Below are 54604 nucleotides of genomic sequence, written 5' to 3' on the forward strand. Positions count from 1 at the left end.
CAGGGGCTCTTTGAAACAACTGGCGGAGAGAGTGGCCGATTTTACACTCTCACAATCTCTCAGGGAGTCCAGAAACCTAGGCGTATCAACGCCTGAGACTCCACACCCATACCATCGAGTCTCGCGGAATCCGGACCCCAAACATGGGGCGAACTGTGGGGCATTACTGATGGCAAGACCGACCAATCGACTTAGCGCGCGCGCCGTGCAGACCACGACCAAGGCAGGCTATCACGCAGATGGCGGCGGCCTGTACTTGCTGGTCGGACCAACCGGTTCAAAGTCCTGGGTGCTGCGCTACCAGCGCGGTGGCAGGCGTCGGGAAATGGGGCTCGGCCCCACGCAACTGGTCAGCCTGCAGGAGGCTCGGGTATCTGCGCTGCAGCACCGCCGGCAGTTGCTGGCCGGGGAGGACCCAATCGAGGCCCGCCGGGTGAGTCGCTCGGCCGGCACCACCTTTGGCGACGCAGCAGATGCCTATATCGCCTCCCACCGCGCTGGCTGGAAGAACGAGGCCCAGGCCGAGCAGTGGGAGCAATCCTTACGGACCTACGGACCGGCGCGAGATACGCCAGTTGGGAACGTCGATACTCACCTGATCATGGCATGCCTGCGCCCCATCTGGACCGAAAAGACGGTGACAGCCACGCGCGTGCGCGGACGTATCGAGCGCGTGCTTGACTGGGCGAAGGTCCACGGGCACCGCGACGGAGACAACCCGGCGCGCTGGCGCGGCCATCTGGAGAACCTGCTTCCCAAGGCCACCAAGGTGACCAAGCCCAAGCACCATGACGCAATGCCCTACGCGGATGTGCCAGCCTTCATGGCGACCCTTGCCGAGCGAGAGGCGCGCAGCCGACGGGCGCTGCAGTTCGTCATCCTGACCGCTGCACGGACGGCCGAGGTAACCGGAGCGGATTGGCCGGAATTCGATCTGGAACACCGGCTGTGGACCATCCCGGCAAGCAGGATGAAGGGCGGCCGGGAACACATCGTGCCACTGACCGACGCAGCCTTGGCAATCCTGGAGCACTTATCCCGCAAGGAGCCACCGTTCGCATTGGCTGAGAATGCGATGCTCTACCTAGTGCAGAAGCCAGCGCCGAAAGGCTTGGGGCTGCCATTCACCGTGCACGGTTTCCGGTCCAGCTTCCGCGACTGGGCAGCCGAGACGACGGACTATGCAAACGAGGTGGTGGAGATGGCGATGGCACACGCCATCAAGAACAAGGCGGAGGCGGCATATCGGCGAGGGCAGCTTCTGGACAAGCGTCGCCCCCTAATGGATGCTTGGGCGAATTTTCTTCAGGGATGATGACCATGATTGCCAAGACGATTGTGTTTGCGGAACCAGCTGCCAGTTCAGCCGGACAATCGGCATCAGAGATCGTGGCGATCTGTTCGCTCGTTGTTGCGCTACTCGCCCTTGGATTCTCAATCGCATTTGCTGAGGTTCAAAGACGTCACAACATAAGAGTAGCGCGCCCACACATGGACATTGAGCTGGGCGTTCTCTCTTACGTTCTAAGGGTAACCAATCATGGCCCTGGCGTCGCGCGTCTTGTCGCCTTCAGTGCCACAACGGAAGGTGGGACCTTCAACCTTTTGGATCCATCCCAATTCTATGAATTCTGTGATTGGCTAATGCAGGACCCGGTAGAGCAAATTTCTATCGAGAGAAACGCGTTGGCAATTGGCAGCTACATCGCACCAGGCCTCTCAATTGACACCATCAATCTAACCAAGAAGCTGGGGGCTGCTGACATGAGCCGACTTGATGAAAAAACTAACTCGATTGAGTTCAACATTTCCGTGTCCAGCCTGTATGACAAAATCTATACGGACTATCACGCGCCCATTCGCGTTCCAAAATAAATAGCACAAGCGCATTTGATCAACCAGGCTGATTCCGTTGATACAGCCACGCCTGTCAGTTTTCGGCTTAGCGACGCCCCAGCTGCAGCCCCGCCCTCATCCATATCTTCATCGGATCCTTCGCTCTGGGCTTCGTCTCTGCCGGCGGCTTGCGCGGCTCCAGCGCCGCTTTGATCCGCTCGATCTCCTTCGCTCCTGCCTCGGCCAAGCGCCGGGCCTGTTGCTGCTGCTCACGGGTCGGCGGCAGCCCGGGCAATGGCGGCTCCGGCTGGATCGGGGTGCTGTCGGTCAGCCGTGCGACGGCTTGGCGCAGGGGCAGATCGGCATAGAGCCTGGCCGCACACCAGCGCTCGGCGTACCGCTTCGCCTGCCGAACATTGGCGGCGCGCACGTCCTTCACCTGCCACATCTTCTGGCCTTCCATCCATAGCCGGACCCCAGGACCGCCATCTGGCGTGACGCTGGCCGTCTCGCGGCCCTTGTACCAGAGCGCCCAGCGCTCACCGGTCTGGACCCAGCCAGAGGGGATCGGGGCGGTGCGGAAGCCGTGGGAAGAGCGCATAGCCGGAGGATACGGCTCCGCGTCTCAGAGGCAGAGAAAGCTACCTTAACGTTTCAGGCGCTGCCAAACGCTCGAACTTCTCTCGCAACCACTTGCCCTTTCGGCCCAGCCGTTTGGCAGCCAAGGCTATGGCATCCGCTCCGAAGTTCTCGATCGCGGTCAGCAACCCAAGCATTTCCACATACAACTTCACTGCGTGTTCTGGGTCATCCGCCGAGACCATGCATCTTGGACTATCGAAGTCGTACTCGAACAGGCGATCCAGGTCTGCTTTCAGGCCATCGACAGCAATCACAAAGCACGTTACCAGCCCGGTTAGCTCACCGTCCCCCAAGGCCCCTTGTGCGAGAGCAGCACGGCACGAGGGGATCGTCTCCTTCGGCAATAAAATGGTGAGCCGCACGACCCTTCCTTGCATGGCCTGCTCGATGCAGTCTTCGACGTCCTTTGCCCAACCTCGAGCCCGCGCGATATCGAGCCCTGCAGCGATCTCTGCTCCGACAGACAGCATTGTCGCCCTTCTTACCCGTCGATTTCTAAGCATCTCCTGCCCAGTGGTCGCTGCGAACGTAATCGCGCCGCCAACTAGTGTTGAGATGATGACCTTCCAATCGAGGTCCATGCCTTTATCCCTTTGGCTTCAAGCAATAGTCTCACATGGCGAAGCTCGGCAGGCCTACCGGAACGGCGCTGAGTCCAAGCGCACGGCCATCGTCTCAACTGGCGCGATTGCACTTCGCTACGGTGTGGATTCCCACGCCCCTGGAACAGACAATGAGCGACGAAACCTTAGTGAACGGCAGATTTGTTGGCGACGATACGGCCTCAACACTGACCCTTTCTGTGGCCGGCGACGTTGAAGTGACGGTGATTCTGAACAAGCCAGGAAATCGGGGAAGCCAGTGTGAGATCCGACGCGAGGCAGCGATCAAGGCAGTGGAACTGCTGCTGTTCGAAGTCAATCACGGGCCGGTTAGACCGTATCCTTAGAGGATCTAAGGACGCTGGGCGCCTGATTTGGCATGGTCGAGCAAGGCTCGACCCCTCAGCGAATTGGGCCACGATCAAATTTGCTCCAATGCCAACGTTGCATTTGCCAACTGCTGGGCCCATAGCCCGTGCAGCAAACCATTGGCATAGGACTTCTCAGCCACCCTCAGCTTGACTATATTCCGGATCGCCAAATTTCTAATAGCTTCAACCGCCGCCCGCCGACTGCCCGCCGTAACCCTCTGAAATAGGTGCTTAGAGACCAAGTGGGCAGTCAGTCGCCCATCACGATCGTCACTTGCCCTGAAATTTCCAGCCGCTCTATCATCGGCAGTTATGGCAAAAAACTCCATCAGCTCATTCGTATTCATGAGAAGAAAACCGTTCTGATGAGCCATCTCACCCACGGGTATTCGCTGATCTTCGACAATCAATACGTATCCACCCGACTTAAGAATTCTCGAAATGAGGCCGGAGGGAGAAAAAAGCCGCAACCAATCTTCGACAGGAACCTCATGGAGCACGTTTGTCATTACGACGCAGTCGGCCCAAGATGCCCCCCTTGACGCTATTAGTGCTTCATCATCGTTGAAATACCTACCCTCTGAAGATCCATACTTTCGCTTAATCGCATCCTGGCAAACGGCGGCGTCGTCCGAACATGGATCGAATGCGATGTAATCGAAGAGCGTCCCCTCATCATCGTCTGACGCCAGAGCTTCAACTAAGCGACCTTTCCCCGCCCCAAAATCGACGACCTTCAGGGCGTCCGACCCCCTAAGATCATTCAGCGATCTACGTATTTGTTGCAGCTGAGAATCCGCCTGGCCGGTATATACCACCTCCGGGGGAAGCAGGCATTGATATGCATAATTATTTGATGCCAAATGGTATGGGAGACTCAGAAATGAAGTCAGATGGCCAATATTCTCGTCATTACCGAGAAGGCTCTTGATCACATCCTCTGCCTTGCGGCCTGCAAACTCGGCTTTGCCATCGTCGACACCCCAAATGGCACTTGGCTGTATGGAGTTGATGTACGCCAAAAGTGGGATGGAGTGAGTAGCAATCCAAATCTGAACGTCTGGAGCGTTCTTACGAATGCGCGACAAGAGGTGTACTAGCGCAGCAGGATGCAGATGATTCTCGGGCTCATCCAAGACAAGGACAGACGGCCCAAGTTCGTCAGCTTGAGCGTGAAGCGCCGCTATGAGCTGAAGCGCAATCTTCTGCCCCGAAGACAATTCGGCGCGTGCGATGTTCTTTCCGTACATCGTAAGCGTTCCGTCCAATCCTCGCTCCAAGCGCTGGCCAAAGAACTGCTCCACCGCTTCGTTCAAAGATTCATAGCGCTCAATGGCTCGATCAATGTCCGCCTGTTGATGCGTTGAATGTTGATGTGTAGCTTCTCGCCACTCGTCCTGAAGTTTGGCAATGTATGCCAACACACTCGAGTTCCAATGAGTGGCATCACCTTGTTTAAGGTTGGAGGCGTGCGTCTCGCGCGTGCTCCTCGCCATATCGTCAGGATTTGCCAGATCACCTGAGGATGGAAGAAAACGCACTGCGTGGCCGTGGAGGCCATCCGACACCACTCCCCCCACGTCAGACAGCAGGATTTCCAGCTGCTCTATATTTTGTGTAATCTCCGGACGAGCGCGATAGGTCGGCGACTGACTTCTCATACCCTCGAGCTGCGCTTTGTATTTTTCCTTGTCCACCGACTTAGCAAAGTTAATAACTTCAGAAACATAACGCAGCAACCTAGATTTGCCGCTACCATTCTTCCCAGCAAAGACCACGTAAGAACCTAAACGGTACAAAGTCTGCTCAGGCAAACCCAGTGCTGCTGCGCGCGAGCCATGTACTCTAATGCTTGTAATTGCCACGTCTGCATCCCTGCGTTCGAATTGGGTCGGCGGATGATAGCAGCAGTTGCGCGTCATGCAGATTGGGGCGTCGCCTCTCCCTGCACCGCACAGCACCCAGATCCGACAAACTGCTGAACGTTCTAGCTCTACGGCGAGGGGCAGTTGCTTACGGTAGAGCCGGCGGCGAATAAGCAATCGCGCCACTCGATCTGAGCAAGTCGTATACGCGCTTCGAACGGTTAGCCGACCTATCATTATTGTATGTGCGGCCGATTCGTCCAGCTCCCCGTTGTCGACTTCGGCCAGCCCGGGCTGGCTGACCTTGCCCTTGGTCTGGCCGAGATCCAGCCCAGCTACAACCTGGCGCCGACGCAGCGCGCCTCGGTGATCCTGGATCGCGGCGACGGCCGGCAGGTGACCCGGCTGGCTTGGGGCCAGCTGCCGTTTTGGGCCAAGGCCAAGGGACTGCAGGGCTCGACCATTAACGCCCGCATCGAAACGGTCGCCACAAAGCCCGCCTTCCGGGCGGCGTTCAAGAAGCGCCGGTGTGTCATCCCAATGGCCGGCTATTACGAGTGGTCGGTGAGCCCGATCGACGAAAAGAAAGACCCGTGGTTCATCCACGCCACCGGGACGCTGCTGGCCGCCGGCCTGTGGGAGGACGCCAACCCCCTGCTGCCCGACGGCAACCTGGGCACCTTCACCATCATCACTGGCGACAGCAGCGGCGTGTCGGCCGACATCCACGACCGCATGCCGGTGTGGCTGCAGGCCGGCCAGATCGATGAGTGGATGACGGCCAGCCCAGACGTCGCCATGGCGATGCTGCTGGCCAGCGAGACGCCGGCGATGGATGCCTACCGCGTGAGCCGAGCGGTTAACACCCCTCGTAACAACACCGAGGGACTGTTGGAACCTGTCGCATGAACCAAAGATCAGCAAGGTCTGATTCCACCCCCTTAGGCTCGACCAGTGCATCTCAACCGAAGTGAGTCAAGCGCCTGCCGAATCCCCGCTGGGGACGGAAACTTGTTTTTTTGCGAACGCCTTTCTTGCTCTCAGCTTCCTCCAGCGAGCATAGAAATTTCCAAGCACATAGAACTCCCACATAGATGGCTGGCGCAATTCTATAGCGTCTCGATCGAAGAGCCCGAACTGCGAATGCTTGAAACTTCTCCATGCGCCAACATCCGCAATTTCGATCCTTAAATCACCGAAAGCACCATTTCTCCTCTCCTCCTCAAGAAACAATGAAAGAGCATCGCTCGTCATGAGCGACTCCGGAGTGAGCTGAACACCCTCAAATATCTGATATCTATATGAGCTTTTCTGCAAAAGAACTACACGAGGATTTTCACCGCCTTCGGAAGTAAACTTGACGAGGTAATCGACCTGATCACCCACCGCCCTCCCTTCAAACTCTGTACGCGATGGATAAATTCCTCTTACAAGCGCATTGGAAAGCGATGCAACAAATGGCGTCCATTTTGGTATGACGCGAGGAACGACGTATCTACCACTTGATGTCGAACAAACAAGACGCTTTTTGACTTTTTTATCGGCCAGCATACGATTAACGCGATACCGAGAAAGGTTATTCGAATAGCACTCAACTGGCCCAAATTCCTTTTTGAATGACTCGAATGCCTTTAGAATAAGAGGCGATGATTCAAAGTCAATCAACTGAAGATAATGTGAGCGCCCAATCTGTAGATATATTGCAAAAATTGTTACCGACCGATCCTTAGCATTTTCGATCAGAATTTCACTTATGTATTTTTCGCTAGACTCGACACTAGCAGTCACGCTATACGCACCCCTGATATCCAATCCACCCTTTCTCAGGTAGTTTTTATATGCAATCCATATTGCGATCATTGCAATGAGCATAGACGGCAACGGGAGCGAAACATCCATAAAACAAATCTCCATCAATGAATACTAAAATGAACTCATTCGCGCATATAATAATTGTAGAACAGCAGCACAGTACACTAACTTTACCAAACCCATGCCACGACAGATAAATCAGGTTGCGGACTTGAGTCAAGCCCAAAAAGCCGATGAAATGCCACTGCCATTTGTTATTTAGCAGCTACAAGAGAATAGCCTGGCTGTCGTCCCAGCTCTTGATGATCAGCTCTCCAAACTTCTTCCCTCTCCCCTGAGGGGCTGACCATGCGACAGACCTCTCGCCCGCTCCCCGACTCCGTGCCGCTGTGTGGACCCGGCCATCGGCCTCACGTCGTGGTGACTGAAGGCGCCCCGACCGGCCATCGCCTGGGCGCCCCGTGCCCGCCGCTGCTACACATCGAGTGCCATCGGTGTGGCCTTGCCTCGCGACCGGTACCGATGGAAAAGGCCGCGCTGGCTGAGCTGCGCTGGACTGATCCAAGCCTCGCTCACCTGCGTATCCCGATCTCCCTGCTCGCCCGCCATCGGGGCGAAGTCCTGGCCGAGATCGCTGCCGCTTCCCCTTCCACGCCCATCGCCGCCTGACCAGGAGAACTGCCCATGGCCGCTCCACTGGGCACAGCAGCTACCCGTTGGATAACACGCTGGTCCTGACCGAGAACCCCGACGCTGTCGCCGACAGCTCGTCCCAGGTGATGCATCTCGGTTGGGCCATGCGCGAACTGCTTGCGGAGGCCCACGCATGAGCGCCCGTCCACAGCAGACCGGCCGAGCTGCCGAAGTGCGCAGGGTCCTGTCCATGTTCCCGCAAGGCGCCACGGTCGAGCAGATTAAGACCGCTGGCCGCATCAACAGCACCCACCAGGCCATCGGCTACACGCTGAAGGGGCTGGCGCGCAGCGGCCAGGCCATCTGCCACCGCTCCGGCGTGCGTGGCATCTGGCGCCTCTCCAGCCACACGCAACATGCGATCGCCCCGCTGCGCGCGGCACCTGCCCGGGTGCAGCCGACCTGCACGCCAGGTCCGCTTACAGGCGTCAGTGACGCGGCGACCACGATCCGACACCAGGAACTCGACCGGCAGCAGCTGGCCGACGACCTGGACGCTTTCCTCGCAGCGGGCGGGCAGATCGAGGTGCTGGGGCACACCCCACTTCGCCCGCTGATGAGCCGTCACTCCGCCAACCACGGCAGCTATGCAGAGCGCATGGCCGCCCTTGACATCGACTGAGGCACACATGAGCAGCGATTCGCACGCAGCGACCGTCACTGAACCCGGCAGGCCCGGCAGTACCTATTCCGACGGCCCGGCATCGCATGCATTCGGCGTCAGCCGCGCCGCCTACCACGTGGTGCCGCGACGCACCCTGCAGTCGATGCCGGTCGAATGGCAGGCGCGCTTTGTCGCGCTGATGGAAGAGGCACGCGAAGCGCTGCCCGATGAGGCGTTCCCTGAGTACCAGGTGATTCGCATCGAAGGCGGCAAGTTCGCTTCGGACCCGAACCGACGATATCGCCGCGCCGCCCCCTTCCCCCTTTGCACCGCTGGCGCCGAGCAGGCGTCCCAGGTAGCGCCGCTCGCTGGCGCGTTCGTCAACACCGACACCCAATTCGAGCAGGCCCGCCGATGACCGAGAAACTTGTCACTCTCCCCACGAACTGCCCCATTCTGCGCGACGCATTCGAAACGATCAGTGCGATCGCTGTCGAGGCTGTGTGGCTGCCCAACCAGGCGAAGGCCATCACCCTCGGGCAGGCCCAGACCGCGCTGCGGGATCTGCACCACCGCCTTCCGCGCTTGCAGGATCTGCGCGTGTTCGAAGCCGCCGTAACCGCCTATATCTCGACTCTGCGCAGCAGCATGCAGGACGGCGACACACCGCTCTGCGATACCACCCGCGCCCGGCTGGCGCAGGCGACCGAACTGCTGGAACTCGTTAGGAATCAGACCCGGACCGTCGTCGATCCGGCGGACCCTTGGCGCGGTCTGTACCACCCGAGTCGGCTCCCAGCGCGCAATGCCGACGGCGAGATACTGTGCCATCCGGACGTGCCGGCGTGGGCAGACGGTCGCGAGACATCGCTGCGACCGTTGTTCCTTGCGCAGGGCTTCGACCTGGTCGTGGTTGAGGGCGAGTTCGCCGAGGAAGGCATTGGATCGGGCGTTTACAACTCCGCACAGGAACTTCACGACTGGCACCCGGAGGCACCCGGCAAGGACTGGCGTCTGGTGTGGCTGGGCGAGACCGAGGACGGCCTCGCTGCCTGGTTCGTGCGACCGCTGGCAATCGCCGCAATGAACAGACCGCCCCTTGCCCCCTACCAGTCGGACGCAACCTAATGGGCTCCACGCTAAGCGAGCGACACCTCTGGTCCCACGCTCGGGCTGGCAGGGCAAAGGCCGCGCGTTTACGCACGCGCCGTCGAAGGCAAGAGCTACACCATGCGCCAGACCACCGACGAGTTGGGCGTGTCCATGACGACTGCCGACACGCGGCTAAAGTGCGGCCCGTATTCGGTGACCTGGGCGAATCTCAGCAAATCGCGCCTGGAGCGGCCATGAAGACCTGCACCAAGTACGCAGCCCGGCCGCCGCTGTGGTTCTTCCAGTTGATTAACGGCAAGGCGCTTGCTGCATGCGAGCGGAAACCCACGCGAAAAGGCGGAGGGCATCGGACTAGTATCGATGGGCCTATCGGGTTGATTTCTTGCCAATCAATCGGCTTTTTCTGGACTCTGCATCTCTCCGAAAACAAAGCCATGAAACTCGTTTGCAAAGTCATTAGCAAATTCCGCAACTGTCATAAGCTGCAGCTCGAAGTTGTTCACCTGCGACATGGCTTGAGTTACGTAGTCACCGTCTCTCTTCGCAGAACTGAAATCACTTGCTCTGTCGACAATGCCGTGAATTCGGGCGGCGCCATCACGGACATCTCGAGCATGGCTAATCAGGTATGCAAGATCTGCCCCCAGACCTGGGGGCAGCGTGTGGATGCGGTCCTCAGCCAGTTCTGCGCTAGGCAGAAGCGGAACATCAAGATCAGCGATTGCGGCGTGCACTGCTGCTGCCCAATTGATCACACCAGACTGAAAGCCGGCTTCGCCCAACGCCTTGGTTATGCACTGCAGTCGAACAGGAAGCCTGGAGACTTCGTGCAGGAGAAGCCTGCCGATGATCCGCGCGGTTTCCTCCCTGAGAGCAACTGCCTCCCCATGCTGCTGTGCCGCGATCTTCGTCGCCTCCTCAGCTATCTCCGTTGCTCGTTTGGACGTTCGCTGTGCGATCACCGCCACGACCGTGGTTGCTACGGCGGCACCGACCCCAACCAACACCGCTGCCCAATCGGCCACGTTTCCCCAGTCTGTCGAAAGCAGGCAATTAGCCATCCTCTTACTCCCCTGTCCATGTTGGAGCCGATTCTGCCATGACCGGTACCCGCTACGACTGCCGGCAGCCGAAGCGCACCGAAGGCTTCGCCTGGGGCCGGTCCATTGACAAGGCACTGGGCGACCACATCCTCACCTACCGCCCGTTCCGCCACGACCACCGCCGTGCAATGCACATGCACGCGGAGGCCCTTCTTGCCCTTGAAAACCGTGCCGTGATCGCCGGCCAACTGCGCCGGGGGCGCCGCGTCCTGAGCGACCAGGTGGACGACATCGATATGGTGGCGCTGCGGTCAGCGGCCTCGCGCGGGGTTTGGATAGCGATCCTAGCGCTTTGGTGCCATCGCAGAAGCAGTTGGCAAGAAGCCACTCACTTCTTGGTGGAGCGCGTCAACCCAGTCTTTCAGACTACGAAAGTCGTCCTTGATGGCCGCAACCTCTATGTTCGACGCGTCAAAACGGCTACGGCAAATCGCAATGCAACTGCGTACGCGCCGGAGGCTATGTTCGATGTGAAAAAGCTGCACACGCTGCGACTCTTCGAAGACATAGCGATCAGGCACAAGAGGATTGACGGGCAAAGAATCCTCACAAACCCCAAAAAAATCTACCAGCGGCCGGAACGCTCTCTTGGAGAGAATCTTCGGCAAAAGATCAGCCTCAAAGCTGTGCACCAAGGCTTGCGCATATGTTGCCGCCTCCAAGTCCATCACCCAGCGCTGGTGCTGAGCCCTCTTTCTCTCGAACTCACCAAGCAGCCCTGCGTCTACCTCTCCCTTTCGATGAAGATAAGTCATCAGCGCAATCACGCCGGCAATGAAACCGACCACCCAAGTTCCAATCGCGGCGGATACGCTTGCATAGGCGGCAATGGCATCCCACCACACCACGCAGTCATCGACGCCCAAAGGACTGCACCGAAAAACTCCATCAACCCACTTCATTCCATGATCCCCCTGTGGACTCGCCGCCATTCTGCCATGCAGTCGCGCCGGGCGGAGAACTGCCATGGCTGACCAGCTGCTCACCGCTGCAATGGTCCACATGTTCGCCCTGGCCGGGTTCATGGCCGGCATCGCCACCTAGTGGGCGATCAGCCGCACATGCCGCACCGCGCGAAATGGGCTGCGCTGGTGGTCGCGCAGGTGCGCCGCATGATCACCCGCCCAGCATTCCGCTATCACGGCGCGAAGTTCCGGATCTCCGGGTGGGTTCACCAGCACCTGCCAGCACACCGCGCATACGTGGAGCCCTTCGGAGGTGCCGCAGGGGTGCTGCTCACGAAGTCTCGCAGCTATGCCGAGGTCTACAACGACCTGGACGGGGACGTAGTGAACTTCTTCCGCGTCCTGCAGGACACCGCGCAGCGCGAATCACTGATCGAGGCCTGCCGGCTGACGCCCTATGCCCGTGCCGAGTTCGACCATGCATGGCAACCGACGCTAGATCCGGTTGAACGGGCACGCCGCTTGGTCGTGCGTGCACAGATGGGCTTTGGGTCTGCCGGCGCGACAAAGGGAAAGACCGGATTCCGCATCGACTCCCAACGTGCCTATGGCACTGCGCAACATCTCTGGCAGAAGTTCCCCGATGGGTTGGTCGCGATCGCGGATCGCTTCAGCGGTGTCCTAATTGAGAACCGCCCGGCGATCGAAGTCATGCGGCAGCACGACGCACCGCAGACGCTCCATCACGTCGATCCCCCGTACGTGCACAGCACTCGGGTCATGCAGTCTGGGAAGGCCGGCTATTACAAGCACGAAATGACGTTTGAGGATCACCAGGAGTTACTGGAGGCCTTACTCGCACTGCGTGGAATGGTCGTAGTCAGCGGATATCGGACCGAGCTGTACGACGACTCATTGGCCGGGTGGCAACGGGTAGAGACTACGGCACGCATCGCCGCTGGTCGTGGTGGAGCGACCCGTACCGAATGCCTGTGGATCTCCCCCGCCGCCCATGATTCTGGCCACCAGCACGGGCTGCCCTTGGAAGCAATCGCATGACCACCGCCACCAAGCAGCTGCGCGCTGCGCTGGCCACGAACTGAAGGAGGACACCATGGCTACGAACAAGACGCGCGAAATCACCGTTACGGAACTGTATGCCGACCTGCAACCGATCGAGGTTGTCGCAGTGCGCACCAGCCTGGGCCACTCGTCGATCTATCGACGCATGAAAGAAGGGACGTTCCCTAAGTCGCACAAGATCGGCGCGCGTGCGGTATGGTTGAAGGAGGACATCGACCGTTTCATCGCTTCGATCACGAATCCACAGAATGTGGGTCAAAGCATGGGACGCGCGGCCTAGAAAAGAAAAAAGCCCCTGCAAACAGGGGCTTAGGAATTGCCTTGGCGGAGAGAGTGGGATTCGAACCCACGGAAGGTTTAACCCTTCGCCGGTTTTCAAGACCGGTGCCTTAAACCGCTCGGCCATCTCTCCAATCGGGTCCCGGTCGCCCGGGCAGCGGCGTATTCTCGCACGTGAAGAGCATTTGCCCAAGACCACCCTTGCCCCCGCCCTTCGCATCCGGCACGGTGGGGCCTTCACTGCAATCGGAGCCCCCATGGCCCACCTCGATCTGGCCAACCTGCGCACCACCCTGCTGGACGACACCCAGCTGGCCGCAGTGGCCCTGCACCGCACGTTCGCCGGGCACCTGCCGGTCAGCAGTGGGCATGTGGTGGTCTGCGATCCGCTGGTCCAGGCCGAGGCGCCGGCGCTGGCCGACTACACCGCCCCCCTAGGCCGGCATCCGGTCGAAATCATCGTGCACAGCGGCCGCCCGGCGCTGGCCGTGGTCTGGTTCAAGCCCCGCGAAGCCCTCACTGCGTCTGCCCTGCACTGGCAGATGGCACGCTGGACCACGCAGGACCTGACCGGCCTGGATGAGGACAGTTTCATTGGCTATCCGGTCGACGCCGGCATCGGCTGCTTCATGGATACCAACACTCAGCAGGCACTGCTGGCCCTGATCGAACAGACCGATGGCGACGAAGACAGCGAATGGTCGGATGCGCTGATCGACCATGACGGCCTGGATGAAGGCGCCGAGTACCGCCCGTGGGGCGAGGACTCTCCACACGGCCTGGTCGTATTCACCAGCGGCTGGGGCGACGGCGTCTATCCCAGCTACTGGGCGCTGGATACCTCCGGCATTCCGGTCGCCCTGGTCACCGACTTCCTGTGCATCCAGGGCGGTGATGGGCGCGACGAGCGCGAGATCGCCGACCAGGCCTATCGCGATAGCCTCCCACCCGAAGAAGCTGAAGCGCTGGCACGACTGGTTGCCGCCGTGGACCGCGACGACCCGGATGCGCTGCGAGAGCTGTTGAAGGATGCGCCACAGCGCGCCAACCAGATCGAGCCGGGCTGTGGCGGCACCGCGCTGTTCGAGGCGATCCGCCTGGACCACCCACAGGCACTGCGGTTGCTGCTGCAGGGCGGCGCGTTGCCCGCAATGCCCGAGCGCCTGCACATGAGCAAGGTGACCAGCTACTTGGATTACGCGCGCTTCCTGAAGAAGCCGCGCAGCGCGGAGCTGATGGCGGTCCTGGAAGCGCCGGTCATTGCCGAGCCCAGGCCAGCCGCACCGCCGCGGCGCAGCTTCTGGGACCGGCTGTTCGGCCGGAAGTGACCGGGGCCGGAAAGCAGCAACGCCGGGCATGGCCCGGCGCTACCGTTTCACAGATCGGCGGTGCAGTTGCGGCCAGGTGCCTCAGCCCGCATCCACTGCCAACGCGCCCAGCGCACTGGCCTTGATCCGCTCCTTGGCCTTTTCACAGGCGCCACCGCAATCCAGGCGCGAGGCCTCCAGCTGCGGCGGCAGGTGCTCGGCCAGGAAGTCGATGAACACGCGCACCGCCGGCAGCAAGCCGCGGCGCGAGGCGAACACGGCATGGCACACGCCCTGCGGCAGCGACCAGTCCGGCAGCACCACTTCCAGTTCGCCGTTGCGCACCGCATCGGCGCACACGGTTTCCGGCAGCATGGTGATGCCGAAACCGTCCTTCACCATGCTCTGCAGCAGCGGGAAGTCGAAACCGGCCACGCGCGGCTGCAGGTCGACCCGGCGCACTTCGCCTTCCGGGCCGTGCAGCTCCCAGCGCTGGCGGGCTTCGTCTTCGCTGATGCTGAGGGTGACGTGCTGGGTCAGCTCTTCAGGATCCTTCGGCCGGCCGGCGCGATCCAGGTACTTCGGGCTGGCCACCAGCAGTTCCTGCACCTGTCCGAAGCTGCGCATCACCAGGCTGCCATCGTCGTCCAGGCGCGAGCGCACGCGCAGGGCCACGTCGTAGCCTTCGTTGATGATGTCCACGCGGCGGTTGCTGATGTTCAACTGCAGGCGCACCTTCGGGTACTGCTCAAGGAACTTGGGCAGCAGCTTGGGCAGCTGCATCTGCGCCAGCGATACCGGCACGCTGGCGCGCACCACGCCGCGCGGTTCCGCGCTGAGGCGGTCCACCACTTCGCGTGCGGCCTGTGCCTCGGCCAGCATCGTCTGCGCGTGGCGGTGCACGCTGGTGCCGACATCGGTGACGGCGAAACGACGCGTGGAGCGCTGCAGCAGGCGAACGCCCAGGTCGGTTTCCAGCTGGCTGATGCGGCGGCTCAGGCGCGACTTGGGGATACCCAGTGCGCGCTCGGCGGCGGCGAATCCGCCATGGTCGACCACCATCGCGAAGTAGTACAGATCATTCAGGTCATGCATGCCCGAGTTCCATATCTAGAACAATACGTGGCATTCAACCACCTTTATCCCGCCTTTGCAACAACCTATCGTTCTCTCCGTCGGCGGCAAGTCCGCCACCTCTCCCGAACATAGGTACTGCCATGAAGCTTCTGCACATCGACGCCAGCGTGCTTGGCGACAACTCCGTCTCCCGCCACCTGACCGCCGCCGTGGTGGCCCAGTTCACGCAGCAGATCGACGGCCTGCAGGTTGATTATCGCGATCTTGACGCCAATCCGGTACCGCACCTGCGCAGCGGATCGCTTGCCAAGGCCGACGCTGCCGAAGCCGCCGATGCTGAACAGGTACTCGAGCAGTTCCTGGCGGCCGATATCGTGGTGATCGGCGCGCCGATGTACAACTTCAGCATTCCGTCCACCCTGAAGGCCTGGATCGACCGCGTGGCCGTGGCCGGGCGCACCTTCAAGTACACCGAGAACGGCCCGGTCGGCCTGGCCGGTGGCAAGCGGGTGATCATCGCCAGCAGCCGTGGCGGCATCTACACCGATTCGCCCGCGGACTTCCAGGAGCCGTTCCTGCGCCAGACGTTTGCCTTCTGGGGCATCAACGATGTCGAGTTCGTACGCGCCGAAGGCATCGCCTACTCGCCGCAGCACCGCGAAGACGCCATTGCCGGCGCACTGGCTGCGCTGCCGTCGCACGAAGCGGCCGAGGCCGCTGCTGCATAAGCGTTCCAGCGTTCGGCGCCGCTCTCTCCTCGTCTGGGCGCTGAACGCGGGCCGGGATCCCCTCCCCCATCCCGGCCCACCCTGGCGGCCCCGCTTTGCGGGGCCGTTTTTTTGTGGCGTACGGACTGAGCGCTACGTCATCCACGCATGACGTGGATCCACCGCGCGTGCGCGTGGATACGCTGCCATGCGCGACGCTCACCAGAACGTTAGGCTGGGGCCATGAATTACATCGTGACCACTGCACACCGCAGCGAATTTCCGCACCCGATCACCCTGCGCCGTGGCCAGGCGCTGGTGGTGGGCGAACGTTATGAAGGGCCCGAAGGCTGGGAAGACTGGTTCCTGTGCGAGGCAGAGGGCCAGCAGCCGGGATTCGTGCCGGCGCCGGTGATCGGCCGCGACGCGCAGGGTGGCGCATTTGCCACGGAAGACTACTGTGCGCGCGAACTGGATGTGGATCCCGGGCAGCTGCTGCGTGGCGAGCGCACGCTCAATGGCTGGGCGTGGTGCATGCCGGAGACGGGCGAACCGGGCTGGGTGCCGTTGGAGAAGCTGCGGGTTCTGGAGTGATCACGGTGGTTCATCCACGCATTGCGTGGATGTAGCCCGCATCGTAGATCCACGCCATGCGTGGATACGGTGCCATGCAAGCATGGCACCCACCATAGCCGCAGCAGTGCCATGCAAGCATGGCACCCACCAGAGCCGCAGCAGTGCCATGCAAGCATGGCACCCACCAGAGCCAGAGCAGTGCCACGCAAGCATGGCACCCACCCCATCAGGCTATCAGCCGATGGTTTCCAGGCCACCCATGTACGGGCGCAGGGCCTCCGGCACGGTGATGCTGCCGTCGGCGTTCTGGTAGTTCTCCATCACCGCGATCATCGCGCGGCCCACCGCCACGCCCGAACCGTTCAGGGTATGCGCCAGTTCCGGTTTGCCGGTGGCCGGGTTGCGCCAGCGGGCCTGCATGCGGCGGGCCTGGAAGTCACCACAGTTCGAGCACGAGGAGATCTCGCGGTAGGTCTCCTGCGACGGCAGCCAGACTTCCAGGTCGTAGGTCTTCACCGCCGAGAAGCCCATGTCGCCGGTGCACAGCAGCACCTTGCGGTACGGCAGGCCCAGCTTTTCCAGAACCACTTCGGCGCAACGGGTCATGCGCTGGTGTTCGGCGTCGCTGTCTTCCGGGCGGCTGATCGAGACCAGCTCGACCTTCTCGAACTGGTGCTGGCGGATCATGCCGCGCACGTCGCGGCCACCGCTGCCGGCCTCGGCACGGAAGCACATCGAGTGGGCGGTCATGCGCAGCGGCAGGCGTTCGGCATCGACGATCTCATCGCGCACGATGTTGGTCAGCGGTACTTCCGAGGTCGGGATCAGGTAGCGCGTGGAATCGCCCACGGCGGTCTTGAACAGGTCGTCCTCGAACTTCGGCAGCTGGCTGGTACCGCGCAGCGAGTCGGCGTTGACCAGCAGCGGCACGTTGGTTTCCTCGTAGCCGTGCTCACCGGTGTGCAGGTCGACCATGAACTGGGCCAGCGCACGGTGCAGGCGCGCGATCGGGCCACGCAGCACGGTGAAGCGCGAGCCGGACAGCTTGGCGGCGGTCTCGCCGTCCAGCCAGCCATTGCGGGCGCCCAGCTCGACGTGATCGAGCACCTTGAAGTCGAACTGGCGCGGGGTTCCCCAGCGCGCCTGTTCGACGTTGTCGTTCTCGTCGGCACCGGCCGGCACGTCATCGGCCGGCAGGTTCGGAATGCCCATCGAAATGGCATCGATCTTCTCGCGCAGCTCGTCCAGCGCCACTTCCGAAGCCTTCAGCTCGTCGGCGAAGGCGGCGACCTCGGCCATGATGGCCGAGACGTCCTCGCCCTTCGCCTTGGCCTGGCCGATGGCCTTGGAACGGCTGTTACGCAGGCTCTGCAGCTCCTGGGTCCGCACCTGGATGCGCTTGCGATCGGCCTCCAGGGACTCCAGGGCAGACACGTCGAGCTCGAAGCCGCGGCTGGTGCGCAGGCGTTCGGCGAGGTCGGCGGGCTGGTGGCGGAGCAGGGCTGGATCAAGCATGGCAGGTGTCGTGGTGGGTATCAGGGATGGGATTATCGCTTGTTATACGGATTTCTGCCGCCCGGTTCATTCCCGGCGTGGCAGAATCGGGCTATTCCGTACTGGTCCGGTCCATGTCTGCACCCCGCTCGTCGTCCGCCAAGTCGTTCACTGTGCATATCCCGCGCAACGCCCTGAAGATCGCCGGCATCGCCTTCGGCGTGGGCGTGCTGCTGTTCGTGCTGGTCTGGCTGACCGGCCGTGACAAGGAGTTCTTCCGCGCCGACCCGGCCGCACAGACCCCGCAGGAAACCGCCCAGGTCGAGCCCCTGCCGGAACCCTTGGCCGCTGCGGCCGGTTCCAGCGACATGCCTGACGCCAAGCCGGCACCGGTGGAGGAAGAAGCCCCGAAGCTGGTCGAAACCGCTCCGCCGCCACCCGCCCCGATCGCCGAGCCGGCCCCGGCCGCCCCGGGCGCTGCGCCGGCTGCGACCAGCAACAGCCAGCCGATGCCGATTGCCGGCCAGTCGCCGCCGCCGTCGTACCCCGCCGCCGCCCTGCGCGCCGGCGAAACCGGCACCGTGGTGGTACGCGTGGATGTGGATGCCACCGGCTATCCCAACAACGCCACGGTGATCCAGCGCAGTGGTTCACGCGACCTCGACCGTGCCGCCACCGACGCCGTGCGGCGCTGGCGATTCACCCCGGCACAGAGCAACGGCCAGGCCGTGCCCGGCAGCATTGAAGTGCCGTTCGACTTCAAGACGCAGTAACTGAACGCTTTCCGGCAGGCAAACTGAACCCTTCCGGTGGCGTTGACGCAGCGCTGACACTTCCCGTCCGTGGCTCGGGCAACACTTCCCACGTCGTCAGTTGACGGAAGGAGTTTGCGATGACCGCCACCACCCATGAAGACCTTCATTCGCCGCAGCTGCAGCAGGATTCCAGCGTGCAGCACAAGCCCACGTCGCCCTGGATGTGGATCGCGCTGATCGTGGCGATGTTTGCGGCCGCCCTGCTGTGGCTGCGCCATTCCAACCAGGAGGATGTGGCGCCGGCACCGGTTGGTGAGCGCATGTTGCCCGCCCCTGAGCAAGCTGCGGTGACTGATGCAGCAACACCTGCAACGCGCCAGGCTGCCCCTGCCTCCAGCCAGCGCAAGGCCGCACCGGCGATACGTAATCGCGAAGCACGCCCGCTGGCCAGCAACCGCATGCCCACCTACCCCGCTGCTGCACTGCGCAGTGGCGTGCAGGGCAGCGTGATCGCCAGCCTGAATGTTGATACCCGTGGCAATGTCGCCAACGCTGCGATCGTTTCGCGCAGCGGCGAGCGCAGCCGCGACCTGGACCGTGCGGTGCTGAACACCGTGCAGAACTGGAAGTTCCAGCCTGCGGTGCATGACGGCCGCGCAGTAGCAAGCGTGGTGCGGGTCCCGGTGGATTTCCGTACCGAGCAGCGTTGATCGCGGACGAGGGGTTCGTGATGTTTCGACGGAGGCTTCGGCCTCCGTCTTTTTATGCGGAAAGGCGTGCCGACCAAGGTCGGCACCTACCGGGTGATGTGAGCGTGCCGACCAAGGTCGGCACCTACCGGGTGATGTGAGCGTGCCAACCAAGGTTGGCACCCACCGGGTTACGTCATCCGCCGGGCGTGGCCTTTCAGGCCAGATTGAACCCGGCGCTGCGCGCCAGGCCATCGAAGTCCGGGAAGGAGGTGGCGACGTTGGCGATATCGTTGATGCGCACTTCGCCGTCACTGATCTGGCCGGCGATGGCGAAGGCCATGGCGATGCGATGGTCACCGTGGCTTTCGATGGTGCCACTGCCCAGGCGCACGCCGCCGTGCAGGGTGGCGCCGTCTTCGGTTTCATCCACCTGCATGCCCAGCGCGCGCAGGCCGGTGGCCATCGCGGCAAGGCGGTCGGATTCCTTCACCCGCAGTTCGGCGGCACCGCTCACCACGGTCTGGCCTTCGGCGGCCGCAGCGGCCACGAACAGCGCCGGGAACTCGTCAATCATGTCCGGCACCAGTGCTTCCGGAATGCGTGCGCCCTTCAACTGAGCGTAGCGCACCACCAGATCCGCCACCGGCTCACCGCCCTGCTCGGCCGGATTTTCTTCGGTGATGTCCGCCCCCATCAGGCGCAGCGCGTGCAGCAGGCCAGTGCGGCGCGGGTTCAGGCCGACCTGCTTCAGGCGCAGCTCGGAGCCCGGAATGATGCTGGCAGCCACCAGATAGAACGCAGCCGAAGAGAAGTCCGCCGGCACCACGATGTCAGTAGCGCGCAGGCGCTGGCCACCACGCAGGCGTGCCTTGCCGGGCGAGAATTCGATGTCCACGCCGAACGCGGACAGCATGCGCTCGGTGTAGTCACGGGTCGGATGCGGTTCGGTCACCTGGGTTTCGCCCTGCGCGTACAGGCCGGCCAGCAGCACCGCCGACTTGATCTGCGCGCTGGCCACCGGCGAGGCGAAGTCGATGCCGTGCAGCGATTGCCCGCCATGCACGTGCAGCGGCGGCGTCCCGTCTTCCTGGGTGTCGATCTTCGCGCCCATCTGCGACAGCGGGCCGGTCACGCGGCGCATCGGGCGGCCGGACAGCGACTCATCGCCGATCAGCGTGCAGTCGAATGCCTGGCCCGCCAGCAGACCGGCCAACAGGCGCATGCCGGTGCCCGCGTTGCCGCAGTCCAGCGGCGCATCCGGCGCCTTCAGGCCGTCGATACCGACGCCGTGCACGATGCGCTGCGACGGGCTGGGGGTTTCGATGCGCACGCCCAGCTGGCTGAAGATGCGCGCAGTGGCGCGGGTGTCCTCGCCTTCCAGGAAACCCTCGATATGCGAGGTGCCATCGGCCAGCGCGGCGAACATCACCGAGCGGTGCGAGACCGACTTGTCTCCGGGAATGGTCAGGCTGCCCTGCAGCGGCTGGCCCTTGCGGGCAATCCAGTGTTGCGCGTTGCTCATCGTTCGATCATTCCGTAAACGCCGGCAGCACCGGCGATGCATCAGGGGGCGGCAGCCGCAGCCACCGCAGCAGCACTCAGGGCACGGCCACCGGATAGGAGCCGAGCACCTTGATCTGCGCCGAGTGCGCTTCCAGTTCGGCCAGCGCGGCCTGCATCGGCGCGTCGTCGATGTGGCCGGCCAGGTCGATGAAGAAGCCGTATTCCCACTTGCCGTGGTGCGACGGACGCGACTCGATGCGGTTCATGCTGATGCCGTGGCGGGCGAACGGGCTGAGCACGTCGAACAGCGCACCGGGCTTGTCATGGATGAACACCAGCACCGACGTGCGGTCGTGGCCGGAGGTCGGGAAGATGTTGCGACCCACCACCAGGAAGCGGGTGGTGTTGTCGGCGTCGTTCTGGATCGGCTTGGTGACCACCTTCTTCAGGCCGTACACGTGGCCGGCACTCTCGCCACCGATGGCCGCCGCGTCATCGGCGTTGCGCGCACGGCGCGCACCTTCGGCATTGCTCGACACCGGAATTTTCTCGGCCTTCGGCAGGTTGGCGCGCAGCCAGGCCGAGGTCTGCATGAACGACTGCGGGTGCGCATAGATGCGCTCGATGTCCTCGATGCGGCCGCTGCGCGACATCAGGTACTGCTGCACGCGCAGTTCCACTTCGCCACAAATCTTCAGGTTGGAGGTCAGGAACATGTCCAGGGTGATCTGGATGGTGCCCTGCCCCGAATTCTCCACTGGCACCACGCCGAAATCGGCGTTGCCCGCTTCCACTTCCTGGAACACTTCTTCGATGCTGGCCATCGGCAGGCCCAGCGCCGAGCGGCCGAAGTGCTTGAGCACGGCCTGCTGGCTGAAGGTGCCTTCCGGGCCGAGGTAGCCGATCTTCAGTGGCTCCTGCTGGGCCAGGCAGGCCGACATGATCTCGCGGTAGACGTGCACCAGCAGCTCATCGCTGAGCGGGCCTTCGTTACGGTCCACCACCATGCGCAGCACCTGCGCTTCGCGCTCGGGGCGGTAGTAGTCGACGGCGGCGGCAAGCTTGCCCTTGGCCTTGCCGACCTGGTGGGCGAAGCGCGCGCGCTCGGCGATCAGGCTCTGGATGTCGCGGTCGATCTGGTCGATCTTCGAGCGCACATCGGCCAGCGCCAGCGGCGCCAGGGTGGGTGCCGGGTTCGACGCGGCCTTGGCCTTGCCCTTCGCCTTGGTGGGCGCGCTGTCCTTGGCCGGTTCGGCCTTCTTCGGCGCCTTCTTGCTGGATTTGCTGCTTGCCATCGGAGTTCCTTGTTGCGGGGCACGCACCCGACGGTGCGCGCCGTTCATTGCTCAACCGTGACGCTGCTGGAAATCGGCCATGAAGGCGACCAGCGCCTCGGCCCCGGCCAGCGGCATGGCGTTGTACAGCGAGGCGCGGATGCCCCCGACCACCTTGTGCCCCTTCAGCGCCAGCAGGCCGGCGGCCTTCGCTTCGGCGACGAAACGGGCATCAAGCTCGGCATTGGGCAGGAAGAACGGGATGTTCATCCGCGAGCGTGCCGGGTGTGCGACCTCGTTGCGGTAGAAGCCCCCGGAACCATCGATGGCGCCGTATACCAGCGCGGCCTTGGCGGCATTGCGCTTGGCGAACTCGGCCACGCCACCTTCGGCCAGCATCCACTTGAACACCAGGCCGGCCAGGTGCCAGTTCCAGGTCGGCGGGGTGTTGAGCATCGAATCGCGGGCGACATGCGAGCGGTAGTCGAAGATGTCCGCGCGCGGCTGGCCGCTGCGCTCGAGCAGATCGCGGCGGATGATCATCACCGCGATGCCGACCGGGCCCAGGTTCTTCTGCGCGCCGGCGTAGATCACGCCATAACGGCGCACATCCAGCGGTTCGCTGGCGATGGACGAGCTGAAGTCGGCGATCAGCGGGACGCCGCCGGTGTCGGGCACATCACGGAACTCGACGCCGTGGATGGTTTCGTTGGCGGTGATGTGCACGTAGGCGGCATCGGGCGACAGCTGCCAGTCGGCGCGCGGCGGCAGCGTGCGGTAACCATCGGCCTCGCTGCTGGCGGCGATGTTGACGTCGACGTAGACACCGGCCTGCTTGACCGCCGTCTTGCCCCAGTGGCCACTGACCACGTAATCGGCACGCTGGCCCGGGGCGGCGAAGTTGAGCGGGATCAGCGCCTGCTGGGTGGTGGCGCCACCGGACAGGAACAGCACCGCATAGTCTTCGGGGATATCGAGCAGGCGACGCAGGTCGGCCTCGGCCTCGGCGGCCACGGACATGAACTCCGCACCGCGATGGCTCATTTCCACGATCGAGGCACCGGTACCGTGCCAGTCCAGCATTTCCGCCTGCGCCTGGCGCAGGACCGATTCCGGCAAGGTTGCAGGGCCGGCACTGAAGTTGAACGCGCGCGTCATGTCACACCTGTGGGGCAAGATCCCTAGTATGCCGCAGTGCACCAGCCTTGCGGCCTTGTGCGGCAAGGGAAATTTGGTTTCATTGGAATCCATTGGCCAGCAGCATTGCCCCGGTAGTCGCCGACCTTGGTCGGCGTACGCCGTCAGGCGTCATGCCCGCCGAAGGAGCGTGCCGACCGAGTTCGGCACCTACCACAGCGGATCCAGCGGACTCAGACCAGGAGCAATGCCCCGGTAGTCGCCGACCTTGGTCGGCGTACGCCGTCAGGCGTCATCCCCGCCGAAGGAGCGTGCCGACCAAGGTCGGCACCTACCAGAGCGGATACGGCCGGTTCAGATCAGCGCGCGCCGAACCAGAGCAGCAGGCTGAGCACCGCCGCCAGCAGCAGCGCACTCACCAGCAGCCACGGCCAGCGCCGGACCTTGCGCGGCGCGGCCGGCATCACCGGCGCCTGCTCGGCGTCCTGGCTGGACTCGTCTTCATCCGGCAGCGGGCGCCGGCGCGGGTCATGCGGCACTTCCAGCACGAACCGGTGCTGGCCATCGAACACCACCTGGTCGCCGGCCTGCAGCCAGCAGTGGCGCACGGCCACGCCATTGACCCGTGTGCCATCGGCACTGCCCAGGTCACGCAACAGCACGCGCTCGCCGTGCACTTCCACGCGGGCGTGCTGTTCGGCGAAGGCCGGTTCATTGATCTCGATGTCAGCGTCGCCACCGCGGCCGATCAGGCGGGACCGCGACAGCGTGAAGCTGCGGCCATGGTGCAGGCCACCGACACCGCGCAGCAGGCGCTGCTGCTCATTGGTGCCGTCACCGCTGTTCGGTGCGGGGGCCTGCAGCAGGCTCTCCACCTCGCCCTGCAGGACCATTTCCACGCCGTCCACATACACCGCATCGCCCGCACGCAGCAGCGCCATGCGCCGCACCGGGCGACCGTTCACATGAATGCCGCGGATACCGTTGCCGACCTGCAGCCAGAGGCCGCGATCATCCACGCAGAACTGTGCCAGCAGCAGGGCTCCGTGGCCGGCGTCGCCGAGCCTCACACTGCCATTGGCCTGGCGCACGATGCGTTGCACCCCGGGCCGCAGCGGCTGGTCGGGCTGTTGTTGTTGGCTGAAGTGAACAAGCAGGTTCTGCACGCGGCGCAGCCTAGCAGGTTGGTCGCCAACGAAGAAGAACCCACGATGAGTGCTTGGCGCGAAGGCCCTCGATGCGCACAATGCTCGCCCTCATTAATCATCCCCGCTTTGCGCCAGGAGCCTGCATGTCCACCATCGATGTCCGCCACGCCCACGCCCTGCCCGATGCACAGGCGCGCGCCGCGATCGAACAGGTCGCCGCCAAGCTGTCCGAGCGCTTCGGCCTGAAGTCGTCCTGGACTGCCGACGTACTGAATTTCTCCGGCAGCGGCGTGGACGGTGCGATCGAACTGCAGCCGGGCGCCGTGCGCGTCACGGCCAAGCTGGGCTTCCTGCTGTCGGCGATGAAGGGCATGGTCGAAGGCGAGATCCAGCGCGTTCTGAAGGAAAAGCTGGGCTGAACCCCGGCGGCGGCCATCACGGCCGTGCAACGCCAACGCGCGCTACTCTCGGGGCAGGCCCAACTCCCACGGGAAGTGCGATGAACCACTACGAGAACGACGACCGCCGCAACGACGACGCCACTTTCGGTGACCAGGCCGAGCGCTTCTCGCGCAAGCTGAGTGACTCGGCGCAGCAGGTCTGGTTGGCCGGCCTGGGCGCTCTTGGCCGTGCACAGGCCGAAGGCAGCCGATTCTTCGACGGCCTGGTGAAGGAAGGTGAAGCCTGGGAAGCCCGCCGCCGTGAACGCAACAGCGAACAGGGCCCGGGGTGGCGCGACAACGTTGAAACGTCGCTGGACGAGGCCCGCGAGAAGGCTTCCGGTACCTGGAACAAGGTCGAAAAAGCGTTCGACGACCAGGTGCAGGGCGTACTCAAGCGCCTGCACGTGCCCACCGCCGACGAGGTGACTGCGCTGGAGGCGCGCATCGACGCACTGCAGGCACGCCTGGCCAAGCTGGAGAATCGCGACGCGTCGGGCACTGATGCACCTGCACCGGGCAGCCATCAGTCGCCAGGCAGCGTGCCCTGACCGACCATTGTTGCAATGCAATAAATTTTGATTGACAATCGCGAGCAACCCGCCAATCGCTTCGGCTGCCGTTTGTTCCCTCCCCTCACGGCTTCAGGATTGGCGGGTTTTTCGTGCCTGCGGTATTCCGAATTGCGTGCTCCATCACGCTTCCTGTCAGGAACCTCCTGACTCAGCGGCACGGCGCGACCTTTACACTGTCGCCTTCGCATTCGCCCCTTCCGCGCACCTCCTGCATGCTCCCTTGGATCCTGGCCCTGCTGTCGGCCCTGCTTACCTGTTCCCTGGCTGTTGTCTATCTGTGGTGGATCAAGCGGCGGCAAAAGGAGATGCAACTCGGCCTGCAGGCCCTGGCGGGCATGCACTGGCGCGAGTTCTCGGTACTGGTCAAGCGCATGCTGCGCGAGCAGCGCGGCCTGCGCGAACTGGATGACCCGGGCGAGGAATCCCGTGAGCCCAGCAGCGATTTCCTGCTCAGCGACGGCCCCAACAGCTGGCTGGTCTCGTGCAAGCACGGCTTGGCCTATCGCATCGGCACCGCCGCGGTGAACGAACTGGGCGCGGCCGCGCGCCTGGCCGGCGCCAAGGGCGGCGTGCTGCTGACCGAAGGCCGGATGGAACGCGACGGCCGCAGCGCCGCCGAAAAGCAGGCGGTTGAGGTGCTGGACGGCCCGCGCCTGTGGCCGTTGCTGCAGCCCTATCTACCGGCGGAAATCGAAACCCGTGTGCGCGCCAGCGCCCGCCATGAAGCCCTGCGCCGCATTGCTATAGCCACGCTCGCCGCGGTGACGCTGGGCCTGCTGGTGGGATTGAGCCTGCAAGGGCTGCATGTGCAGGACGCCCCGCCCGTTGCCGAGGTGGCGGTCGTCCCCGCGCCGGTTGCGCCTGCGGTTGAAGCGGCGCCCGAACCGGCGCCGGCCCCCGCCACCACGCCGCCGACCACGCTGCCTGCGCCGGCCACGCCCTCAACCGATGCGCGCAGCAATCCCAACCCGGATGCCGCCACGCTGGAGCGCTTCCAGGCCGATCTGTCCCGTGCCTTGGCCGGCAAACCCGGCATCGCCAGCGGTGTCTGGCTGACCCGGCAGACGCTGGCGATCAACCGTACCGGCGAGCTGGACGCGGTGTGGCCGCGGGTCTGCGAGGAAGTCCTGCACTACCCCGCCCTGCGCAACGTGCGCATCCAGCTCAACGCCCGCCCCGGCGTGGATGAGCCGGTGCGCTGGCGGCAGTGCGCAACGTATTGATTGGGATGTCCGTAGATGCGTGGGTGCCCTTGTAGAGTCGAGCCACGCTCGACTCATCGCGCATCGCGCCAACAGCAGCCGAGCATGGCTCGGCTCTACATGGCGCCTGCTCAGCCCAATGCTGCGAGATGGGCGATGTAACTGGAGCGCGATTCACCTGCCGCCCTGGCCTGCGCATCCAGCCTCGCCAGGATCCGGCGTGGCAGGCTGATATTGACCCGCTCGATGGTGTCGTCCAGCAGGGCCGGATCAATGCAGATGTACGCAAGAATCCAACGGATGTCCTTGGATGCCTCGGCGGCGATTTTCTGTGGCGCGGAAGGTGTCGGAATCGAGCGCCCGTCATCCAGGGCCGCATCAATCCAGGCGAGCGCAGCCTCCTCGGCAGCGCTGAGCGCCTCCTCAAGCGTGTCGGCCGCCGAGAAGCACCCCGGCAGATCCGGAACGACCACACCCCACGCGGTGCGCTCATCGCCTGCCTCGATCAAGACTGGATATCGCATGGGCCCTCCTACGTCAGTCCTGCGAGCTTCCGCAACGCCTGCACCAGCCTTTCCCCAGATCCTTCCTAGGGTGAGGCACGGTGATGATGTGAGGGTGCTGCGGGTGCACGAATACATGATGGGATCCGCGAATCCGGCGACAGGTCCAACCTGCCGCCTCCAGATCCCGGATGAGGTCCCTGCTCTTCATGCGGGGACGATACACATCGTACACACGCCCCGACAGAGTTCAAGGCGACAGCGTGTCCCGAGCGGGGCCGCCCCTACCTTGCCCCAGGCGCGAAGCGCGCCACCAGATCCCAGGCATCGCCGAGGAACACCTGCCGCACACGGGTGATCGGCTGTTCGCCGCGCCAGGTCAGGCGCTCGATCACCAGACAAGCGGTGCCGGGCTTCACGTCCAGCAGCTTGGCCGTGGCGGTGTCCGCGCCCCAGGCGCTGATGCGGTGCTGGGCGCGGGTCCACGACACGTTCTGCAGCAGCCAGCTGCCCGGCGCGGTGGTACTGAAGTCGACCTCCAGCACCTCGGGCACGCCCACCGGGCTGATCAGACGATGCTCCAGCGCCAGCGGGCGGCCGTCGGCCAGGTGCAGGCAGCGCATCGCCAGCAGCATTTCGCTGCCGGCCAGCTCGACTTCACCGGCATTGCCGGCATCTGCAAGGCGCAGGTCGCGCTGCAGCAGGCGATACGCGTACTGATGGCCACGCGAACCCACTTCCATCGCGATATCGGGAATCTCCAGCGCCACCTGCTCCAGGTGCGGGGGCTGCCGCGCCACGAACGAACCAGCGCGGCGGCGACGCTCGATCATGCCGCTCTCGGCCAGCGCGGTCAGCACCTTGTTCACCGTCATCCGTGAGCAGCCGTACTGCTCCATCAGCTCGTGCTCGTACGGAATACGGAAGCCCGGCGCCCACTCTCCGCTGAGGATGCGGCTTTCCAGATCGCTGCGGATACGCTGGTTGAGCGTGGCGGACTTGCTGGCCTTCACGTGATGGGATCTCGGTGGCGGGATGCGATCAGCCCAGCACGCCGCGCAGGGCGGCAGCGAAGGCGCTGGTGATCGCCTCGCGCTGCAGGTGGCGGCCGTCGGCCACGCACTGGCGGCCATGGCGCCAGACCGATCGCAGCGCGCCATTACGTGCGGCGAACACCCAGCTGTCAAGCCATGCGTCGTCCTGCCGCGCCTGTAGCGCGGGGTGTGCGGCATCCAGCTCGACCAGATCGGCGCTGGCGCCGACCTGCAGGCCAGCGGCCACGCCCAGCGCCTGTGCACCGCCCTGCAATGCACCTTCGTACAGGAAGCGACCGCTGCTGCGGGTGGCATCCGGGGCCAGTACGTTGCGCCCGCGCAGGGTCAGGCGCTGACCGTACTCGAGCAGGCGCAGTTCTTCGGCCGCGTCGATCAGCACATTGGAATCGGAGCCGACACCGAAGCGCCCACCCTCGCGCGCGAACGCCTGCATCGGGAACAGGCCGTCGCCAAGGTTGGCTTCGGTGATCGGGCACAGGCCGGCCACCGCCTGGCTGGCCACGATGGCGGCGCGCTCATCGTCGGTGATGTGGGTGGCATGCACCAGGCACCAGCGCGCATCCACCGGCGCATGGTCGTACAGCCACTGCACCGGGCGCTGGCCGCTCCAGGCCAGGCAGGCCTCCACCTCGCGCACCTGTTCGGCGATGTGGATGTGCACCGGGCCGTCGGTAAGCGGCAGCAAAGCACTCAATTCCTCGCCGGTGACTGCACGCAGGCTGTGCGGGGCAATGCCGAGCACCGCATCGGGCAGCGCGGCCAAAGACGGCTTCGCGGCGTCCAGCAGCTGCGCGAAGCCGTCCACGTCGTGGATCAGGCGTCGCTGCGCGGGGTTCGGTGCCGCTCCGCCGAAATCGGCATGCGCATAGAACACCGGCAGCAGGGTCAGGCCGATGCCGGTCTGGTCGGCCGCCGCCGCAATCCGCGCGCTCATCTCGGCACGGTTGGCATACGGCCGGCCGTCAGCATCGTGGTGCAGGTAGTGGAATTCACCGACGCGGGTGAAGCCGCTTTCCAGCATTTCCATGTAGGCCTGGGCGGCGATGGCCTGCACCGCCTCCGGGCGCAGATGGGCCAGGAAGCGATACATCAGCTCGCGCCAGCTCCAGAAGCTGTCACCGTCGCCGCCGCCGATCTCGGTCAGCCCGGCCATGCCGCGCTGGAACGCATGGCTGTGCAGGTTGGGCAGGCCCGGCACCAGGATGCCGACGCGGGTATCGCCCGGCTGCGCATCCTGCCCCGTGCGGATGGCCGTGATGCGGCCGTCCTGCACCTGCAGGCGCACACCGCGGGCCCAGCCCTCGGCCAGCAGGGCGTGGGTGGCATGGAAACAGTGCGGGGAACGCGAATCGGACATGGCTGGACAACCCGAAATGGACGCCTATATTGTATAGACATATAAGCACAGCCGCGTTGTGGATGCCATGCACGTCGATACCCTCTGGTCCAACGTTCACCTGATCACCCTCGATGGCGAGGGGCTGGGTGTCATCCGCGATGGCGTACTGGCCTGCGCCAACGGCCGCATCGTCCATGTCGGCGCGGCCGGCAGCGATGCCCACCTGCAGCCGACCACCCGCATCGACGGTGAAGGCCGCTGGATTTCGCCCGGCCTGATCGACTGCCACACCCACCTGGTCTACGCCGGCAACCGCGCCAACGAATTCGAGCAGCGCCTGCAGGGCGTCAGCTATGCTGACATCGCCCGTGCCGGCGGCGGCATCGTCTCCACCGTGCGCGCCACCCGCGCCGCCACACCGGAACAGCTGGCCAGCGAAAGCCGGCCGCGCCTGCTGGCAATGCGCGCCGAGGGCGTGACCACCCTCGAGATCAAGTCCGGCTACGGCCTGACCCTGCCCGACGAACGCAAGCAGCTGCAGGTGGCGCGCGCGCTGGGCGAGGAATGCCGGGTCAACGTGGTGACCACCTTCCTCGGCGCGCACGCGATTCCGCCGGGCCGCGAAGCACAGGAATACACCGACGAGGTGTGCAACGTGATGATCCCGGCCATCGCCGCCGAAGGCCTGGCCGAAGCGGTGGATGTGTTCTGCGAGAACATCGCCTTCTCGCCGGCGCAGGCGCGGCAGGTCTTCGAAGCAGCGCGCGCCAACGGGCTGGCGGTGAAGATCCACGCCGAGCAGCTGAGCAACCAGCATGGCGCCGAACTGGCCGCCAGCTTCGGTGCCCTCTCGGCCGACCATATCGAACACCTGGACGATGCCGGCATTGCCGCGATGGCGGCGGCCGGCACCATCGCCGTGCTGCTGCCCGGTGCCTTCTATTTCACCCGCGATACCACCCTGCCGCCGATCGCGGCGCTGCGTGCGGCCGGCGTGCCGCTGGCGCTGGCCACCGACAGCAACCCGGGCACCTCGCCGCTGACCAGCCCACTGCTGGCGATGAACATGGGCGCCACCCTGTTCCGCCTGACCGTGGACGAGTGCATCGCCGGCTTCACCCGTGAAGCAGCGCGCGCTCTGGGCCATGGCGACCGCATCGGCCGCCTGGCCGTGGGCATGGACTGCGATCTGGCGATCTGGGACATCGACGCCCCCGCCGACCTGGTCTATCGCATTGGATTCAACCCGCTGCACGCGCGCGTGGTGCGCGGACAGCCCGACCTGCCTGCCTCCTGGAGCAACACATGAGCAACACCCTGGTTCTTCGCCCCGGCCATGTCACCCTCGCCCAGTGGCGGCAGGCCTATCGCGGTGCGCCGCTTGCACTGGACCCGGCCGCGCTGCCGGTGGTGCGCGCCAGTGCGGCGGCCGTCGCCGCCATCGTCGCCAAGGGCGCGCCGGTGTATGGCATCAACACCGGCTTCGGCAAGTTGGCCAGCGTGCGCATCGAGCGCGAAGACCTGGCTACCCTGCAGCGGAACATCGTGCTTTCGCATGCGGCCGGTGTGGGCGAGCCGATGCCGGCCAGCGTGGTGCGTCTGATGATGGCGCTGAAGCTGGTCAGCCTGGCGCAGGGTGCCTCGGGCATCCGCGAGGAGACCCTGCTGCTGCTCGAAGCGATGCTGGTCAAGGGCGTGCTGCCGGTGGTGCCCGCACAGGGCTCGGTGGGTGCCTCGGGTGACCTGGCACCGCTCTCGCACCTGGCCAGCGTGATGCTGGGCGTGGGTGAAGCCTTCATCGGTGACGAGCGCCTGCCGGCGGTCGATGCGCTGGCACGTGCCGGCCTGCAACCGATCGAGCTGGGCGCGAAGGAAGGCCTGGCCCTGCTCAACGGCACCCAGTTCTCCACCGCCTATGCGTTGGCCGGCCTGTTCGAGATCGAGACCGTGTTCCAGGCCGCGCTGGTCACCGGCGCGCTGTCGGTGGAAGCGGCCAAGGGTTCCGACACGCCGTTCGACCCGCGCATCCATGCCATCCGCGGCCAGCGCGGACAAATCGCCACTGCGGCCACGCTGCGCACGCTGATGCAGGGCTCGGACATCCGCGAATCGCACCGCGACAACGACGTGCGCGTGCAGGACCCGTACTGCCTGCGCTGCCAGCCGCAGGTGATGGGCGCAGCGCTGGACATCCTGCGCCAGGCCGCAACCACGCTGGAAATCGAAGCCAACGGCGTGTCCGACAATCCGCTGGTGTTCACCGACACCGGCGAAGCACTGTCCGGCGGCAACTTCCACGCCGAGCCGGTCGCCTTCGCCGCCGACATGCTGGCGATGGCGGTGTGCGAGATCGGTTCGATCAGCGAGCGCCGCCTGGCGATGCTGGTCGACCCGGCGCTGTCTGGCCTGCCGGCGTTCCTGACCCCGCGCCCGGGCCTGAATTCCGGCTTCATGATTCCGCAGGTGACCGCCGCCGCGCTGGTCTCGGAAAACAAGCAGCGCGCCTACCCGGCCAGTGTCGATTCGATTCCGACCTCGGCCAACCAGGAAGACCATGTGTCGATGGCCGCGCACGGTGCGCGCCGCCTGATGCAGATGACCGAAAATGCCGCCAACGTGATCGGCATCGAGCTGCTGGCCGCTGCGCAGGGCTGCGACTTCCACGCGCCGCTGCGCTCCAGCACCGCGCTGGAAGCCGTGCGCGCCACCCTGCGCGCGCAGGTGCCGACGCTGGAAGAAGACCGCTACTTCCATCCGGACATGGTGACCGCCACGAACCTGGTGCGCAGTGGCGCGCTGGCGCAGGGTTTGGCGGAGCTGCTGCCGACTGTGGAACCGCAGGCATGAATGTCCATCCCGAATGGCTGACGGTGCACGAAGGCGATGCCCCGCTGATCGTCAGCTTCCCGCATACCGGCAGCGAGCTGCCGCACGACCTGATCGGCGACTACCACTCGCCGTGGCTGGCCCGTCGCGACGCCGACTGGTGGGTGCACGAACTGTACGACTTCGTGCGCGGCATGGGCGCGACCACGGTGCGCTCGGCGATCTCGCGCTCGGTGATCGACCTCAACCGCGATCCCAGCGGCGTGTCGCTGTACCCCGGCCAGAACACCACCGGCCTGTGTCCGCTGACCACCTTCGACAACCAGCCGCTGTACCACGCCGGGCGCGAACCGGATGACGCGGAAATCGCCCGTCGCCGCGACACGTATTTCCTGCCTTACCACGATGCGCTGGCCGCACAGATCACGCGCCTGCGTGCGAGGTTCGGCACTGTCGTGGTGTATGACGCACACTCGATCCGCTCACATATCCCGCACCTGTTCGAAGGCGAGCTGCCGCAGTTCAACCTCGGCACCGCCGGCCCGTCCGGCGCACCGGACACGTCCTGCGACAACGCCTTGAGCGATGTGGTGGAGAACTTGCTGAAGATCAGCGGCATGAGCCAGGTACGCAACGGCCGCTTCAAGGGCGGCTGGATCACCCGCCACTACAGCAACATCGCCGGTGGCGTGCACAGCCTGCAGATGGAACTTGCCTGCCGCGGCTACATGCACGAACCCCTGCCGGACCAGGTGGACGAACACAGCTGGCCCACCCCGCTCGACCCCGATCACGCCGCACCGCTGCGCCACACCTTGGCGCAGGTGCTCAACGCCTGCCTTGAATTCGCTACGAACCGGAGCGCCGCATGACCCGCAACGACCCGACCCGCACCATTGCCGCGCCGACAGGCACCACGCTCAACGCCAAGAGCTGGCTGACCGAAGCGCCGCTGCGCATGCTGATGAACAACCTGCACCCGGACGTGGCCGAGCGCCCGCAGGAACTGGTGGTGTACGGCGGCATCGGCCGCGCCGCGCGCGACTGGGAGAGCTTCGATGCCATCGTCGAGACGCTCAAGCGCCTGGACGACGACCAGACTCTGCTGGTGCAGTCGGGCAAGCCGGTGGGCGTGTTCCGCACCCATGCCGATGCGCCGCGCGTGCTGATCGCCAATTCCAACCTGGTGCCGCGCTGGGCCAACTGGGACCACTTCAACGAGCTGGATAAGAAGGGCCTGGCCATGTATGGCCAGATGACCGCCGGCAGCTGGATCTACATCGGTGCGCAGGGCATCGTGCAGGGCACCTACGAGACCTTCGTGGAGATGGGCCGCCAGCATTTCGGTGGCGACCTGACCGGCAAGTGGCTGTTCACCGGTGGCCTCGGTGGCATGGGTGGCGCGCAGCCGCTGGCTGCCGTGATGGCCGGCGCGTCCTGCCTGGCCGTCGAGTGCCGCAAGAGCAGCATCGACATGCGCCTGCGCACCGGCTACCTGGATACCTGGACCGACAACCTGGACGAAGCGCTGCGGCTGATCGATGAATCGTGCAAGGCCGGTACGCCGAAGTCGGTGGGCCTGCTCGGCAACGTGGCCGACGTGCTGGCCGAACTGCTCAAGCGCGGCGTGAAGCCGGACCTGCTGACCGACCAGACCTCCGCGCACGACCCGGTGAACGGCTACCTGCCACAGGGCTGGACCGTCGAACAGTGGGATGAGAAGCGTGTGAGTGCACCGAAGGACGTGGAGAAGGCCGCGCGCGCGTCGATGGCCAACCACATCCGCGCCATGCTCGGCTTCCACGCACTGGGCGTGCCGACCGTGGACTACGGCAACAACCTGCGGCAGATGGCGCTGGAGGAAGGCGTGGCCAATGCCTTCGACTTCCCCGGTTTCGTGCCGGCCTACATCCGCCCGCTGTTCTGCCGCGGCATCGGCCCGTTCCGCTGGGCCGCACTGAGCGGCGATCCGGAAGACATCGCCAAGACCGATGCCAAGGTGAAGGAACTGATTCCGGACAACCCGCACCTGCACCGCTGGCTGGACATGGCTGCCGAGAAGATCAAGTTCCAGGGCCTGCCCGCGCGCATCTGCTGGGTGGGTCTGGGTGACCGCGATCGCCTCGGCCTGGCCTTCAACGAGATGGTGGCCAACGGCGAGCTGAAGGCGCCGGTGGTGATCGGCCGCGACCACCTGGACAGCGGCAGCGTTGCCTCGCCGAACCGCGAAACCGAAGCGATGGCCGACGGTTCCGATGCCGTGTCCGACTGGCCGCTGCTGAACGCCCTGCTCAACACCGCCAGCGGCGCCACCTGGGTGTCGCTGCACCATGGCGGCGGCGTCGGCATGGGCTTCTCGCAGCACGCGGGCATGGTGATCGTCTGCGACGGCACCGAGGCCGCGGCCAAGCGGATTGGCCGCGTGCTGTGGAACGACCCGGCCACAGGCGTGATGCGCCATGCCGATGCAGGCTATGAAATCGCGATCGACTGCGCGAAGGAAAAGGGGCTGGATCTGCCAGGAATCCTGGGCTGATCGCAGGGGTGCCGGGCCGCGGGCGGGCCACCCCGCCGCGGGGGGGGGTGGGGGGGGCCGGGGCGCGGGAGACGCAGTGGGGATGGGGGGGGGGGGGCCGCCCGGCGCCCCCCACTCCGGGCGGCGTTGGGTGGGGCCGGCGGCGGCCCGGCTCTCCCTGATGCGGGAATCGGTGCCCTTGACCCGCTCCCCCGCCGCTGACCAACATGCGCCATCACCGCTGACGGATCACCGCGATGTACCGCACCCTTGCTGCTGCATTGCTCTGCGCCCTGTTCGCTGCTCCGCCCGCTTCCGCGCGTGACCTCCGCGTCGGCCTCTCTTCACAGCTCGACGCCCAACTGCAGAGCAACCGCGAGCGCTACGGCATTGCCGGCCAGGCGGTACTGGTCGCCCACAACGGCCAGGTGCTGTACCAGGGCGCCAGCGGCGAACGCGATCCCGCTGCCCATGTGCCTGCCACTGTCGATACCATCTTCGCCGCGCAATCGATGGCCAAGCTGCTGACCAGCACGCTGGTGATGCAGCTGGTGGACCAGGGCAAGGTGGATCTGGATGCACCAGCCAGCCGCTATGTGCCGGACCTGCCATCAGCATGGCAGACCGTTCACGTGCGCGATTTTCTCAACCACAGCTCGGGTGTCGGCGAGTACTACGAACGCATGGACAACCGCTGGGTGAGCAAGGGCTACCCCGGCGTGGCCCCCGATCTTGCAACTGCGTTGAACGTCGCCGCTGCGGCACCGATGCAGTTCACCACCGGTACCCGCGTGCAGTACACCCAGGCCAACTACCTGGTGCTGACCGCCTTGTTGGAAGCGCACTACCGCAAGCCCTACCCGGCCATCGCGCGCGAACGCATCCTGCTGCCATTGAAGATGACCAGTACCTCGTGGGGCATCACCAGCGTGCCGGCGCAGCGCGCGGCGGTGCCGTACATCGGCAAAGACGGCGCATTGCAGCCGGCCAATGAAGACCCCTGGCCGAACTACGGTTGGGGACACGCCGACCTGCAGACCACCGTGGGCGACATGAACCGTTTCCTGCAGGCGCTGGCGACCGGCAAGCTGCTGCGCACGGCGACCCTGGAAAAACTCTGGCAGCCGCAGAAACTGGCCGGCGGTGGCAGCAATTTCTTCTCCACCGGTTGGGATACCACCCGCAGCGACGGCTACACCCAGGTCGGCCACGATGGCGGCACCCGTGTACGTGCGCGGCTGGCCTACAAGGGCACGCTGGCCAACGGCTACTGGGTGTTCGTGTACCTGACCAACGGCAGCACCCGCAATGTCTGGTCGAGCACGCTGGTCGAGAGCACGATGGCGGTGGCCGCGCCGGAGGAGTTCCCACATACGGTGTTGTCCGAGCGACTGATCGCGTATGCGCTGGATGACAGCGCTGGCGCGGCCGAAGCTGTGCATCGCTGGCTGCGCGACAGCAACAAGGTTGCTGCCAGAGAACTGGAACGCGCGATCAATGCCGATGGTTACGCGATCCGCGAGAGCCTCGGGGCACGCAAGGCAGTAAAGGTATTTGCTCTCAACACCGAGCTGTATCCGGATTCGGCAAATGCGTGGGACAGCCTGGCGGAATGCCAAGCGGCGCTGGGTGAGAAGGAGGCGGCCGATCGGCTGTATGCAAAGGCCAAGGCGCTGGCGAAGCCGGCGCTGTAGAGTCGAGCCGTGCTCGACTGCGGGACACAGAGGCAGTCGAGCAAGGCTCGACTCTACAGAAAGCGAAAAGCAGTCGAGCAAGCTCGACTCTGCAAGGAGCGCGGGCGGCCACACGCCGCCGATGGGTGACGTGACGCCGCCGACCTGTTAACTTGCGCGCCACTTTTGTGGTTTACAGCATTTCCGCATGTCGTTCTCGTCGTACCGCCCCACCCCGTCGCTGTTGTTCCTGGCCGTTTCCCTTGGCCTCTCCACCACCGCCGCTGCTGCGCCGCAGGCCACCACCCTCGATGCGGTGCGGGTCACCGCCGCCGATGCCAGCGCCCAGGTGCGCGAGGCGCTGAAGCGCGTACCCGGCGCCAGCAACGTCATCGACGTGACCAAGGCGGACAGCCGGCTGTCCAGCAGTGCCGATGTGCTGGCCTACCAGCCGGGCATCAGCGCGCAGTCGCCGGGCAACGAAGGCACCAAGATTTCGATCCGTGGCTCAGGCATCAACCGGGGCCCGGGCGCGCATGCCTCGGGTATTGCGGTGTCGATCGACGGCCTGCCACTGACCGGCCCGGGCGGCACGCCCTACGAGCTGCTGGAACCGCTGTGGCTGTCCCGCGTGGAAGTACTGCGCGGCGCCAACGGTTTCGAGCGTGGCGCGCTGGCGCTGGGCGGTGCCATCGACTACGTCAGCCGCAGCGGTCGTGATTCGGCGGGCGTACAGCTGCACTACGAAGCCGGTAGCCGTGGCTACCAGAAGCGCGGCATCAGCTGGGGCGGCGTCAATGGTGATGTCGATTACTTCCTGGCCTACACCGATACCGAGTTCGATGGCTATCAGCGCCATGCGCGCGGCGACGGCAAGGGCGCGATGGCCAACATCGGCTGGCAGATCACGCCCGACCTGCAGACGCGCTTCTTCGTGCGCTACCGCGAAACCAATCATGAAACACCCGGGCGCCTGACCCGCGATCAGATCCGCAACGACCCACGTGCCGCGAATGCGGCCAACCTGGCCATCGACGCGCGCCGCCCGCAGCCGGGCAGCACGTGGGTGGGCAACGTCACCACGCTGCAGATCGATGAGGATTCCTCGCTGCAGGCCGGGCTGGTCTATCACAAGTACCCGATGGACTTGAACGAGAGCCTGTACCGCCAGCAGCTGGACTACGCCAACCTCAACGCCACGCTGGACTACCGCCACCGCCACCGGCTGTTCGGCCTGGACAGCGAAACCACGGTCGGCCTGCGCGTCACCCATGATCTGGACGCCGATGTGCGCGAGTCGCTGCGCTTTGCCAGCAACGGCTATGCCGCCGGCACGCGCACGCGTGATTTCCGCCACCACGGCACCGACAGCACGCTGCACGTCAGCAACACCCTGGCCTTCAACGACCGCCTGCGCGTGCAGACCGGGCTGGCACTGATCAATACCCATCGCGATGTGCAGGTGACTTGGCCGAGCAGCGGCGGCCGCCTGCGCGACCACGACTGGGACTACGCGCCGCGACTGGGCTTCACCTGGCAGCACAGCGCCCAGACCCAGTGGTTCGGCAACCTCAGCCGCTCGGTGGAAGCACCGCACCCGTGGTCGATGATCTGGGGCTCGAACCAGTACTTCGGGCCGGGCAATGGCCCGTCTACCGGCCGCCAGCGCGCGCCGGTGCCGATGCAGAACCAGACCGCCACCACGCTGGAACTGGGCGCGCGCGGTGACGCGGCGCTGGGTCGCTGGGAACTGACCGGCTACTACGCACACGTGAACCACGAACTGCTGAGCGTCGAGCTGCAACCGGTGCCGAACCTGTTCATCGCCGAGAACAACGCCAGCCCCACCGTTCACCGCGGCATCGAAGCCGGGTTGGACAGCACCCTGTGGCAGGCTGCACCGGGCCGCCTGTCGCTGCGCCAGGCGTACACCTTCAGCGATTTCCGCTATCGCCACGACGCGCGTTTCGGCAGCAACCGCCTGCCCGGCCTGCCACTGCACAGCTACCAGGCCGAGCTGCGCTTCGATCACGCGTCCGGCCTGTACGCTGCGCTCAATTCCGAATACGCCTCGCGCATCGCCGTGGACTACGCCAACAGCTACTGGGCCGACAGCCATGTGATCTTCGGCAGCCGCATCGGCTACGACGCACCCGGTGGCCGCTGGCAGGCCTGGGCGGAGATGCGCAACATCGGCAACCGCCACTATGCCGCCACGGTTACGCCGGGCTACGACGACGCCGGCAAGGATGTCGCCCGCTCGACGCCGGGCGAAGGCCGTGGCATCTACGCTGGTGTGCGTTTGCGCTTTGAATGATGACCGCGGGCGGCGCCGGGTGTGATCCAGCGCCGCCGTTTCAATGTCAGCTGATGCGCCACGCCGGCAGGCGCTCGCTGCGTTTCCAGATGGAAGGCGCGAAGCCGATCAGCACCATCGCCGCCAGCCACTTCGGTGAGGTAGTGAGCAGTGTCGATGTGAGCGAGCCATCGACGGGGGCGGCCATTTCCTGCCACGGGTTGTAGCCCAGGTAGACGACGCTGCCAGCCCACCACAGCAACGCCACACCGACACCCACCAGCAACAGGGCCAGCGTGCGGCAGGTCCATCGTTGCGAGGTGGTGCCCCATTCGCGGGATACCGCCACCAGCAGGCCCACCACCAGCAGCGAAATCAGGGCCACCAGGCCGATATCGACCTTGGGCCCAATGCGCTCATAAGCGCAGGCGCGGCATTGCGCCTCTTCCGTAGCGGTGGTGGCGGCTTCGGCGCCATCGGCCTGCCCGGCTGCAGGCTGTGCCAGTGCTGCAAACGGCAACAACACAGCCAGCAGCACCATCATGGTCCAACGAAACAACGTCCTGTTGCGGTGTGCAGCGACATCCATGCGCTCTTCCTCGTCAGTGGTGGTTGACAGCCGGCCACATACCTTGGCCTTGGCGCGGATCATAGCGCAGGGTAGGCCAGGAACGAAAAACTGGGCTCGGCCATCCACATGCGCCGCTACAGCTCGTGGAGCATGGGGGCTCAAGAGCCTGATGCAGCATGCGGACATCCTTGCCGGGCACGCGTAGGTGGTGATGGGCGGATTCTACCGCGGGCAGGTCCGCTGTCCAGACGGCGGACCTATGCCATCGATCCTCAGCTGCGGTCGATGATCCGCACGATGCGACCGTCCTCAAAAGCGAACTCGCTGCGTCCCTGCAGGGCCAGTTCCGTGCCCGCACTGGGACCATCGGGAATGTCCTGCGCGAACACGCCACGCCAGCCGATGCTGGCCAGCGCCATGCCATCCTCGAAGGTCAACTCGAGCAACCGCTGCTCGCGCTCGCGGAACAACGGCGCCGATTGCCGTGCCAGTTCGCCGAAGGCATCGATGCCTTCGGTGACCATCGTCAGCTGGCTGCCGCTGTGGTTCTCGAAACGCACGTTATGCGCCAGCACCGCCAGCATGGCGTCGATGTCGAAGCGGTTGTAGGCCTGCAGGTAGTGCTCAATCAGGTGGCGGCAGTGCGATTCGTCCATGGCGGCGTCCAGTCAGGGCCTGCGCCGAGTCTCCCGCGACCGTGCCGCCGGATCAAGGCCGCGCGGCGGCCTTCAACAACTGCGCGGCCACCTGGTCGAACGGGGCGATGTCCTGCAGAGCGCGGCACATCGCCACCGCACCTTCCACGCTGGCAATCACCAGACTGGCCAGCCCACCTGCGGCGGCCGGATCGTGTCCGTCGGCGACGAACGCTGCGGCCAGATGGCCCTGCCAGCGCGCGAATACCTCTGCAGCTGCCGCGCGCGGCTGGCTGTGCACCGCGTCAACCGGCTCCTCCACCGCAGCGGCCAGCACCGGGCAGCCGGCGCGGAACCCGGAGCGCAGCAGGCGCTCGCGCCACATCGTCAGGAACTGCTGCAGGCCCTGCACCGCCCCACCTTTCAGCAGCTCCACCAGCAACGCTTCGACCTTGTCGCCGGCCATATGGGTGGCACGCGCCAACAGCTCCTGCTTGCCGCCGGGAAAGTGGTGATAGGTGGAGCCCAGCGGCGCCTCGGCAAGCTTGGTAACCTCACGGATGCTGGTGGCATTGAGGCCCACACGCGCCAGCATCTGTGCCGCAGCATCAATCACGCGTTGTGGCGCATCAGACGTACGCGGGCTCACGGCAGGCTCCTTGCCAGGACAGTCGTCATAGATTAGCGTACCGGCGATTCTATAACAGTCGTCATAACCATGAATCTCTGGTTCCGCCTGCTCCATCTGCTGCTGTGCAGCCTGTTCCGGCCCAAGCTGGAGGCCCCATTCGGGGTCTCGCGGCTGCAGTTCCGGGTACTGCCCAATGACCTGGACAGCAACCTGCACATGACCAACGGCCGCTACTGGAACATCTTCGACCTGGGCCGGCTGGACCTGATCCTGCGCATGGGCCTGGGACGGGTGGCGCTGCGCGAGAAGTGGGCACCGATCGTCGGCGCCGGCACCATCCAGTTCCGCCGCGAGCTGAAGCCGTTCCAGCGCTTCACCCTGGAAACGCGGCTGGTGGGCTGGGTCGGCTCGCGCGGCATCATGGAGCAGCGCGTGCTGATCGGGGCCGAGCAGAAGATCGCCACGCGCGCGCTGCTGGTCACCGGCATCTACGACCGCCGCGCGCGGCAGTTCCTGGGCATGCCGAAGATGATGGAAGCGATCGGCGTGGTCGCCCCGCCGTCGCCGCCGCTCAGTGCAGCCGCCGAGGCGCTGCTGGCTGCCGATGCGGCGTTGAAGCAGGACGACGCCTGAGCGGGCTGGATGTGCGCGCCATGCAGGTGCTGCCGCCTCAGCCCGGCAGCCGCAAAACTCCGACCACACCACAGGCGACGCCTGCCAGCAGGATCGAGTAGATCAACCACACCGGCCCACCCTGCGAATAGCCGAAGATCACCCATGCCTCACGGATCGGACGGCGGGTCATCCAGGGAATCAGCAGCAGCGCCAACAGCGGCAGACCGCAACTCATGCCGGTAGCCAGCAGCAATGGAAGTGAATCCGTACTGGCGTAGTGACCCAACGGCCAGATCAACAGGCCGCTGATCAACCCGAGCAGGAAAAGCGCGTTTGCACTCCAGATGGAAGCGCGATGGCGGCGTCGCAGGTAGACCAGACTATGGCCGCGGTAGTGACTGGGAAGTCGACCGGCAGCTCGCCGTGCAATCATCGTGGCGATACTGCCGCCGACCAATCCACTCCATATACCCGTATCCAGATCCATCTGCTCCCCCGAGCATGTGTATCTGGAGCATCATGACATGACCTCCGGCGCGTCAACGCAACAGTGGACTACACCTTCGGCATGTTCTTGGTCACGCAATGGATGCCGCCACCGCCACCGGCGATGGCATCGATATCCACCTGCTCGATCACGCGGCCGGGATACATGTCTTCCAGTAGTTCGCGGCAGAATCCATCGGCTTCGTCGTCACCGAACTGCGGCGCGACCACCGCGCCGTTGATCGGCAGGTAGTTGATGTAGCCCATCGCAAGATCATCGTTGTCGCGGGTATGCACGTTATCGCGCCCGTCCAGCGGCGGCGGCAGCGTATGCACCTGCAGGCGACGGCCATCGGCATCGGTGGCCCCGCGCAGGATCCGCAGATGCTCGCGGGTCAGGTCGTAATCGTAGGACTCCGGATCGTTGTCCAGATTGGCGATCACCACGCCCGGGCGTACGAAGCGCGCATAGAAGTCCACGTGCGCATCGGTGATGTCCTTGCCGGCGATGCCGGGCAGCCAGATCACCTTGCGCAGGCCCAGGTGATGCTTCAGCTCGGCCTCGATATCCGCGCGCGACCAGTCCGGATTGCGGTTGCGGTTGACCCAGCAGCTTTCGGTGAGGATGGCCGTACCATGGCCATCGACTTCGATGCCACCGCCCTCGCCCACCAGATCGCTTTCCAGCAGCGTCGCGCCAGTCACCTGCGCCAGCCACGGCGCCACCGCGCCATCGTTGCGCGCGCTCTGCTTGCCACCCCAGCCGTTGAAGTTGAAGTCGACCAGGCCCAGGCCGCCCTTGTCATTGGTGACGAAGCAACCACCGTAATCGCGCACCCAGATGTCATCCAGCGGCACCTCGAGGAACTCGATGTTGTCGCGGCCACAGCGATCCTGCGCCTGCTTCAACTGCGTCGGGCGGCACAGCACGCTGACCGGCTGGTGGCGGGCGATGGTACGGGCCAGCCGCGCCACGGCGGTGTTCACCGCATCGGCCTGCGCGCCCCACACCCTCGGCTGCGCGGCGAAGGCAAGGAACACGCGTTCCTGTGGGCCGTGCTCGTCCGGCATGCGCCAAGTCCCCGCACCTGGCCCTGCTGCAGCCACGCGACCCGGCAGCCCGGCCAGGCCCAGAGCAGCCAAGCCGCCAAGGCCGGCGGCGCCCGCCAGCTGGGTGAGGAAGTGACGACGGTTGCTCATGACAGGCTCCATGGCCGGTGTGGGATGGGCGCTATGCTGCGCTTGCCGACACATAAGAACAAACGATAGATTCAGCCATCAATTGAACAGTTCTACTTATCTTAAATGCTCAAGCACTGGCCACCACTGAACGCCCTGCGGGGTTTCGAGGCTGCCGCCCGGCTCGGCAGTTTCCACCGTGCGGCGGAGGAACTGCACCTGACCCAGTCGGCCATCAGCCAGCAGATCCGGGGCCTGGAAGCGTCGCTGCAGCAGCCGTTGTTCTTCCGGCAGGGCCGCAGCGTCACCCTCACCGATGCCGGCATCGACCTGCTGGAAACAACGCAGGCGCTGCTGCGGCAGCTGGCCAGCGGCATCCGCCGGCTCGATCAGTACCGCAAGCCCAATCAACTGATCGTCAACGCCAGCCCGGCCTTTGCTCGGCATTGGCTGGTGCCACGCCTGGCCAGCTTTCACCGGCTGCATCCCGACGCCGATCTGTGGCTGCTGACCAGCGAGGAAGCGCCGGACATGACCACGCAGACGCTGGACGTAGCGGTACGTGATGACCTCGACTCACAGGCGCAGTGCCAGCATCGCGTGCTGCTGCAGGATCGTCTCTATCCGGCCTGCCATCCCAAGCTGCTGGCGACGCCCGTGCACGAACGTCTCACCCTGCATGGCGAGCGTGAGATGGACTGGAGCCAATGGCAGGTACAGGGTGGCGCCGATGTCGGCCAGCGCCGCGAGGGAATGAATTTCTCCGAGCCTGGGCAACTATTGGATGCCGCGTGCCAAGGGCTGGGTATCGCCTTGGTCAGCGAGCTGCTGGCAGCCCGAGCCTGCGAACAAGGCCTGCTGCAACCATTGGATGATGCACGCGTGCGCGGCCCACGCTGGAGTTGGCTGGTACATGAGGAGAGTGCAGCCGATCCGCTGGTGATCAGTTTCTGCGAGTGGTTGCTGGCGAGTCTGCCCGCAGAAGCTACTTCTGCTGCAGCGCGCGCTTGACCGCCGCCTCGGCCAACGGCGCCATCACCGCATAGCCCTTCGCCGTAGGATGCACGCCGTCCTCCGCCAACTGCGGGTCCAGTCCGCCGATTGCATTGGCCATCGGCGTGTAGTAGTCCAGATAGACCAGCTGCTGTGCATCGGCATAGCGCTTCAATGCCGTGTTCAATGCACGCACCTTGGGCGCAGGTGCTGTGCCCGGCAGCCACGGGTAATCGCTGACCGGCAGCACTGATGCCAGTACTACGGCGATGCCATGTGCACGGGCAAGGTCCACCATCGCGTGCAGGTTGTCTTCGATCATCGCCTGCGTGGATGGGCCAGTGTTGCCTGCAATGTCGTTGGTGCCGGCCAGGATCACCACCACCTGTGGCTTCAGTGCCAGTACGTCCTGCGGGAAACGCACCAGCATCTGCGCCGTGGTCTGGCCGCTGATGCCGCGGTTGAGCCAGCCCTTGCCGGGGAAGAAACCGGCACTGCCTTCCCTGCCCCAGCCCTTGGTGATGGAGTCACCGAAGAACACCACGCGCGGCTGGCCGGGCACCGCATCAGGTAGGCGCGCATTGGCATCACGATAGCGTTGCAGCTCCGGCCAATCGGCCAGGCGCTGCTGCATGAAGCGCACTTCGTCGGGGCGTAGCCGGTCGATGGGCGTCTGCAGTAGCGGGTTGACGGCGACGGCCTCAGCGGCGTCCAGCGGAGAAGCCAACGCGAGGCCCAACGTCACGACAGTGGCAGTGGCAAGCTCAACAGGTCCACGCATGCGGGTACTCCAGAAATCATCTTCAGCAGTCTAACGCCCCACCCTGTGCTCAGCGTGCAGCCGTACGCGCCGCCACACCCGTGACTTTCGCCGGCATCCACATACCCGGCGTCCAGCCGCTGGCGGCCAGGATCGCCTTCGGGTTGTCCTGCTGGATCAGCGCACGCACCGCGTCACGCTTGTTCTTGGCCTGCAGGTAATAGGCCTTGGCGATGCGGTATCCCACCCAGTACCCGAGATCATAGGGCTCCTGCGAACCGGGCTTGTAGTTGTACAGCCACGGCGACAGATCGGTGCTGTCCAGATCCAGCGCGAATGCGCTTTCGATATGCACTTCCCGACCACGGGTCCAGGCCGCATGGCGCCCGTTGCCGACGTTGCCGGAAATCAGTTCGGCGATGAACTCAGCAATGCCCTCGCCCAACGAAACACGCAGCACGGTCGCATGCGGGTCGCCCGGCTCGAAGTCGGTCAGGCCGGTCTGCTGGATGTGCACGTACTCGTGCGCGATCACATGCACGAAGCGGTCCTGCACATTGGGATTCATGAAATCGGCTGCGCACAGCGCTTCCAGGCCGATGATCACGCCGCTTTTCGAGGTCAACCCTACCGGACGACCACGGCCGACGGCGATGGTCACCGGCGGAAACGCAGCCTGCGGATAGATGGCCTGCAGGTTGGAAAACACCTGCGTCAGACGTTGTTTCACCGCCGGCAGTTCGGCCAGGCAGCTTCGCCCCTGCACATACAGCTCCGGCTGGCTGGCGACGGACTCGGCAATGCGCTCGGGGGTGACCCGGCGCGCCTTGGCCAGCTCGGCCAGGCCCGCCGAACCCTCGGCCATGTAGCCACGCAACTGCGCAACGCTGGGTTTGCCACCTGCGTTGTCGTACAGCGCGTAGAAACGGCTGACATCGTCAGTGACAATCTGCGGCCCGGCCGGTGCCGCCGCCGTGGCCATGCCAACCACCCCGGCACAGGCCAGGGCCAACAGGCCGCGCAGGATCATGGACATCGCTCCGTCCTTGGTGGAGTGCATGCGAAGCGCGCAATCTATCACTCCGGCCCGGCCGCCGCAGCAAGCAGATGCGGGCACCCCGGCGCTGTGCCAGACTCGCGTTGGCACCTGCCACGGAAGATAGAGCACCCCGCGATGATGATCGTTCCCGCCTACTGGGCCGAAGCCCGCCTGCAGGCCCGTTTCCGTGGCCGGCCGGTGGTGGTGCGCCGCTTCGGCTGGTCCGACGAAGGCCCTGCCGAGGCGCAGGTGCACGCCGACCGCCGCGCCAATGAAGCCCTCAATGCCATCCTCGCCGGACAGGTGCTGCCGCGTCGCGAAGTGCGCAGCAACTACGGCGTGGAAGGCGTGCCGATCCGCGAGCAGATCGTGCAGCGCGACGGCGACGTCGTCATCACCCGCAACAGCTATGGCGCACTGTGCCTCAACAGCCCGGACGTACTGTTCGCCGACATCGACCATGCGCAGCCGCCAGCCGGCTGCGTGATGCCAGCCATCGTTGCGGCGGTCGTGCTGCTTGCCGGCGCCGTCACCGGCACGCTGCTGTGGCATTGGCTGGTGGGACTGGTGCTGGGCGTGGCGGCGGTGGTTCTGGTCAATGCCGCATTGCTGATGCGCCGCAGGCAGCGGCTGGCCGCCGCCGGGGGCGCCGAGGGGTTGGCGCTGCGACGCGTGGAAGCCTTCAGCGAACAACACCCCCACTGGCATCTGCGCGCCTACCGGACGCCTGCGGGACTGCGCGTACTGGCGATGCATGCCACGTTCTCCCCGGAGGACGAGCAGCTGCAGGCATTCTTCAAGGCACTGGGCACCGATACCCTGTACGCGCGCATGTGCCGGCTGCAGCATTGCTTCCGTGCGCGACTGACACCGAAGCCGTGGCGCGTCGGCCTGAAGTACCGCATCCGCCCACCAGTGGCCGCGTGGTCATCCGAACAGGCCAACAATCCGGATCGATTGGCCTGGATTGCCGAGTACGAAAAGAAGAGCGCCGGCTTCGCAGCCTGCGCTTATCTACGCAGTTTCGGCGATACCACCCGGGTGCATGCCAAGGCCGAGCACGTGCGCGACCTGCATGACGGGTTATCCCACGCGCAGGACCGCCTACCGCTGGCGTGAGGGCGGGTGCTCAGTCAGCGCTCTGCACGAACGGCTGCCCTGCCAGGGTAGTACCCAGCCGCACCGCGATCTGTTGACCGTCCTTTTCGAAGGTCGTCGCACACTGCTTTCCGTCCTTATGGCATCCGACTTCCGGAAAGCCCTCCAGCGACTCCGGCGCGCCCTGCGCAGGTTTCGCCTGCCAGCCTGCGGCATCCAGCAGGCGCTTGGCCTTGGCGTAAGGCATGCCGGCGATGATGCCCAATTGCGTCAGCTCAGCGGGAAACGACTGAGCATATGCCGTTGAAACCTGGGCCAACGACAACGTTGCAGCAAGGAGAATGGCTTTCATTGCACCGACCTGGAACGAGCGATCAGGTTCAGCCTAGACCATTTGCGTGGCATGCGAATGTGCCGGTAACACGTCGTTACCGAGTCTCCACAGTTGATTGCAGAGCATCCATGGATGATCAATCTGCCGTTTCCTAGCGCAGGGTTCCACAACGCAGCGCCTCCAAGGCAAGGTCGCCGCGTAATCTGTTCTGAAACCAAGCGATCTTGAAGCGTTCGCGTGTGGGTTCTCCCCCAGGTAGCAGCCCCATCAATGCATCGCTCAACGCCGGACGCCACTCTTCCTGAGCACCTTCCAGAACCTGCTGATCGAAGTCCGCCGACGACAGGCGCTTCCAAGGCAGCATCATCGTGTGCTGGGAGGTGGACACCAAGACGGTATCCGGGTGGCCCAGCCGGGATACGACCACGGTCATGATGGGATAGTCATCGGTCCGGAGACTGTTGAAGTGTTCTGCAACGCGCTCCTGCAAACCCTGCCCGGCCAGAGCTTGCCGTGCCCAGGCCTGCTGCTGGGCAAACGAACATCTGGCCGGCGGCATGCTGCGCAGCTCCGGATCCAGCTTGAGTATCGCGGGCCGGTCCAGCTGCGAAGTGATCAGATCCACCGTGGCGTCCCTGGTCAACGGTGCTGCCCGCAGCGCGGCCTCGAACGCTGACAGCGCGCCGAACGGCAGAAGCTCCGGCAAACGCGGCTGGACGTCGGGCGCATCAACCACCTGTACACGGGTGGTCAAGCCATAGGCATCGCGCCGGATGACCCAGCGCTCAGATACAGAACCCCAACCAGACCAGTCGTACGTCACGTGCACGCTCATCCGGGGCTGCACCGCCATTGCCACGGGAGAAACCAACAACGTGGCCAGTACCAACATCCATGCCTTCATGAGACTTTCCTATCTCTGTCGAACAGCAGCCGAGCATGGCGCGGCTCTACAGGATGCAGGAAGGCCGCCCGAAGGCGGCCTTCTGCAAAGCAGTCGAGCACGCTCGACGCTACTTGGCGTTCTTCACGTAGGTGTCGAACCAGTTCAGCATCTCCGACACCAGCTGCTCGTTGGACTCCAGCGCGGTGTACCAGTGCGGTTCGTTCGGCAGCATCACCAGGCGGGTGGTACCGCCGTTGCCACGAATGGCCTGGTACAGCTTGCGCGACTGGAACGGTTCGGTACCCGGGTTGGCGTCATCCTCACCGTGGACCAGCAGCAGCGGCAGCTTGATCTTGTCGGCATAGAAGAACGGCGAGGCCTTCAGGTACACGTCCTGCGCCTGCCATACCGAGCGACGCTCGTTCTGGAAGCCGAACGGGGTGAAGGTCTTGTTGTACGAACCGCTGGTCGCCACGCCGGCCTTGAACAGGTTGGTGTGCGCGATCAGGTTGGCGGTCATCAGGCCGCCGTGGCTGTGACCGGTCACGCCGATGCGGTTGCGGTCGACCACGCCCATGTCCACGGCCTTGTCCACCGCTGCCTTGGCGTCGGCTTCCAACTGCTCCAGGTAGGTGTCGTAAGCGTTCTTCGGGTCACCCACGATCGGGAACGAGGCGTTGTCGATGATCGCGTAGCCGGCCAGCAGCATCAGGCGGTAGGGTTGCAGGCGGGTGAAGGTCTGCTGCGAACCAGACACCTGGCCGGCCTGCGCGGCATTGGCGAAGTCGGCCGGGTAGGCGTACAGGATCGCCGGCACGCGCTGGCCCTCCTTGTAGCCCGGCGGCGTGTACAGGGTGAACGACAGGTCCACGCCATCGGCACGCTTGTAGGTCACCAGCTGCTTCTTGATCTGGCGCACTTCCGGGGTCGGGTCGACCAGTTTGGTCAGCGCGGTCGTGGTCGACGCGAACTGCGCCTCGCCGGCCTTCGCATCGGCCACTGCCTCCCCCTGCTGGCGGATGAAGGCGTTCGGCGGATCGATCACCGACTGGTGCCAGGTCAGGTAGCGCCCCTGCGTGTTGCTGAAGCCGAGGAACTGTTCGTAGGCGTCGGCACTGCTACGGAACAGGCGCTCGCTCTTCAGCGTGCCCAGGTCCAGGCGGTCGAGGAACGGACGATCGCCCTGCGGCGAGGCGCCACGGCCGCTGAGGAACACGTGGTTGCCCTCACGGCGCACGACCTGCGCACCATTCGGCAGACGGGTGAACACCAGGTTGCCGGGATTGCCGTACAGCTCATCGCTGGACATGTCCCACAGCAGGCGGCCTTCCTTCTTCGGCTGGTCCACATCGACGATGCGGGTCTGCATCCAGTGGCGGTTCTCGTCGTTCTCGTACTGGAAGGCTACGGCCGGATCGGCGGTCCACGCAAACCCTTCAAAACGCTGCGCGGTACGGGTGATTTCGGTCGGCTTGCCGTTGAACGGGGCCTTCAGCATCAGCACGCGGTCACGGTGCGGTACGCTGACCTTCCAGTCGCCCTTGTCCAGCGCTTCGGCATAGACCAGGGTCGCCGGATCGGTGGCCCGCCAGTCGAAACCGCGCGGGCCTTCCGGTACGCCGTGCACCGGCACGCGATCCGCCAGCGGCAGGCTGGCGATCGGCGTGCTGCGGCCATTGCTTACGTCAAGCACCGCCACATCATTGGCGAAGCGCTGATAGGTCACCGCATGTGAGTACGGCGCCTTGATCGATTCGGTCAGCACGTGCACGCCATCGGGCGCGGCGCTGACCTCGTTGAACAGCGCAGGCTGCCCGACCGGGCGCACGCTGCCCGCGGCGGTATCGACCACGGCCAGCTGCGAAGCGCCGTAGTAGGCGAACAGCTTCTCGTCATGCACGCTGGTCAGCGTGTCGCGAGCTTCATAGGTGCTGCTCTCGCCGCTGCTGCCCAGCGACTCCTGCGCATCCGGACCGGTCGGCACGCCGCCGTTGGACGGCGCCGGACCCTGATTGGCCGGCACCAGTTTCACCAGAAGGTTCTGGCTGCCACCCAGCCACTGCACGGTGTAGCCGAAGATCGGGTTCAGCTGTACGTTCGGCACCTGCTTCACCTGGCCGGTGGCCGCATCGCCCACCCACAGCTGCACGCTGGTATCGACCGCATTCTGGAAGGCGAAGTGGCTGCCATCGGCCGACCACAGCGCGCCGGTGGCGCAGCCCTGCGGCAGGTTGACCTTGGTCTCCTTGCTGCTGCCGATATCGACCAGGGTGAAGTCGGCCACGCAGGCCGGAATACCGTAGCCGCCGGGGGTGTCATGCCGACTGCGGTTCTTCGGCTCCAGCCGAACGCCGGCCAGCTTCAGGTACGGCTGGGCGACGCGGCTGATCGACGGATAGGTCTGCGCGGTGGTCAGCAGCAGGCGCTGGCCGCCCGGGGCCACGTTCGGTGCTGGCGGCGGCGGTGCCTTCAGCACCTTGAGCAGGTGCTCCGGCGGCTTCGCGTAATCGGCAAGCGCCGGGCCAGCGGCCAGCAGGCCGACGGTGGCAACGGCAACGGCCGCTGCCAGAGAGGTTCGACGGATCAGCATCCTTATCCCCTGGGGTGTGAATGGGTACCCGGAATCGGGCATGGCCCCGAATCTAGCACCGCAGGGGTTGTCGTGAATGGGCCGGAAGGGCTAGTGGCCGGATGGGGCAAAGTGCAGCTCCGGCAGGTGCCGGGGAGCTGCCGGCACCTGCCAGGCATGGCCTGGCACTACTGCTGGGCGTGCAGGTCCCAGGCGGTGAGATAGTCCGGGTCGACCACGATCATGCCGCTGTTGCTCATCCGGTACTCTCCCGGCTGGGCCGGCAGGTACTGGTCGAGCATCGGCGGCAGGTAACGCTCGTGGCCATCGTTCTCGTCGGCCAGCACCACGCCTTCATCGGCACTGATGCGCAGCACCGTTCCCGCGTACTGCTCCAGTCCCTGCACCTGGCCGTCGCCGCCGTAGCGGGTCACCCCGACCAGCACCAGTTTTCCGATCATTTCCTCGACCTTGGCATCGTCCAAGGCCGGCAGCATTCGTTCGTATTGGTCGCTCATCGGTGCACCTCCAAAGCCTGCAGGATCATCATGGACAAGCCAGCCTCCGCGCTGCGAAGGCCATCGGGCAACGCAGAGGACAATCTGGCGGGCGTATGTCTGTATTGCAGGGCCGGCAAGAGCATGCCGGGACCGCATCGGGTGAACAGTGGCAGATGCTGTGGGTGGCGGCCATCCGTGCCGGCAAAGTGGCCGTATCAGACCAGGGTCAACACCACGCGTTGCATTGCATGCAGGGTAAAGCGTGACAGCTGCGCAGTTGTTGCATGACGGCCTCCTGTTGAAGGTCACACGCGAAGTTGATGCTCCATGGACCCGATGCTGACATCGCGCCCGGAATGGTCAAGTGAAGAATGCGCACCCGTTCACCTTTTGTAACGCATTCGGATGCCTCGATTACGCTTAACCTCTGCTTCATCCGGCTGGCCCTAGGGTCAGCCTTCAATCTGCAAGGATCGCACATGCCCCGGTACGCATTCATACGACCGTGGACGCTCGCACTTTCAGCGGCCGCGCTCTGCGCCTGCGCACATGCCGCCGACCGCACGCCGACTTCTCAAGGAACCGACACCATGCCCCCCGCCGTATCCGAGACCACTTCGCCCTCCCCGCTCAATGCCGAGCAGTTGCTGCTGCGCCTGCTGGACCTGATCAAGGTCACGACCTCCACCCGCGAGCTCACCGCTGAGCGCCTGTCCGCAGCGATGCAGGCGCCGGCGCAGGTCTTCGGCCCCGGCCACTTCGGCTATGGCGGCACGCTGACACCGGAATGGGGCTATGGACTGGAAGTGCAGCGGGCCGGCACTGCCGACGCGCGGCTGGACCTGAACTTCATGGACACCAGCAGCGATCGCAAGGCCTCGGCTGCGGCGATCTGCCAGGTCGACTTCAACCACTTCGCTTCCGCACTGGATGCCGCCGGCTTCAAGCGCGAGACGGTGCGCGGCGAACACGGCCGGGTGATCTACGACCGCTTCGATCGACCGCAGCTGAGCATCAAGGTCGACACCATGCCCGAGAACCCTCACGCCCTCGGCGACGCCACGCATGCCTGCGTGCGTCTTGTCACCGTGCAGTAAGGGGAGCCATCAATGACGATCCTTTCCGCAGAAACGGAACGCCTGCTGGGCGAGTTCGCTGGCAAGACCGACGTCACCAGCGACCAGGTCGACAACCTGCGCAACGTCATCGCGGGCTCGCCCGTGCTGGCAAAGCAGGTGGACGCCGCCATCGCGGCAGGCTATCTGGAACGCTTCGAACTGTTGCCCGCCACAAGCAACGCGGGCGGCACCTACGAGACCGGCACGAAATCCATCAACCTGCCCGCCAGCAGCTTGTCGACCCCGGCGGCCCCGGACAGGTTCGACGCGGCCGAGGTTGCCTTTGTGCTCGGTCACGAGATCCAGCACGGCTTCAACGATGCTGATGTCGAGCGCGCCTACGTGCAGTTCGAAGCCGACGTGGAGCAGGTCGCGGGCCGTACAACGAGCCATGATTACACCGAGGCCATCGGCACCCTGCTCGCGGCCAACCGCCGCGATGAGGCTTCTTCGAACATCGCAGGCTGGAATGCGCTGGTCAGCCAGGTACGTGCCAACAACCCGGACGCTACCCTGCGCGACCTGTATGAAGCCAGCACCCGCTCGACAGATGTCATCCAGTCGCGACCCGGCCCGCCGATCACCTATGCCCCGCACCCGGAGCTGACCCTCAATGCGGACCTGACCATCTCCCCCACCGCAGCCAACATCGAGGGAATGGCCAGGCACTATTACGATCAGGGCGTCAGCACCGGCCTGGGCCATCATGGGAATTCGGACTACCAGAATTTCTACGGCGCCCTGGCGATCGGACTGGCCAGCGAATACGAGGCCGCGAATCCAGCGCCCGATGGCGTCAGCCGGATGGAAGTGAACATGAAGAAGCTGGGCCTGGATGAGCGCCTGCTGGAGCAGAACGGGCTCAACCTCGGCGAGGGCTCGCCCCCGCGCCAGCCCTACTTCGATACCAGTACCTCGCCGTCGACGCTGCATTACTTCAACCACACTGAGGGCACGCATACGCATGTGCCGATCACCACACAGCATGCGGTGGAGGGCGATGGCTTACCGACGCTGCTTGCGGAAGGCCGTGACCGTTCGCTGCACGAGCAGATCCGCGGCAAGGTAGCTGAGCTGGATGCTGCCAACGGACGCAGTTTCGATGCGTCCAGCGAGCGCCTGAGTGCCAGCCTGCTGGTGCTGGCCCGCGAAAACGGGCTGGACCGCGTCGACCATGTGGTGCTCAGCCGCCAGACCGAGGGTGTGGGCGCGGCACAGAACATCTTTGTGGTGAAGGGGCCGCTGGATGATCCGGCCTCGCTGCGCGCCTCATCACCCACTGCCGAGGCCGCCCAGCGCCCTGTGCAGGACAGCCTGGATACGCTTGCCGTGGTCAACCAGCGGCAGGCCGATCAGGCCACGCAGGAACAGGTCCGCGTGCAGGAGCAGCAGCGCGGCGCGCTGACGCACTGACGGGGAACGACATGGAGCCGCCGGGACGCGCCCGGCGCTCCCTTGGCGGCACCCACGCTAGAATGCGCGCATGCGCACCGTACATGCCCTCCGCTACATCACCCCCTTGCGGGAAGGTGGCTCCCTGCCGGCCGTGGTCGAGACCGACGACGACGGCATGGCCGTGCTGAAGTTCCGTGGCGCCGGCCAGGGCCCGAAGGCGCTGATCGCCGAGCTGATCGCCGGCGAGATGGCGCGCACGCTGGGCCTGCCGATTCCGGAGATCCTGTTCGTGGAGCTGGACCGCGAGTTCGCCCGCACCGAGCCCGACCCGGAGATCCAGGAACTGATACGCGCCAGTGAAGGTTTGAACCTGGGCCTGGACTACCTGCCCGGTGCGATCAACTACGACCCGGCGGCGATGCCGGTGGATGCCGACCTGGCCTCGCGCATCGTCTGGTTCGATGCGTTCACCAGCAATGTCGATCGCACCACGCGCAACCCCAACCTGATGGTGTGGCACCGCAAGCTATACCTGATCGACCACGGTGCGGCCATGTACTTCCATCACGACTGGGCCAACGCCGGCGATGCCTGCGAGAAGCCGTTCGTGCTGATCCGCGACCATGTGCTGCTGTCGTTCGCCAGCCGCATCGCCGAGGTGGATGCCGAACTGGCCGCGCGCCTGACCGATGCCGAGATCGAGCGCATCGTCGGCCTGGTGCCGGACAGCTGGCTGGTGGACGAACCGGCGTTCGACAGCCCGCAGGCCTACCGGCAGGGTTATATCAACTAC

The 54604-nt window shown here is 64.8% G+C and carries 57 protein-coding genes and 1 tRNA gene (1 of these 58 cut by a window edge); 31 read left to right on the forward strand and 27 right to left on the reverse strand.

Annotation, left to right across the window (positions count from 1 at the left end; genetic code table 11):
- Window positions 1-169: 169 nt before the first annotated feature.
- Both ABE423_RS02020 and ABE423_RS02025 read left to right on the forward strand, forming a co-directional pair.
- Complete coding sequence (locus tag ABE423_RS02020; protein ID WP_346484780.1) at window positions 170-1315, forward strand: integrase arm-type DNA-binding domain-containing protein; 1146 nt, start codon at window positions 170-172, stop codon at window positions 1313-1315.
- Between the two features lie 5 nt (window positions 1316-1320).
- Complete coding sequence (locus ABE423_RS02025) at window positions 1321-1875, forward strand: hypothetical protein (RefSeq protein WP_346484782.1); 555 nt, start codon at window positions 1321-1323, stop codon at window positions 1873-1875.
- A gap of 67 nt (window positions 1876-1942) precedes the next feature.
- On the opposite strand, the gene ABE423_RS02030 is transcribed toward ABE423_RS02025, so the two are convergent.
- Together ABE423_RS02030 and ABE423_RS02035 are read right to left on the reverse strand one after the other, a co-directional pair.
- The gene (locus tag ABE423_RS02030; RefSeq protein WP_346484784.1) at window positions 1943-2437 is read right to left on the reverse strand and encodes a hypothetical protein; all 495 of its coding nucleotides are present in this window, start codon (window positions 2435-2437) and stop codon (window positions 1943-1945) included.
- Window positions 2438-2477: 40 nt separating this feature from the next.
- Window positions 2478-3059: a hypothetical protein gene (locus tag ABE423_RS02035; protein ID WP_346484786.1), complete on the reverse strand. Its 582-nt coding sequence runs from the start codon at window positions 3057-3059 to the stop codon at window positions 2478-2480.
- 152 nt (window positions 3060-3211) lie between these two features.
- On the opposite strand from ABE423_RS02035, the gene ABE423_RS02040 reads away from it, so the two are divergent.
- Window positions 3212-3427, forward strand: a complete 216-nt coding sequence (locus ABE423_RS02040) for a hypothetical protein (RefSeq protein ID WP_346484788.1) — start codon at window positions 3212-3214, stop codon at window positions 3425-3427.
- A gap of 74 nt (window positions 3428-3501) precedes the next feature.
- On the opposite strand, the gene ABE423_RS02045 is transcribed toward ABE423_RS02040, so the two are convergent.
- Window positions 3502-5316 (reverse strand): AAA family ATPase, encoded by a 1815-nt coding sequence (locus ABE423_RS02045; protein WP_346484790.1) that lies wholly within the window; start codon window positions 5314-5316, stop codon window positions 3502-3504.
- Window positions 5317-5559: 243 nt separating this feature from the next.
- Here ABE423_RS02045 and ABE423_RS02050 point away from each other — a divergent pair, with 243 nt between their 5' ends.
- Window positions 5560-6225, forward strand: coding sequence for an SOS response-associated peptidase (locus ABE423_RS02050; RefSeq protein WP_346484792.1), 666 nt, complete (start codon window positions 5560-5562; stop codon window positions 6223-6225).
- A gap of 66 nt (window positions 6226-6291) precedes the next feature.
- On the opposite strand, the gene ABE423_RS02055 is transcribed toward ABE423_RS02050, so the two are convergent.
- Complete coding sequence (locus ABE423_RS02055; RefSeq protein ID WP_346484793.1) at window positions 6292-7215, reverse strand: hypothetical protein; 924 nt, start codon at window positions 7213-7215, stop codon at window positions 6292-6294.
- Window positions 7216-7650: 435 nt separating this feature from the next.
- Here ABE423_RS02055 and ABE423_RS02060 point away from each other — a divergent pair, with 435 nt between their 5' ends.
- The 4 genes from ABE423_RS02060 (at window position 7651) to ABE423_RS02075 (ending at window position 9553) form a co-directional block, all read left to right on the forward strand.
- Window positions 7651-7797 carry a hypothetical protein gene (locus tag ABE423_RS02060; RefSeq protein WP_262222446.1) on the forward strand — a complete coding sequence of 49 codons (147 nt, stop codon included), beginning with the start codon at window positions 7651-7653 and terminating at the stop codon, window positions 7795-7797.
- Between the two features lie 157 nt (window positions 7798-7954).
- Entirely contained in the window at window positions 7955-8443 is a 489-nt protein-coding gene (locus tag ABE423_RS02065) for a hypothetical protein (protein WP_346484796.1), read from the forward strand.
- A 7-nt stretch (window positions 8444-8450) separates the two neighbouring features.
- A complete protein-coding gene (locus tag ABE423_RS02070) occupies window positions 8451-8843 on the forward strand; it encodes a hypothetical protein (RefSeq protein ID WP_346484798.1) in 393 nt (130 codons plus the stop codon).
- Window positions 8840-9553 (forward strand): hypothetical protein, encoded by a 714-nt coding sequence (locus ABE423_RS02075; protein WP_346484800.1) that lies wholly within the window; start codon window positions 8840-8842, stop codon window positions 9551-9553. The genes ABE423_RS02070 and ABE423_RS02075 overlap by 4 nt, the downstream gene beginning before the upstream one ends.
- A gap of 374 nt (window positions 9554-9927) precedes the next feature.
- Here the strand turns inward: ABE423_RS02075 and ABE423_RS02080 are convergent, their stop codons facing one another.
- On the reverse strand, window positions 9928-10599 hold the full coding sequence (locus tag ABE423_RS02080) for a hypothetical protein (RefSeq protein ID WP_346484801.1): 672 nt from the start codon (window positions 10597-10599) through the stop codon (window positions 9928-9930).
- A gap of 38 nt (window positions 10600-10637) precedes the next feature.
- On the opposite strand from ABE423_RS02080, the gene ABE423_RS02085 reads away from it, so the two are divergent.
- The 3 genes from ABE423_RS02085 to ABE423_RS02095 all read left to right on the forward strand — a co-directional run bounded on the left by ABE423_RS02085 (window position 10638) and on the right by ABE423_RS02095 (window position 12909).
- A complete protein-coding gene (locus ABE423_RS02085) occupies window positions 10638-11615 on the forward strand; it encodes a hypothetical protein (protein WP_346484803.1) in 978 nt (325 codons plus the stop codon).
- A 138-nt stretch (window positions 11616-11753) separates the two neighbouring features.
- Window positions 11754-12605, forward strand: coding sequence for a DNA adenine methylase (locus tag ABE423_RS02090; RefSeq protein WP_346484805.1), 852 nt, complete (start codon window positions 11754-11756; stop codon window positions 12603-12605).
- Between the two features lie 55 nt (window positions 12606-12660).
- Complete coding sequence (locus ABE423_RS02095) at window positions 12661-12909, forward strand: AlpA family phage regulatory protein (protein WP_329768906.1); 249 nt, start codon at window positions 12661-12663, stop codon at window positions 12907-12909.
- A gap of 42 nt (window positions 12910-12951) precedes the next feature.
- Here the strand turns inward: ABE423_RS02095 and ABE423_RS02100 are convergent.
- Window positions 12952-13041, reverse strand: a tRNA-Ser gene (locus ABE423_RS02100).
- 124 nt (window positions 13042-13165) lie between these two features.
- Here ABE423_RS02100 and ABE423_RS02105 point away from each other — a divergent pair.
- Window positions 13166-14236: a DUF4241 domain-containing protein gene (locus ABE423_RS02105; RefSeq protein WP_346484807.1), complete on the forward strand. Its 1071-nt coding sequence runs from the start codon at window positions 13166-13168 to the stop codon at window positions 14234-14236.
- Window positions 14237-14317: 81 nt separating this feature from the next.
- On the opposite strand, the gene ABE423_RS02110 is transcribed toward ABE423_RS02105, so the two are convergent.
- Window positions 14318-15310 (reverse strand): LysR family transcriptional regulator, encoded by a 993-nt coding sequence (locus tag ABE423_RS02110; RefSeq protein WP_005410175.1) that lies wholly within the window; start codon window positions 15308-15310, stop codon window positions 14318-14320.
- Between the two features lie 122 nt (window positions 15311-15432).
- On the opposite strand from ABE423_RS02110, the gene ABE423_RS02115 reads away from it, so the two are divergent.
- Window positions 15433-16020: an NAD(P)H-dependent oxidoreductase gene (locus ABE423_RS02115; protein ID WP_032129793.1), complete on the forward strand. Its 588-nt coding sequence runs from the start codon at window positions 15433-15435 to the stop codon at window positions 16018-16020.
- Window positions 16021-16242: 222 nt separating this feature from the next.
- Window positions 16243-16593 carry a ligand-binding protein SH3 gene (locus ABE423_RS02120; protein WP_346484810.1) on the forward strand — a complete coding sequence of 117 codons (351 nt, stop codon included), beginning with the start codon at window positions 16243-16245 and terminating at the stop codon, window positions 16591-16593.
- Between the two features lie 216 nt (window positions 16594-16809).
- Here ABE423_RS02120 and serS read toward each other — a convergent pair whose 3' ends face one another.
- Window positions 16810-18090: a serine--tRNA ligase gene (gene serS, locus ABE423_RS02125; RefSeq protein ID WP_032129791.1), complete on the reverse strand. Its 1281-nt coding sequence runs from the start codon at window positions 18088-18090 to the stop codon at window positions 16810-16812.
- A gap of 113 nt (window positions 18091-18203) precedes the next feature.
- On the opposite strand from serS, the gene ABE423_RS02130 reads away from it, so the two are divergent.
- A complete protein-coding gene (locus ABE423_RS02130; RefSeq protein ID WP_049399657.1) occupies window positions 18204-18842 on the forward strand; it encodes an energy transducer TonB in 639 nt (212 codons plus the stop codon).
- 119 nt (window positions 18843-18961) lie between these two features.
- Window positions 18962-19534, forward strand: coding sequence for an energy transducer TonB (locus ABE423_RS02135; RefSeq protein ID WP_201116710.1), 573 nt, complete (start codon window positions 18962-18964; stop codon window positions 19532-19534).
- A gap of 196 nt (window positions 19535-19730) precedes the next feature.
- Here ABE423_RS02135 and aroA read toward each other — a convergent pair whose 3' ends face one another.
- The 4 genes from aroA to ABE423_RS02155 form a co-directional block, all read right to left on the reverse strand.
- Window positions 19731-21038 (reverse strand): 3-phosphoshikimate 1-carboxyvinyltransferase, encoded by a 1308-nt coding sequence (aroA, locus tag ABE423_RS02140; protein WP_346484813.1) that lies wholly within the window; start codon window positions 21036-21038, stop codon window positions 19731-19733.
- A gap of 76 nt (window positions 21039-21114) precedes the next feature.
- Complete coding sequence (gene pheA, locus ABE423_RS02145; protein ID WP_014037689.1) at window positions 21115-22314, reverse strand: prephenate dehydratase; 1200 nt, start codon at window positions 22312-22314, stop codon at window positions 21115-21117.
- Window positions 22315-22365: 51 nt separating this feature from the next.
- Window positions 22366-23451 (reverse strand): 3-phosphoserine/phosphohydroxythreonine transaminase, encoded by a 1086-nt coding sequence (serC, locus tag ABE423_RS02150; RefSeq protein WP_346484815.1) that lies wholly within the window; start codon window positions 23449-23451, stop codon window positions 22366-22368.
- Between the two features lie 338 nt (window positions 23452-23789).
- Window positions 23790-24596 (reverse strand): FHA domain-containing protein, encoded by an 807-nt coding sequence (locus ABE423_RS02155; protein WP_253144295.1) that lies wholly within the window; start codon window positions 24594-24596, stop codon window positions 23790-23792.
- 125 nt (window positions 24597-24721) lie between these two features.
- Between ABE423_RS02155 and ABE423_RS02160 the strand changes: the two genes are divergently transcribed.
- The 3 genes from ABE423_RS02160 (at window position 24722) to ABE423_RS02170 (ending at window position 26816) form a co-directional block, all read left to right on the forward strand.
- Window positions 24722-24997, forward strand: a complete 276-nt coding sequence (locus tag ABE423_RS02160; protein ID WP_005417302.1) for a polyhydroxyalkanoic acid system family protein — start codon at window positions 24722-24724, stop codon at window positions 24995-24997.
- An 80-nt stretch (window positions 24998-25077) separates the two neighbouring features.
- A complete protein-coding gene (locus tag ABE423_RS02165; RefSeq protein ID WP_346484817.1) occupies window positions 25078-25569 on the forward strand; it encodes a phasin family protein in 492 nt (163 codons plus the stop codon).
- A 236-nt stretch (window positions 25570-25805) separates the two neighbouring features.
- Window positions 25806-26816, forward strand: coding sequence for a restriction endonuclease (locus ABE423_RS02170; RefSeq protein ID WP_329913643.1), 1011 nt, complete (start codon window positions 25806-25808; stop codon window positions 26814-26816).
- 110 nt (window positions 26817-26926) lie between these two features.
- Here the strand turns inward: ABE423_RS02170 and ABE423_RS02175 are convergent, their stop codons facing one another.
- The 4 genes from ABE423_RS02175 to ABE423_RS02190 form a co-directional block, all read right to left on the reverse strand.
- On the reverse strand, window positions 26927-27319 hold the full coding sequence (locus ABE423_RS02175; RefSeq protein WP_049399649.1) for a type II toxin-antitoxin system HicB family antitoxin: 393 nt from the start codon (window positions 27317-27319) through the stop codon (window positions 26927-26929).
- 13 nt (window positions 27320-27332) lie between these two features.
- Entirely contained in the window at window positions 27333-27509 is a 177-nt protein-coding gene (locus ABE423_RS02180) for a type II toxin-antitoxin system HicA family toxin (RefSeq protein ID WP_223224646.1), read from the reverse strand.
- Window positions 27510-27582: 73 nt separating this feature from the next.
- The gene (gene hutC / locus ABE423_RS02185; RefSeq protein WP_049422110.1) at window positions 27583-28311 is read right to left on the reverse strand and encodes a histidine utilization repressor; all 729 of its coding nucleotides are present in this window, start codon (window positions 28309-28311) and stop codon (window positions 27583-27585) included.
- 28 nt (window positions 28312-28339) lie between these two features.
- Window positions 28340-29710 (reverse strand): formimidoylglutamate deiminase, encoded by a 1371-nt coding sequence (locus ABE423_RS02190; RefSeq protein WP_346484821.1) that lies wholly within the window; start codon window positions 29708-29710, stop codon window positions 28340-28342.
- A gap of 67 nt (window positions 29711-29777) precedes the next feature.
- Here ABE423_RS02190 and hutI point away from each other — a divergent pair, with 67 nt between their 5' ends.
- The 6 genes from hutI to ABE423_RS02220 all read left to right on the forward strand — a co-directional run bounded on the left by hutI (window position 29778) and on the right by ABE423_RS02220 (window position 39023).
- Complete coding sequence (gene hutI, locus ABE423_RS02195; protein ID WP_346484823.1) at window positions 29778-31001, forward strand: imidazolonepropionase; 1224 nt, start codon at window positions 29778-29780, stop codon at window positions 30999-31001.
- Window positions 30998-32539: a histidine ammonia-lyase gene (gene hutH, locus ABE423_RS02200; protein ID WP_346484825.1), complete on the forward strand. Its 1542-nt coding sequence runs from the start codon at window positions 30998-31000 to the stop codon at window positions 32537-32539. The genes hutI and hutH overlap by 4 nt, the downstream gene beginning before the upstream one ends.
- Window positions 32536-33390 (forward strand): N-formylglutamate deformylase, encoded by an 855-nt coding sequence (hutG, locus tag ABE423_RS02205; RefSeq protein WP_197615094.1) that lies wholly within the window; start codon window positions 32536-32538, stop codon window positions 33388-33390. Before hutH ends, hutG begins: the two co-directional genes overlap by 4 nt.
- Window positions 33387-35054 carry a urocanate hydratase gene (gene hutU / locus ABE423_RS02210; RefSeq protein ID WP_180837941.1) on the forward strand — a complete coding sequence of 556 codons (1668 nt, stop codon included), beginning with the start codon at window positions 33387-33389 and terminating at the stop codon, window positions 35052-35054. The genes hutG and hutU overlap by 4 nt, the downstream gene beginning before the upstream one ends.
- A 236-nt stretch (window positions 35055-35290) precedes the next feature.
- Entirely contained in the window at window positions 35291-36727 is a 1437-nt protein-coding gene (locus ABE423_RS02215; protein ID WP_346484828.1) for a serine hydrolase domain-containing protein, read from the forward strand.
- Between the two features lie 187 nt (window positions 36728-36914).
- Window positions 36915-39023, forward strand: coding sequence for a TonB-dependent receptor (locus ABE423_RS02220; protein ID WP_346484830.1), 2109 nt, complete (start codon window positions 36915-36917; stop codon window positions 39021-39023).
- A 46-nt stretch (window positions 39024-39069) separates the two neighbouring features.
- Here the strand turns inward: ABE423_RS02220 and ABE423_RS02225 are convergent, their stop codons facing one another.
- The 3 genes from ABE423_RS02225 to ABE423_RS02235 all read right to left on the reverse strand — a co-directional run bounded on the left by ABE423_RS02225 (window position 39070) and on the right by ABE423_RS02235 (window position 40857).
- A complete protein-coding gene (locus tag ABE423_RS02225) occupies window positions 39070-39591 on the reverse strand; it encodes a hypothetical protein (protein ID WP_346484832.1) in 522 nt (173 codons plus the stop codon).
- Between the two features lie 254 nt (window positions 39592-39845).
- Window positions 39846-40229: a nuclear transport factor 2 family protein gene (locus ABE423_RS02230; RefSeq protein WP_032127707.1), complete on the reverse strand. Its 384-nt coding sequence runs from the start codon at window positions 40227-40229 to the stop codon at window positions 39846-39848.
- 52 nt (window positions 40230-40281) lie between these two features.
- Entirely contained in the window at window positions 40282-40857 is a 576-nt protein-coding gene (locus tag ABE423_RS02235) for a TetR/AcrR family transcriptional regulator (protein ID WP_346484834.1), read from the reverse strand.
- Between the two features lie 69 nt (window positions 40858-40926).
- On the opposite strand from ABE423_RS02235, the gene ABE423_RS02240 reads away from it, so the two are divergent.
- The gene (locus ABE423_RS02240) at window positions 40927-41472 is read left to right on the forward strand and encodes a thioesterase family protein (RefSeq protein ID WP_012511531.1); all 546 of its coding nucleotides are present in this window, start codon (window positions 40927-40929) and stop codon (window positions 41470-41472) included.
- A 37-nt stretch (window positions 41473-41509) separates the two neighbouring features.
- On the opposite strand, the gene ABE423_RS02245 is transcribed toward ABE423_RS02240, so the two are convergent.
- Together ABE423_RS02245 and ABE423_RS02250 are read right to left on the reverse strand one after the other, a co-directional pair.
- Window positions 41510-41941, reverse strand: a complete 432-nt coding sequence (locus tag ABE423_RS02245; RefSeq protein WP_180837537.1) for a hypothetical protein — start codon at window positions 41939-41941, stop codon at window positions 41510-41512.
- A 68-nt stretch (window positions 41942-42009) separates the two neighbouring features.
- On the reverse strand, window positions 42010-43140 hold the full coding sequence (locus ABE423_RS02250; protein WP_346484836.1) for an agmatine deiminase family protein: 1131 nt from the start codon (window positions 43138-43140) through the stop codon (window positions 42010-42012).
- A 105-nt stretch (window positions 43141-43245) separates the two neighbouring features.
- On the opposite strand from ABE423_RS02250, the gene ABE423_RS02255 reads away from it, so the two are divergent.
- Window positions 43246-44130, forward strand: a complete 885-nt coding sequence (locus ABE423_RS02255; protein WP_346484838.1) for a LysR substrate-binding domain-containing protein — start codon at window positions 43246-43248, stop codon at window positions 44128-44130.
- Here ABE423_RS02255 and ABE423_RS02260 read toward each other — a convergent pair.
- Together ABE423_RS02260 and ABE423_RS02265 are read right to left on the reverse strand one after the other, a co-directional pair.
- Window positions 44105-44893, reverse strand: coding sequence for an SGNH/GDSL hydrolase family protein (locus tag ABE423_RS02260; protein WP_346484840.1), 789 nt, complete (start codon window positions 44891-44893; stop codon window positions 44105-44107). The genes ABE423_RS02255 and ABE423_RS02260 overlap by 26 nt on opposite strands.
- A 49-nt stretch (window positions 44894-44942) precedes the next feature.
- A complete protein-coding gene (locus ABE423_RS02265; RefSeq protein ID WP_180837534.1) occupies window positions 44943-45908 on the reverse strand; it encodes a DUF2268 domain-containing putative Zn-dependent protease in 966 nt (321 codons plus the stop codon).
- Window positions 45909-46046: 138 nt separating this feature from the next.
- Between ABE423_RS02265 and ABE423_RS02270 the strand changes: the two genes are divergently transcribed.
- On the forward strand, window positions 46047-47030 hold the full coding sequence (locus ABE423_RS02270) for a hypothetical protein (protein WP_049463183.1): 984 nt from the start codon (window positions 46047-46049) through the stop codon (window positions 47028-47030).
- A gap of 10 nt (window positions 47031-47040) precedes the next feature.
- On the opposite strand, the gene ABE423_RS02275 is transcribed toward ABE423_RS02270, so the two are convergent.
- The 4 genes from ABE423_RS02275 to ABE423_RS02290 form a co-directional block, all read right to left on the reverse strand.
- Window positions 47041-47361, reverse strand: a complete 321-nt coding sequence (locus tag ABE423_RS02275; RefSeq protein ID WP_125892059.1) for a hypothetical protein — start codon at window positions 47359-47361, stop codon at window positions 47041-47043.
- Window positions 47362-47494: 133 nt separating this feature from the next.
- A complete protein-coding gene (locus tag ABE423_RS02280; protein ID WP_125892061.1) occupies window positions 47495-48247 on the reverse strand; it encodes a hypothetical protein in 753 nt (250 codons plus the stop codon).
- Window positions 48248-48356: 109 nt separating this feature from the next.
- Window positions 48357-50819 (reverse strand): prolyl oligopeptidase family serine peptidase, encoded by a 2463-nt coding sequence (locus tag ABE423_RS02285; protein WP_125892063.1) that lies wholly within the window; start codon window positions 50817-50819, stop codon window positions 48357-48359.
- 167 nt (window positions 50820-50986) lie between these two features.
- The gene (locus tag ABE423_RS02290) at window positions 50987-51316 is read right to left on the reverse strand and encodes a hypothetical protein (RefSeq protein WP_006376346.1); all 330 of its coding nucleotides are present in this window, start codon (window positions 51314-51316) and stop codon (window positions 50987-50989) included.
- A 572-nt stretch (window positions 51317-51888) separates the two neighbouring features.
- Between ABE423_RS02290 and ABE423_RS02295 the strand changes: the two genes are divergently transcribed.
- The 3 genes from ABE423_RS02295 to ABE423_RS02305 all read left to right on the forward strand — a co-directional run.
- Window positions 51889-52395 carry a hypothetical protein gene (locus ABE423_RS02295; protein ID WP_260467252.1) on the forward strand — a complete coding sequence of 169 codons (507 nt, stop codon included), beginning with the start codon at window positions 51889-51891 and terminating at the stop codon, window positions 52393-52395.
- Between the two features lie 12 nt (window positions 52396-52407).
- Window positions 52408-53829 carry an XVIPCD domain-containing protein gene (locus tag ABE423_RS02300; protein ID WP_125892067.1) on the forward strand — a complete coding sequence of 474 codons (1422 nt, stop codon included), beginning with the start codon at window positions 52408-52410 and terminating at the stop codon, window positions 53827-53829.
- A 70-nt stretch (window positions 53830-53899) separates the two neighbouring features.
- Window positions 53900-54604, forward strand: the 5' portion of a protein-coding gene (locus ABE423_RS02305; protein WP_049422090.1) for a HipA family kinase. Its footprint extends 72 nt past the window's final position; only the first 705 of its 777 coding nucleotides appear in the window; its start codon is at window positions 53900-53902; the stop codon falls past the right edge of the window.

The sequence above is a fragment of the Stenotrophomonas sp. TWI1409 genome, assembly GCF_039673015.1.
In the GTDB taxonomy this organism is placed as follows: domain Bacteria; phylum Pseudomonadota; class Gammaproteobacteria; order Xanthomonadales; family Xanthomonadaceae; genus Stenotrophomonas; species Stenotrophomonas maltophilia_A.

What these genes read in the sequence shown, in the direction of transcription:
- ABE423_RS02020 (WP_346484780.1), top strand. Translation starts at nt 170, where the DNA reads ATGGCAAGACCGACCAATCGACTTAGCGCGCGCGCCGTGCAGACCACG.
- ABE423_RS02025 (WP_346484782.1), top strand. Translation starts at nt 1,321, where the DNA reads ATGATTGCCAAGACGATTGTGTTTGCGGAACCAGCTGCCAGTTCAGCC.
- ABE423_RS02030 (WP_346484784.1), bottom strand. Translation starts at nt 2,437, where the DNA reads ATGCGCTCTTCCCACGGCTTCCGCACCGCCCCGATCCCCTCTGGCTGG.
- ABE423_RS02035 (WP_346484786.1), bottom strand. Translation starts at nt 3,059, where the DNA reads ATGGACCTCGATTGGAAGGTCATCATCTCAACACTAGTTGGCGGCGCG.
- ABE423_RS02040 (WP_346484788.1), top strand. Translation starts at nt 3,212, where the DNA reads ATGAGCGACGAAACCTTAGTGAACGGCAGATTTGTTGGCGACGATACG.
- ABE423_RS02050 (WP_346484792.1), top strand. Translation starts at nt 5,560, where the DNA reads ATGTGCGGCCGATTCGTCCAGCTCCCCGTTGTCGACTTCGGCCAGCCC.
- ABE423_RS02055 (WP_346484793.1), bottom strand. Translation starts at nt 7,215, where the DNA reads ATGGATGTTTCGCTCCCGTTGCCGTCTATGCTCATTGCAATGATCGCA.
- ABE423_RS02060 (WP_262222446.1), top strand. Translation starts at nt 7,651, where the DNA reads ATGGAAAAGGCCGCGCTGGCTGAGCTGCGCTGGACTGATCCAAGCCTC.
- ABE423_RS02065 (WP_346484796.1), top strand. Translation starts at nt 7,955, where the DNA reads ATGAGCGCCCGTCCACAGCAGACCGGCCGAGCTGCCGAAGTGCGCAGG.
- ABE423_RS02070 (WP_346484798.1), top strand. Translation starts at nt 8,451, where the DNA reads ATGAGCAGCGATTCGCACGCAGCGACCGTCACTGAACCCGGCAGGCCC.
- ABE423_RS02075 (WP_346484800.1), top strand. Translation starts at nt 8,840, where the DNA reads ATGACCGAGAAACTTGTCACTCTCCCCACGAACTGCCCCATTCTGCGC.
- ABE423_RS02080 (WP_346484801.1), bottom strand. Translation starts at nt 10,599, where the DNA reads ATGGCTAATTGCCTGCTTTCGACAGACTGGGGAAACGTGGCCGATTGG.
- ABE423_RS02085 (WP_346484803.1), top strand. Translation starts at nt 10,638, where the DNA reads ATGACCGGTACCCGCTACGACTGCCGGCAGCCGAAGCGCACCGAAGGC.
- ABE423_RS02090 (WP_346484805.1), top strand. Translation starts at nt 11,754, where the DNA reads ATGATCACCCGCCCAGCATTCCGCTATCACGGCGCGAAGTTCCGGATC.
- ABE423_RS02095 (WP_329768906.1), top strand. Translation starts at nt 12,661, where the DNA reads ATGGCTACGAACAAGACGCGCGAAATCACCGTTACGGAACTGTATGCC.
- ABE423_RS02105 (WP_346484807.1), top strand. Translation starts at nt 13,166, where the DNA reads ATGGCCCACCTCGATCTGGCCAACCTGCGCACCACCCTGCTGGACGAC.
- ABE423_RS02110 (WP_005410175.1), bottom strand. Translation starts at nt 15,310, where the DNA reads ATGCATGACCTGAATGATCTGTACTACTTCGCGATGGTGGTCGACCAT.
- ABE423_RS02115 (WP_032129793.1), top strand. Translation starts at nt 15,433, where the DNA reads ATGAAGCTTCTGCACATCGACGCCAGCGTGCTTGGCGACAACTCCGTC.
- ABE423_RS02120 (WP_346484810.1), top strand. Translation starts at nt 16,243, where the DNA reads ATGAATTACATCGTGACCACTGCACACCGCAGCGAATTTCCGCACCCG.
- serS (WP_032129791.1), bottom strand. Translation starts at nt 18,090, where the DNA reads ATGCTTGATCCAGCCCTGCTCCGCCACCAGCCCGCCGACCTCGCCGAA.
- ABE423_RS02130 (WP_049399657.1), top strand. Translation starts at nt 18,204, where the DNA reads ATGTCTGCACCCCGCTCGTCGTCCGCCAAGTCGTTCACTGTGCATATC.
- ABE423_RS02135 (WP_201116710.1), top strand. Translation starts at nt 18,962, where the DNA reads ATGACCGCCACCACCCATGAAGACCTTCATTCGCCGCAGCTGCAGCAG.
- aroA (WP_346484813.1), bottom strand. Translation starts at nt 21,038, where the DNA reads ATGAGCAACGCGCAACACTGGATTGCCCGCAAGGGCCAGCCGCTGCAG.
- pheA (WP_014037689.1), bottom strand. Translation starts at nt 22,314, where the DNA reads ATGGCAAGCAGCAAATCCAGCAAGAAGGCGCCGAAGAAGGCCGAACCG.
- serC (WP_346484815.1), bottom strand. Translation starts at nt 23,451, where the DNA reads ATGACGCGCGCGTTCAACTTCAGTGCCGGCCCTGCAACCTTGCCGGAA.
- ABE423_RS02160 (WP_005417302.1), top strand. Translation starts at nt 24,722, where the DNA reads ATGTCCACCATCGATGTCCGCCACGCCCACGCCCTGCCCGATGCACAG.
- ABE423_RS02165 (WP_346484817.1), top strand. Translation starts at nt 25,078, where the DNA reads ATGAACCACTACGAGAACGACGACCGCCGCAACGACGACGCCACTTTC.
- ABE423_RS02170 (WP_329913643.1), top strand. Translation starts at nt 25,806, where the DNA reads ATGCTCCCTTGGATCCTGGCCCTGCTGTCGGCCCTGCTTACCTGTTCC.
- ABE423_RS02175 (WP_049399649.1), bottom strand. Translation starts at nt 27,319, where the DNA reads ATGCGATATCCAGTCTTGATCGAGGCAGGCGATGAGCGCACCGCGTGG.
- ABE423_RS02180 (WP_223224646.1), bottom strand. Translation starts at nt 27,509, where the DNA reads ATGAAGAGCAGGGACCTCATCCGGGATCTGGAGGCGGCAGGTTGGACC.
- ABE423_RS02190 (WP_346484821.1), bottom strand. Translation starts at nt 29,710, where the DNA reads ATGTCCGATTCGCGTTCCCCGCACTGTTTCCATGCCACCCACGCCCTG.
- hutI (WP_346484823.1), top strand. Translation starts at nt 29,778, where the DNA reads ATGCACGTCGATACCCTCTGGTCCAACGTTCACCTGATCACCCTCGAT.
- hutH (WP_346484825.1), top strand. Translation starts at nt 30,998, where the DNA reads ATGAGCAACACCCTGGTTCTTCGCCCCGGCCATGTCACCCTCGCCCAG.
- hutG (WP_197615094.1), top strand. Translation starts at nt 32,536, where the DNA reads ATGAATGTCCATCCCGAATGGCTGACGGTGCACGAAGGCGATGCCCCG.
- hutU (WP_180837941.1), top strand. Translation starts at nt 33,387, where the DNA reads ATGACCCGCAACGACCCGACCCGCACCATTGCCGCGCCGACAGGCACC.
- ABE423_RS02215 (WP_346484828.1), top strand. Translation starts at nt 35,291, where the DNA reads ATGTACCGCACCCTTGCTGCTGCATTGCTCTGCGCCCTGTTCGCTGCT.
- ABE423_RS02220 (WP_346484830.1), top strand. Translation starts at nt 36,915, where the DNA reads ATGTCGTTCTCGTCGTACCGCCCCACCCCGTCGCTGTTGTTCCTGGCC.
- ABE423_RS02225 (WP_346484832.1), bottom strand. Translation starts at nt 39,591, where the DNA reads ATGGATGTCGCTGCACACCGCAACAGGACGTTGTTTCGTTGGACCATG.
- ABE423_RS02230 (WP_032127707.1), bottom strand. Translation starts at nt 40,229, where the DNA reads ATGGACGAATCGCACTGCCGCCACCTGATTGAGCACTACCTGCAGGCC.
- ABE423_RS02240 (WP_012511531.1), top strand. Translation starts at nt 40,927, where the DNA reads ATGAATCTCTGGTTCCGCCTGCTCCATCTGCTGCTGTGCAGCCTGTTC.
- ABE423_RS02245 (WP_180837537.1), bottom strand. Translation starts at nt 41,941, where the DNA reads ATGGATCTGGATACGGGTATATGGAGTGGATTGGTCGGCGGCAGTATC.
- ABE423_RS02250 (WP_346484836.1), bottom strand. Translation starts at nt 43,140, where the DNA reads ATGAGCAACCGTCGTCACTTCCTCACCCAGCTGGCGGGCGCCGCCGGC.
- ABE423_RS02255 (WP_346484838.1), top strand. Translation starts at nt 43,246, where the DNA reads ATGCTCAAGCACTGGCCACCACTGAACGCCCTGCGGGGTTTCGAGGCT.
- ABE423_RS02260 (WP_346484840.1), bottom strand. Translation starts at nt 44,893, where the DNA reads ATGCGTGGACCTGTTGAGCTTGCCACTGCCACTGTCGTGACGTTGGGC.
- ABE423_RS02265 (WP_180837534.1), bottom strand. Translation starts at nt 45,908, where the DNA reads ATGTCCATGATCCTGCGCGGCCTGTTGGCCCTGGCCTGTGCCGGGGTG.
- ABE423_RS02270 (WP_049463183.1), top strand. Translation starts at nt 46,047, where the DNA reads ATGATGATCGTTCCCGCCTACTGGGCCGAAGCCCGCCTGCAGGCCCGT.
- ABE423_RS02275 (WP_125892059.1), bottom strand. Translation starts at nt 47,361, where the DNA reads ATGAAAGCCATTCTCCTTGCTGCAACGTTGTCGTTGGCCCAGGTTTCA.
- ABE423_RS02280 (WP_125892061.1), bottom strand. Translation starts at nt 48,247, where the DNA reads ATGAAGGCATGGATGTTGGTACTGGCCACGTTGTTGGTTTCTCCCGTG.
- ABE423_RS02285 (WP_125892063.1), bottom strand. Translation starts at nt 50,819, where the DNA reads ATGCTGATCCGTCGAACCTCTCTGGCAGCGGCCGTTGCCGTTGCCACC.
- ABE423_RS02290 (WP_006376346.1), bottom strand. Translation starts at nt 51,316, where the DNA reads ATGAGCGACCAATACGAACGAATGCTGCCGGCCTTGGACGATGCCAAG.
- ABE423_RS02295 (WP_260467252.1), top strand. Translation starts at nt 51,889, where the DNA reads ATGCCCCCCGCCGTATCCGAGACCACTTCGCCCTCCCCGCTCAATGCC.
- ABE423_RS02300 (WP_125892067.1), top strand. Translation starts at nt 52,408, where the DNA reads ATGACGATCCTTTCCGCAGAAACGGAACGCCTGCTGGGCGAGTTCGCT.